This window comes from Streptomyces sp. E2N166, assembly GCF_003671715.1.
Taxonomy (GTDB): Bacteria; Actinomycetota; Actinomycetes; order Streptomycetales; family Streptomycetaceae; genus Streptomyces; species Streptomyces thinghirensis.
Genome location: NZ_RAIF01000032.1, coordinates 1,018,560 through 1,060,929, shown reverse-complemented (window position 1 = coordinate 1,060,929; position 42,370 = coordinate 1,018,560). Strand labels below are relative to the sequence as shown.

Below are 42,370 nucleotides of genomic sequence, written 5' to 3'. Positions count from 1 at the left end.
CGGCTGTGTCCGGCCGACGGCTCGGGCGAACTCGTCGACGGCATGTCGTCCTGGTGGTCGGCGATCCACGGCTACAACCACCCGGTGCTGAACGAGGCCGCCCGCGACCAGCTGGACCGGATGAGCCATGTGATGTTCGGCGGGCTCACCCACGAGCCCGCCGTGCGGCTGGCGAAGCTGCTTGTCGACATGTCACCCGAGGGCCTGGAGCACGTCTTCCTCGCCGACTCCGGGTCGGTGTCGGTCGAGGTCGCGGTCAAGATGTGCCTCCAGTACTGGCGATCACTGGGCCGCCCCGCGAAACGCCGCCTGCTGACCTGGCGCGGTGGCTATCACGGCGACACCTGGCAGCCCATGTCCGTGTGCGACCCCGAGGGCGGGATGCACGAGCTGTGGGCGGGCGCCCTGCCGAGCCAGGTCTTCGCGGACGCGCCGCCGGCGGAGTACGAGGAGTCGTACGCGGATCACCTGCGCGCGCTGATCGAGCGGCACGCCGACGAGCTGGCCGCGGTGATCGTCGAGCCGGTGGTGCAGGGCGCCGGCGGGATGCGCTTCCACTCCCCCGCGTATCTGCGGGTACTGCGGGAGGCGTGCGACGCGCACGGCGTGCTGCTGGTGTTCGACGAGATCGCGACCGGGTTCGGGCGCACGGGCGCGTTGTTCGCGGCGGAGCACGCGGCGGTGACGCCGGACGTGATGTGCGTGGGCAAGGCCCTGACCGGCGGCTACCTGACGATGGCGGCCACGCTGTGCACGTCACGGGTGGCCGACGGCATCTCGCGGGGCGAGGTGCCGGTGCTGGCCCACGGGCCGACGTTCATGGGCAACCCACTGGCGGCGGCCGTGGCGTGCGCGTCGATCGGGCTGCTGCTCGGGCAGGACTGGCTCGCGGAGGTCAAGCGGATCGAGGCGGGTCTGCGGGACGGTCTGGCGCCCGCCGCCGCACTGCCGGGCGTGACGGACGTACGCGTCCTCGGGGCGATCGGCGTGGTCCAGCTCGACCACGCCGTCGACATGCGGGCGGCGACGGAGGCGGCCGTGCGCGAGGGCGTGTGGCTGCGGCCGTTCCGCGACCTGATCTACACCATGCCGCCGTACGTCACGGGCGACGCGGACGTGGCGCGGATCGCCCGCGCGGTGTGCGCGGCGGCACGGGAGGGATGACATGCCGGTACTGGTGATCACGGGCACGGGCACGGAGATCGGCAAGACGGTCGTGACCGCCGCCGTCGCCGCGGCGGCGCTGGCGGGCGGCCGGTCGGTGGCCGTGCTGAAGGCCGCGCAGACGGGCGTGCGGCCGGACGAACCGGGGGACGCCCAGGAGGTGGCGCGCCTCGCGGGCGCCGTGACGGCGGCGGAAGTGGCGCGGTATCCCGAGCCGTTGGCGCCGGGGACGGCGGCGCGCCGGGCCGGCCGGGCGCCGGTGCACCCGCAGGAGGTGGCGGAGGCCGCGGACAAGCTGGCGACCGAGCACGACCTGGTGCTGGTCGAGGGCGCGGGCGGCCTGCTCGTGCGCTTCGACGCGGCCGGCGGGACGCTGGCGGACGTCGCCGGGCTCCTCGGAGCGCCGGTGCTGCTGGTGGCATCGGCCGGACTGGGCACGCTCAACACGACGGAACTGACGGCACGTGAACTGCGCTCCCGAGGGCTGGAGCTGCCGGGCGTCGTGATCGGCAGCTGGCCCGGCGCCCCGGACCTCGCCTCGCGCTGCAATCTCGCGGACCTCCCGGTCGTGGCCGGAGCTCCCCTGCTCGGCGCCCTGCCCGCCGGAGCGGGCTCCCTCCCGCCGGGCGCCTTCCGATCGACCGCGCCGCACTGGCTGGCACCCCGGCTGGGGGGCACGTGGGACGCGGACGCGTTCCGGACCCGGGAGGCACCCTGACGGGGCGCTCGCGGGCCGGCCACCTCCACGTCCGAGGCCCCGCGCCGGCGGCGGCACCGGATCCCGGACACATTCAGGAGCCGACCGGCGCAGCCGACTTTCACCGGCGGGAGACCCGGCACCGGCGCCGCCACCGGGCCCGGACTCGTTCCGGAGCCGACAGGCACGCCCACCGGCGCGGCCGGCCCTCACCGGCCGTCTTCCGGTCGACGGCACCGCGCCGGCCGGTACCCCCGGCGGGGACACCCGCGCCCCGGAGCCCGCTCTCGGCCCGGAGGCATCCGGTCGGCGGTACGGCTCGAGGCGGCCGCCGGCCGGGGCGCGGCGGGCAGAGGGGCGGCCGTCTCCTGCCCTCCATCCGAGGGCGTGTCCTTCCGGTCGGCGTCTGCGGCCGTCCGCGGAGCCCGGGGCGCTGACGCGGAGCACGCCACCGCCGCCGGCCGGCCCGCCGCCGGAAACGAGCCGTCCGCGCGGTGGGTGCGCGGGGCTCGTACGGGGGACAATCGCGGTAAGGCACCACCTCGTGAGGGAGGACCCATGGCGCTGCGATCCGCCCGTGCCCGCGGAGTGCCGCGGGACGCCGTGCACCATCCGATGTTCGCCCGCTGCTACGCCCGGTTCAGCGTGAGCGCCGAGACGCGGATGGGGATGGGGAGCGTGCGCGAGCGGCTGCTCGCCGGGCTGTCCGGTCGGGTGATCGAGGTCGGCGCGGGCAACGGGCTGAACTTCGCGCACTACCCGGGCACCGTCTCGGAGGTCGTGGCCATCGAACCGGAGCGCGTGCTGCGGCAGTTGGCCGTGGAGGCGGCGCTGCGCGCCCAGGTGCCGGTCGACGTGGCGCCGGGCGCGGCCGAGGCTCTCCCGGTCAAGAGCGAGGCCTTCGACGCCGCCGTGGTCTCGCTCGTGCTGTGCAGTGTCCGCGACGTCCCGCGGGCTCTCGGGGAGCTGCGGCGGGTGCTGCGGCCCGGCGGACAGGTGCGGTTCTTCGAGCACGGCCGGGGCGGTGGGCGGGTGATGACCTTCACTCAGCGCGCGCTGGACCGGACGCTGTGGCCTGCGCTGTCCGGCGGCTGCCACCTGTCCCGCGAACCGGTGGCCTCGCTGCGGGACGCGGGATTCGCGCTCGGGCCCTACCGGCGGGTGATGATGCCGGAGAACGGGCCGGCGCTGCCGAGTTCGTACTGCGTGCTCGGCACGGCCTGGCGGCCGCCCGAAACCGAGGGGTAGTCACCCGCTCCAGCGGCGCGGCTCGTCCGCATGCCGGAATGCCGGGTGGCGGCCGGACGCGCGTGATGGGATCGCCGCATGATCGAATCGCGCGTACGGGCCGCCGGGCCCGAGGATCTGGACGCCGTGCTGGCCTTCTGGAAGGTGGCCGCCGAGGGGACGAGCATCAGCGACGACCGGGAGGGCGTGGAGCGGATGGTGGCCCGCGACCCCGAGGCGCTGCTCCTGGCCGAGCGGGGCGGGGACCTGGTGGGCACGGTGATCGCGGGCTTCGACGGCTGGCGCTGTCATCTCTACCGGCTGGCGGTGCACCCGGACCACCGGCGTCAGGGCATCGGCTCGGCGCTGCTCACGGCCGCTGAGGAGCGGTTCGTACGGCTGGGCGGGCGCCGCGGGGACGCGATGGTGCTGCGGCGCAACGAGCGGGCCCAGCATGCCTGGCGGGCGGCCGGGTACGCGCCCGAGGAACAGTGGCGACGCTGGGTGAAGCCCCTCATCGGCTGAAAGGTGTGAGCACCGGCGCATGAGCGAGTCCGCATCGGCGATTCTCCGGGCGCCCACCCTGGCGCCACACCTGGGGCCTCCCCCGGCGCACGACATCGCGCGATCCTCCACGTCCTGGCTGATCATGGCTCCGAGGTGACCCGATGACCGAAGTGCTCCTGCTGCTGGTGGCGATCGCGCTCTCGCTCGTGTGCGGCGCCTTCGTCGCGGCCGAGTTCTCGCTGACCACCGTCGAGCGCGGCGAACTGGAGCGAGCGGCGGCGCGCGGTGAACGGGGCGCGACAAGCGCCCTGAAGGCCGTACGGAACCTGACCTTCCAGCTCTCCGGGGCGCAGCTCGGCATCACGGTCACCAACCTGGTGGTCGGCATGCTCGCCGAGCCCTCGGTCGCGGCGCTCATCTCGGGCCCGCTGGAGAGCGTGGGGGTGTCGCGCTCGGCGGCCTCCTCGCTGGCGCTGGTGCTGGGCACGGCCCTGTCGACGGTCTTCCTGATGATCGTCGGCGAGCTGGTGCCGAAGAACTGGGCGATCTCCTCACCGCTGGCCGTCGCCAAACGGGTGGGCGGCCCGCAGCGCTGGTTCAGCGCCGCCTTCCGGCCCTTCATCACCCACCTGAACAACACGGCCAACCGCATCGTGCGCGCCATCGGTATGGAGCCCGCCGAGGAGCTGGCCTCCGCGCGCGGGCCGCAGGAGCTGGCGGCGCTCGCCCGGCACTCGGCCAAGGAGGGCGCGCTGGAGGCCGACACCGCCGAGTTGTTCGTACGGACCCTGAACCTGGCCGACCTGACGGCACAGAACGTGATGACGCCGCGCGTGCAGGTCGTCGCCCTCGACGCCCGGGCGACGTGCGAGGACGTGGCGAACGCGACGCGGGCGACCGGGTTGTCCCGGTTCCCCGTCTACCGGGACACCCTCGACGCCGTGGTGGGCACCGCGCACGTCAAGGACGTCCTCGCGGTGCCCGCCGAGCGGCGGGCCGGCATGCCGGTCGCCGAACTGATGCGCGAGCCGCTGCTCGTCCCGGAGTCACTGACCGTCGACCGGCTGCTGGACCGGCTCTCCGGGCGACGCACGATGGCCGTCGTGATCGACGAGTACGGCGGGACGGCGGGCGTGGCCACGTTGGAGGACATCGTCGAGGAGGTCGTCGGCGAGGTGCGGGACGAGCACGATCCGCACGAGACGCCCGAGCTGGACACGGCCGGCACCGACGAGCAGGGGCACGCCCTGTACTGGGCCGACGGCGCGGCCCGCGTGGACCGGCTGTCACGCCTGGGGCTCAGGGTGCCCGAGGGGCCGTACGAGACGGTCGCCGGGCTGGTCGCGGCCGGTCTTGGGCACATCCCCGCCGTCGGCGACACCCTGGAGGTCGCCGGCTGGCGGCTGGACGTCGTGGACGCCACGGGTCGCAGGGCGGCCCGGGTACTGCTGCACGCGCCGCTCGACGACGCGCGCGCCACCGAGGGCGAAGGGGAGGCCGGCCGGTGACCGCCGTACAGCTGCTGATCGGTCTGGCGACGCTCGTCGTCAACGCGTTCTTCGTGGGCGCCGAGTTCGCGCTGATCTCCGTGCGCCGCAGTCAGGTGGAGCAGCACGTCGAGGCGGCGGCAGCAGGAACAGCGGGGACGACGGGGGTGGAGGGCGACCGGCGTGCGAAGAGCGTGCTGTGGGGTCTGGAGCACGTGTCGGCGCTGATGGCGGCGGCACAGCTGGGCATCACGCTGTGCACGCTTTTCCTCGGTGTGGTCGCGGAGCCGGCGATCGCGCACCTGTTGGAGCCGGTGTTCCACGCGGTGGGCATGCCGTCCGGCGCGGGGCACGCGGTGTCCTTCGCGATCGCCCTCGCGCTGGCGACGTATCTGCACATGCTGCTCGGCGAGATGGTGCCGAAGAACATCGCGCTGGCCGAGCCGGTGCGCAGTGCGCTGCTGCTCGGACCGCCGCTGGTGGCGCTGTCCCGGGCGCTGCGCCCGGTGATCTTCACGGTCAACGCCTTCGCGAACGCGCTCCTCAAGCTGCTCAGGGTCGAGACGAAGGACGAGGTCTCGGCGACCTTCACGGACGCTGAGCTGGCCGAGATCGTCAAGGACGCCAGTGAGGCCGGGCTGATCGACGACCGGGCCCAGGAGCGGCTGCACGACGCACTGGAGCTGGGCCGGCGGCCGGTGCGGGACGTGGTGCTGCCGCTGGAACGCGTCGTCCACGCGCGCGTCGGCATCACTCCGGAGCAGTTGGAACGGCTGTCGGCGGAGTCCGGGTTCTCACGTTTCCCGGTGGTGGACGACGGGCGGCGGATCGTCGGCTACCTGCATGTGAAGGACGCTCTGGACGCCTCGCCGCGGGACCTGCCGTTCCGGCTGCGGGACATGCGGTCCATCGCGCGGGTCCGGGAGCGGACCCCGCTGGACGACGTGCTCACCGCGATGCGCCGCAGCCGTACTCATCTGGCGGCCGTGATCGGCTCCGACGGGCGGCTTGCGGGTCTGGTGACCATGGAGGACGTGCTGCGGGAGCTGTTCGGGCAGCGGACGTGAACCTCCCCAGGAGTCTCCCAGGCCCGGCGGAGGGCGACCGACCGACGGGTATGTGCAGGCGCTACCATTTCTGTCGCCATGCAGACGAATCCCACTCACGCCAGCCTCGTCACTGTCGGTGACTCCTTCACCGAGGGCATGTCGGACCTGCTGCCCGACGGCTCCTACCGGGGCTGGGCCGACCTCCTCGCCGCTCGGATGGCCGCCCGGTCCCCCGGTTTCCGGTACGCGAACCTGGCGGTGCGCGGGAAGCTGATCGGGCAGATCGTCGACGAGCAGGTCGACGTGGCGGCGGCCATGGGAGCCGACGTGATCACGCTGGTCGGCGGGCTCAACGACACACTGCGGCCCAAGTGCGACATGGCCCGGGTGCGGGACCTGCTGACGCAGGCCGTGGAGCGGCTCGCGCCGAACTGCGAGCAGCTGGTGCTGATGCGCAGTCCGGGCCGTCAGGGTCCGGTGCTGGAGCGGTTCCGGCCGCGTATGGAGGCGCTGTTCGCCATCATCGACGACCTGTCCAAGGAGTACGGTGCCGTGGTCGTCGACCTGTACGGGGCGGACTCGCTGGCCGACCCGCGCCTGTGGGACGTGGACCGGCTGCACCTGACCGCCGAGGGACATCGCCGGGTCGCGGAGGCCGTGTGGCAGTCACTCGGCTACGAACCCGAGGATCCCGAGTGGCACGCGCCGATCCCGGCGACGCCGCCGCCGGGTTGGATCATGCGCCGGACCGCGGACGTCCGGTTCGCCCGGCAGTACCTGCTGCCCTGGATAGGGCGCAGGCTGACGGGCCGGTCGTCCGGGGACGGCCTGCCGCCCAAGCGTCCGGAACTGCTGCCGTACGAGGACCTGGCGCCGTGATCCCCGGGACCGCACGCCCTTCGTAGGTTCCGACGAAGGGCCCCGTGGGGCTGGCCTGCAGGAATCGCCAGTAGAATCCGTTCACGTGACTTCCGCTCCCGCCAAGCCCCGCATCCCGAACGTCCTCGCCGGACGCTACGCCTCCGCCGAGCTCGCCACGCTCTGGTCGCCCGAGCAGAAGGTGAAGCTCGAGCGGCAGCTCTGGCTCGCCGTGCTGCGGGCCCAGAAGGACCTGGGCATCGAGGTGCCCGACGCCGCGATCGCCGACTACGAGCGCGTCCTCGACCAGGTGGACCTGGCCTCGATCGCCGAGCGCGAGAAGGTCACGCGGCACGACGTGAAGGCGCGGATCGAGGAGTTCAACGACCTCGCCGGGCACGAGCACGTACACAAGGGCATGACCTCCCGCGACCTGACGGAGAACGTCGAGCAGCTCCAGGTCCGGCTGTCGCTCGAACTGATCCGCGACCGCTCGGTGGCCGTCCTGGCCCGCCTCGGCAAGCTGGCGGGCGAGTACGCCGAGCTGGTCATGGCCGGCCGCTCCCACAACGTCGCCGCTCAGGCCACGACGCTGGGCAAGCGCTTCGCCACCGCCGCCGACGAGCTGCTCGTCGCCCACGGCCGGGTGGAGGAGCTGCTCGGCCGCTACCCGCTGCGCGGCATCAAGGGCCCGGTCGGCACCGCCCAGGACATGCTGGACCTGCTCGGCGGGGACGCGGGCAAGCTCGCGGAGCTGGAGCAGCGGATCGCGGTACACCTGGGCTTCTCGCAGGCGTTCACCTCGGTCGGCCAGGTCTACCCGCGCTCGCTGGACTACGAGGTCGTCACCGCGCTGGTGCAGCTCGCGGCGGCGCCCTCCTCGCTGGCGAAGACGATCCGGCTGATGGCGGGGCACGAGCTGGTCACCGAGGGCTTCAAGCCCGGCCAGGTCGGCTCCTCGGCGATGCCGCACAAGATGAACACCCGCTCCTGCGAGCGTGTCAACGGCCTGATGGTGATCCTGCGCGGCTACGCGTCGATGACCGGCGAGCTGGCGGGCGACCAGTGGAACGAGGGCGACGTCTCCTGCTCGGTGGTGCGCCGCGTGGCCCTCCCCGACGCGTTCTTCGCCCTCGACGGGCTGCTGGAGACCTTCCTGACCGTGCTCGACGAGTTCGGAGCCTTCCCGGCCGTCGTGGCCCGGGAGCTGGACCGCTACCTGCCGTTCCTCGCCACCACCAAGGTCCTCATGGGCGCGGTGCGGGCCGGTGTCGGCCGCGAGGTCGCGCACGAGGCGATCAAGGAGAACGCCGTGGCCTCCGCTCTGGCGATGCGCGAGCAGGGCGCCGAGCGCAACGAGCTGCTCGACAAGCTGGCCGCCGACGAGCGCATCCCGCTGGACCGGGCCGGGCTGAACGCGCTGATGGCCGACAAGCTGTCCTTCACGGGCGCCGCGGCCGACCAGGTCGGCGTGCTCGTCGGCCGGATCGAGGAGATCGTCAAGCAGCACCCGGCGGCCGCGGGCTACACCCCGGGAGCCATCCTCTGACGCGCTTCACCAGGGCCGAGCTGGAGGCCGCCCGCGACCGTCTCGTACCGGACGTGGTCGCGGACGGTCTCCACGTGCTGTTCTGCGGGATCAACCCGGGTCTTACGACGGCGGTGACGGGCCACCATTTCGCCCGCCCCGGCAACCGCTTCTGGCCGGTGCTGCATCTGTCCGGCTTCACGCCGCGGCTGCTGAAGCCGTCGGAACAGGGTGAGCTGCCCTCGTACGGGCTCGGGATCACGAACGTCGTCGCGCGGGCCAGCGCGCGGGCGGACGAGCTGACCGCCGAGGAGTACCGGGAGGGCGGCCGGCTGCTGGCGCTGAAGGTGGCGCGGCTGCGGCCCCGTTGGCTGGCCGTGGTCGGTGTCACCGCGTACCGCGCGGCGTTCGACGACCGGAAGGCGCAGGTGGGTCCGCAGGAGCGGACGATCGGGAACACGCGGGTGTGGGTGCTGCCCAACCCCAGCGGGCTCAACGCGCACTGGACGGCGCAGACGATGGCGGAGGAGTTCGCGCGGCTGCGGGTCGCGGCGGAGGCGGAGACAGAGGCGTAGGTGTGGGCATGGGGAGCCGTCACGGTGGCACCTGCTCCGTGACGACGGCCAGCAGCCGCACCTCGTCCGTCTCGTCCCGGTCTGCGACGGCCACCGCGACCCAGCGGCCGGTGCCCGCCGCCTCCCACAGGTACGCCGCGCCCGCGCGGGCGCTGAGTCCGGCCCACGGCTCCGGTATCTCCTCCTCGTCGGTCCGCAGCAGGACCGTCTGCAGGTTCCAGGGATCCGTCTCCCCCCAGCGCGTGGCCAGGCGCTCGTAGAGTCCGTCGCGGTATTTCTCGTACTGCCCCACCGTCACCGCCCGCTCCCCCTGGTCGCCGCCGCGCAGGCCGTGGCTGCTCTCCAGCACCGCCACGAAGTGGCCCGGCCCCCCGGCGCCCCCGGTCGGCGGTCCGTGCTCCGCCGGGAAGGGCCGGAAGCACAGCTCGTCGATGAGGGCGATGTGCCGCGCGATGTCCATGCGGTCCAGTAAACCGGCCGCCACTGACAATTGGCGGGGCGTCAGCATCGGACGGCGTCAGGCGTCCCGGCGGTGGAGCCGCCAGGCGCCGGCGAGGAGGGCCGCCGCCGCCCACAGCGCGGTCACCGCGAGGCCCGTCCAGGGCCCGAGATTCCCGTCGTGCGTCTGGTGCAGGGCGATCTGCCCGGCCTTGTCCGGCAGGAAGTCGGCGGCACTGCCCGCCGCATCCCCGATCACGAAGGACACGATGAGGATGAACGGGATCAGAGTGGACAGGGTGGCCACGCCGCTGCGGAACAGGGCGGTGAGACCGGCTGCGAACAGGGCGATCAGCATGAAGTAGAGGCCGCAGCCCAGCACACCACGGACCTGCTCGCCACCGGTGAGGCCGTCGGCCGACGAGCCGAGTCCCGCTCGCGCCGCGAGCAGGGCGGCGAGGGCGGTGACCAGCCCCACGGCGAGGACCGGTGCGGCTATGACCGTCAGCTTGGCCGCGAACCACCGTCCGCGCTGGGGAACGGCGGCCAGGGAGAGCCGGATCCCGGCCCCGTGGTACTCGGACGACACGGCCATGGCACCGAAGGCGATCGCGGCGATCTGTCCGGGCATCACGCCGGACAGGGACGTGAACAGCGGGTCGAGGTCCGGTTCGGTCCCGTCGGTGGAGCCGGCCAGCGCGGAGAACGCCGTGGTGACCGCGAACACGGCCAGCAGGGTGCCGCACAGCGAGCGCAGGGTGAGCACCTTCAACGCCTCGGCGCGGAGTACGGGCGTGAACTTCATGGTCAGGCCTCCTGGGGCCGCGCGGCGAACTCGGTTTCGGTGGCCGTCAGGTCGAGGTAGGCCTGTTCCAAAGTTCCCTGGTCCGAGGAGAGTTCGAGGATCGGTACGCCCGCGCCTGACAGGAGGCGCCCGACGGCGTCCACGCGCGCGTGCCGCACGGTCCAGCAGCCGTCGTCGTGCTCCACGGCGTCGTGGCCGTGCCGGGCGAGAGCGGCCTTCAGCGCGGTGGTGTCCGACGTACGGATGCGGACACACGGCTGCACGCGAGCGTCGATGAACTCCCGCATCGGCGTGTCGGCGAGCAGCCGGCCGCAGCCGAGGACGATCAGGTGGTCGGCGAAGGACGCGGTCTCGTTCATCAGGTGGCTGGAGACCAGGACCGTGCGCCCCTCGGCCGCGAGCCGGCGCAGCAGTCCGCGGATCCAGATGATGCCCTCGGGGTCCAGCCCGTTGGAGGGCTCGTCCAGCATCACCACCTCGGGATCGCCCAGCAGCGCGGCGGCGATGCCCAGCCGCTGTCGCATGCCCAGGGAGTACGTCTTCACACGGTGGCGCGCCGCCGACGCGATCCCGGTCTCCTCCAGCACCTCGTCGACCCGGCGCGCGGTCAGCCGGTTGCTCGCCGCCAGGACACGCAAGTGATCCCGGCCGGTGCGCGAGCCGTGGGCGGCGCTCGCGTCGAGCAGCGCGCCGACGTGCCGCAGCGGCTCGTGGAGGGCGGCGTAGGGACGGCCACCGACGGTCGCCGCCCCGGACGTCGGCCGGTCGAGGCCCAGGACGAGCCGCATGGTGGTGGACTTCCCGGCACCGTTCGGGCCGAGGAATCCGGTCACCCGGCCGGGGTGCACGGTGAAGGTGAGGTCGTCGACAGCTCGTCGGGTCCCGTGTTCCTTGGTGAGGTTCTGGACTTCGATGCTGGTCATGGCAACAGCCTCGCCCGTCGTGACGGGCCGGGTCCTCCCCCGCCGGCGGGCCGCGCCTCCCCCGTGCGGGGGAGTTCGCTGTCGGTGAGCACTGGCAGGATGAAGCGATGGCACGGTTTCTGCGCCCGCTGCTCCGTGGGACGACGTACACACGCCTGCTGCACCTGTGGACGCCGATGGCGGCCTACAGCCTGTGGATGTTCGTCCAACCCGGGGTGCACTGGGTGCCGGTGCTCGCCGTGGTGCCGATCGGTCTGATACCGGCCGTGCGGTTGGGCGAGGGGGTTCAGGCACGGTTCCTGCTGACGCCTGGAGCGCCCGAGCCCGGGTTCTCCGCACGGCCTGCCACGACCTGGCGGGACCGGTTGCGGACCGTGCTGTGGCTGGAGGTACGCCTGGCGCTCGGCGCGGTCGTCGTGGTCGCCACGGTCTGGCTGCCGATCCTCTCGTACACCGCCGCCTCCTGCGCCGTCGGCCATGTGCCCGAGGACATGCGGGCCGTGACGGGTACGGAACCGCACTGGGCCTACGCCCTCCTGGTGCCGATCCCGCTCATCGTGCTCTACGGGGTGGTGGTCGGCCTCGGTGAACTGGCCACCGTCGTCGCGAGGCGGCTGCTCGGGCCTTCGGCCGCCGAGCGCCTGGCGACCCTGGAGGAACGCACCGAACAACTCCTGGAGCGCAACCGCATCGCCCGCGAGCTGCACGACTCCATCGGCCACGCGCTGACCGTCGCCGTCGTGCAGGCCGGCGCCGCCCGCGCGGCGAACAGCGCCGAGTTCACCGACCGGGCCCTGACCGCGATCGAGGAGACCGGCAGAACGGCCCTGGAGGACCTGGAGCGGGTGCTCGGCGTCCTGCGGGAGGCGGAGAAACCCGTGAGCGCCAGACCGACCCTCGCGGACGCCGCCCGTCTCCTGGAGCCCGCCCGCGCGTCGGGGGCCAAGGTCGACGCCGACGTCACGGGCCCGCTGGAGACCCTGCCGGGCCCGGTCTCCCGCGAGGGCTACCGCATCCTCCAGGAGGCGCTGACCAATGTGCTGCGGCACGCGGGGGCGGTGCCCGCGCGGGTCCGCGTCGAGGTGGCGAACGGCGCGCTCACCCTGGAGGTGCGCAATCCGCTGCCGGACGGGACAGTCGCGCCCGGACGCGGCAGCGGGCTGCGCGGGATACGCGAGCGGGCCGCGCTGCTGGGCGGGCGGGTCCACACGGGGCCCGACGGTGCCGGGGACTGGCAGGTGCGCGTCGAGCTGCCGCCGGGCTGATCTACGCTGGCCGGATGCCGGTCAGAGTGCTCCTCGTCGACGACGAACCCCTCGTACGCGCCGGCCTGCGGGCCGTGCTGGAGGCGCAGCCGGACATCGAGGTGGTCGGCGAGGCGGCCGACGGGGCGGCGGTCATTCCGCTGGTGCGGCAGGTACGGCCGGACGTGGTCGCCATGGATGTCCGGATGCCGCTGCTGGACGGCATCGAGGCCACGCGCGCGCTGCTGCGGACGGTGGCCGATCCGCCGAAGATCCTCGTCGTGACGACCTTCGAGAACGACGAGTACGTGTACGAGGCGCTGCGCGCGGGCGCCGACGGGTTCCTGCTGAAGAGGGCCCGGCCGGCCGAGATCGTGCACGCGGTGCGGCTGATCGCCGAGGGCGAGTCCCTGCTGTTCCCCGCCTCGGTGCGGCAGCTCGCCGCCGAGTACGGCGACGGCGGCGGGAACCGCGCGGCTCGCGCCGTGCTGGAGCGGGCGCAGCTGACCGAGCGGGAGGGCGAGGTGCTGCGGCTGATGGCGCGCGGGTTGTCGAACGCGGAGATCGCCGCCCGGCTGGTCGTCGGCACGGAGACGGTGAAGTCGCACGTGAGCTCGGTGCTGGCGAAGGTGGGCGCGCGGGACCGCACGCAGGCGGTGATCACGGCGTACGAGTCGGGGTTCGTGGCGCCCGGCTGAGGCACCCGGCAGGCAGCCGCACGGGCGGACCGGCACTCGCCGGGGCGGAGCGGGCCGAGTACGATCCGGCCAACACGCGCACGAGCTGGGAGGACGGACGTTGGGCGGGCTGACCGGCGGGGATCCGTCGCTGCTGCGGAGGATCAACTCCGCTGTGGTGCTGCACGCGTTGCGTGCCACGGACTGCGCGACGCTGACCGAGATCACCCGGGTGACGGGGCTGTCCCGGCCGACCGTCGAGGGGGTCGTCGAGGGGCTCATCGAGGCCGGTCTCGTCGTCGAGGCGGCCGCCGACGAGGGCACGGCGCGACGACAGGGGCGGCCCGCACGGCGGTTCAGGTTCCGGGCGGAGGCCGGACATCTGCTGGGTCTCGAGATCGGACCGCACCGTGTCGCCGCGCTCCTGTCCGGCCTGGACGGCCGGGTCATCGGCGCGCAGGCCAAGGACGTCGACGAGACCGCCCCGGCGGACGAGCGGCTGGAGCGGCTGCGCACCGCGGTCGCCGAACTGCTGCGCCGGGCCGGTGTCGCGCGCGGCTCGCTGCGGGCCGTGGGCGCGGCTACACCCGGGATCGTCGAGGCGGACGGAACGGTGCGGCTGAGCACCGCGCTGCCCGAGTGGACGGGGCTGCGCCTGGGCGAGCGGCTGAGCCGTTCCTTCAAGTGCCCGGTGCTGGTCGAGAACGACGCGAACGCGGCGGCGGTCGCCGAGCACTGGAAGGGCGCCGCCACCGAGTCCGACGACATCGTGTTCGTGCTGGCCGGACTGAGCCCGGGCGCCGGGGCGCTGATCGGCGGGCGGCTGCACCGGGGCTACGGCGGGGCGGCCGGCGAGATCGGCGCGCTGCATCTGCTGGGCCGTGACGTGACGCCGGAGACGCTGCTGTCCACCACGGGCCGGCCGCTGCACCCGCTGGACGAGCAGGCGGTCGCCAGGGTGTTCGCCGAGGCCCGTGAGGGCGACCAGCGGGCACGCGCGGCCGTCGAGCGTTTCATCCAGCGGCTGGTGCACGACGTGGCGGCACTGGTGCTGGCCCTCGACCCGGAACTCGTCGTCGTCGGCGGCTGGGCGGCCGGGCTGGACGGCGTACTGGAGCCGCTGCGCCGGGAGCTGGCCCGCTACTGCCTGCGCCCGCCGAAGGTGGCCCTGTCGCTCCTCGGCGAGGCCGCCGTGGCGACGGGCTCGCTGCGACTGGCCCTCGACCACGTGGAGGAGCAGTTGTTCGCGGTGGAGGGGGCGACGGCCCGGCGCTGAGCCGCGCCGGGCCGAGGGACGCCGCCACGATCCGGCCGGGCCACCGATCACCGTCGGCACCGCCCGCCCGGAGCGTCCATCCGTCCGGTGCGGGGCCGGGGCCGTCCGGGACTCAGGAGGCGCGGGTCTCGGGGCCGTGGTGGATCTCCACGTCGCCAAGGTCCCCGAACGTCAGCCGACAGGTGTCCGCGCGGTAGGTGGCGACGGAGAGCGCGGCGGTGCGGCCCCCGGCGAGGTAGCGGGTGGTGACCACGAGGACGGGCGCTCCCGGGAGCCGGTCCAGTTCCTTCGCGTCCTCCGCTCCGGCCGACCCCAGCTCCACGGCGCTCTCCCGCCGCTCCAGTTCCCCGCGCTGCAGTTCGCGGAGCACGGCCCGCGCGCGTGCGACGCCGGAGGGAGCGTCGATGGCGGTGAGGTCGGGCACCGAGGACGGCGGGACGTAGAGCAGCTCCGCCGCTACGGGCTGGCCGTGCGACACCCGGGAGCGGCGGACGATGTGCACGGGCTCGTCCCGGGCGGTGTCCAGGGCCTCGGCGACGGCCGCGGGCGGAGCGGCCGGCACGCAGTCGGCCGGTTCCCAGGCGTCGTCTGCCGTTCCCGGCCAGGCGTGCCGCTCGCTGCCGACGGCCACGCCGACGCGCGGCGGGGCGACGGTCGTGCCGACGCCTCGGCGGCGCTGGAGCCTGCCTTCCAGTTCGAGCTGCTCCAGGGCCTGCCGGAGCGTGGCGCGGGCGACGCCGAAGCGGGCGGCGAGGTCGCGCTCGTTGGGCAGGACCTCGCCCACCGAGAACTCCGAGTCCAGGGCCTCGCTGAGCACGGTCCTGAGATGCCAGTACTTCGGTTCCGGCACCGATTCCAACTGCGTGGTCCCCACCCTGTCCTCCGCAATCGCCGTGGTCCGGCGGCGTTTTGACGCCCTTGTTTATTAAAGGTTGTTGCAGTTCTCTGCGACCATAAAACGGCCCGCACCCTTGGTCAAGACCAATCCCGCGACAGGACGGCGAAGCCCCCGTCGCGAGACGGGGGCTCGGGGCGCGGCGGACTGCGGGCGGGAGGCGCGCTTATGGCGTGCGGCTAGGCGAGAGTGTCCAAGGCGCGCAGTTTGTCGGGGTTGCGAATGATGTACACCGACTGGATGCGTCCGTCGGCCACGTCCAGCTGGAAGACGGAGTCGGGCCTGCCCCCGGACAGGGCCAGCAGGGCCGGGCCGCCGTTGAGCTCCAGGAAGCGGAAGGAGAAGTCCGGGATCCCCTTCCGCGCGGCGCCGAGCAGGAAGCGGCCCACCTTGTCGGAGCTCTCCAGCACGCGCAGCGGCGCCTTGGACTTGCCACCGCTGTCGCCCACCAGCCGGACGTCCGGCGCGAGCAGCGCCATCAGCCCTTCCAGGTCGCCGTCGGCCGCGGCGGCGAGGAAACGTTCGGTGAGGTCCCGGCGCTGCGCCGGGTCGACGTCGTAGCGGGGCCGCCGCTCGTCGACGTGCTTGCGGGCCCGCCCGGCGAGCTGGCGCACCGCGGCCTCCCCGCGCTCCAGCATGGCGGCGATCTCGGCGTACGGGTAGCCGAACGCCTCCCGCAGGACGAAGACCGCCCGCTCCAGCGGTGACAGCGACTCCAGGACGACAAGCACGGCGAAGGACACCGAGTCGGCGAGGACGGCCCGCTCGGCGGTGTCCGGCACGGCGTCCCCGAAGTCGGTGACGTAGGGCTCCGGCAACCAGGGACCGACGTACGTCTCGCCCCGCGACTTGATCTGGCGCAGCCGGTCGATGGCGAGGCGGGTGGTGACGCGCACCAGGTATCCGCGCGCCTCCCGGACGCCGGACCGGTCGGCGCCGGACCAGCGCAGCCAGGCCTCCTGGACGACGTCCTCCGCGTCGGCGAGGCGGCCGAGCATGCGGTAGGCGACCCCCAGGAGGACGGGTCGGTGCTCTTCGAAGACGTCGGTCGCGGTTTCGGTGGCCACCGCACCATCCCAGCGGATGCGTCCGGCCGTGTCCAGGTGGAATCGCCCCGCCCGGGGCCGACCGGCGACCGGGGGCTACCCGTCGGTAGCTCTTACTGACAAGGTGTCTGCGCAACGTCGTCGTTCATTCGTTCCCACGACATGTGTTCCCACAACACGTGTTCCCGACAAGGAGCAACAAGGAGCCCCATGTCCGCAACGCTCTCCTTCACGGCCCCCACCGAGCACGGCCCGCAGGACATCACCCTCGCCTACGCGCGCGTGGGTGAGGGCGAGCCGCTGCTACTGCTGCACGGCATAGGTCACCACCGGCAGGCCTGGGACCCGGTGGTCGACATCCTCGCGACCGAGCGCGAGGTGATAGCCGTGGACCTGCCGGGGTTCGGGCAGTCGTCCGCGCTGCCGCACGGCCTGCCGCACGATCTGCCGACGACGAACGCGATACTCGGCGCCTTCTGCGCGGCGCTGGGGCTCGACCGGCCGCACGTTGCCGGCAACTCGCTGGGCGGTCTGCTGGCCCTGGAGCTAGGTCGCGAGAACCTGGTGCGGTCGGTGACGGCCCTGTCCCCGGCCGGCTTCTGGACGCAGGCCGAGCGGCGCTACGCCTTCGGCGTCCTGATGGGGATGCGCCGGACCGCCCGGAGCCTGCCCCTCCCCCTGGTCGAGCGGCTGTCCCGCACCGCGGTCGGCCGCACCGCGCTGACGAGTACGATCTACGCCCGTCCCGGCCGCCGCTCCCCCGAGGCGGTCGTCGCCGAGACGCTGGCGCTCGCACACGCGCAGGGGTTCTCCGAGACGCTCCGGGCCGGACGGAGCGTGCTGTTCACCGATGACGTCCCCGGCATCCCCGTCACCGTGGCGTGGGGCGCCCGGGACCGGCTGCTCCTGCCCCGGCAGGGCATACGCGCCAAGCACGCCATTCCGCGGGCCCGACTGGTGCGGCTGCCCGGCTGCGGCCACGTCCCGATGAACGACGACCCGGCACTGGTCGCCCGCGTCCTCCTGGACGGCAGCCGTGCTCAGTCGGCCAGGGCCTTGAGAACCTCGTTCAGCACGGTCGCGTTGTAGGGCATGCTCACGTGCGGGGTGTGGTCGTCCGGGTCGATGTCCTGCAGGACGATGTTGTTGACGTAGCGACCCTCGGTCTTCGCGAGGGCGCACGACGTGTACGGAGTGACCACGTCGTCGTACTGGGTGGCGATGACGGTGTGGCGGACGCCCTCCGTCGTCTCGCCGAGATCGGCCAGCTCGCGTTGGAAGGGGTGGTCGTGCTGGAGTTGCGGCCAGGCCGGCACGACCTCCCCGACGGCGCCCTGTTCGAGGAGCTCCACCGCACCGGAAATCTGGCGGGCGAGGTTCATCAGCCCCTGGGCCGTGACTCCGTGGTTGCTGGGCGCGATGCCGACGAAGTTGTGCACTTTGGGCCCTCCGCCCAGGGCGTTCAGGTAGTAGCGCGGCATCATGCCGCCCTGCGAGAAGCCGACGACGTCGACCTCCTGGGCGCCGGTCCGCCGCAGCACCTCGTCGACGAAGTCCGCGAGTTGCCGGGCGGAGTGCTTGATGTCCCCCAGGCCGAAGATCACGGGGTTGCCGTGCTGGCCGTAGTCGAGCCGGAAGACCCGGTGACCGTGCTGCCGTAGCAGCGGTGTCGCCGTGTTCCAGGTGTAGCCCCGGTTGCCGAACGTGCCGTGCACGAGCACCACCGGACGCGGATGCTCCTCGGACGGTGGGGCGTTCCAGTCGTCCTCTCCCGCTTGTACGTCGACGGTCGCGATGACCTGCGCTCCGGCCGCCTGGGCCACCGCGCCCAGGCGGTGCGGGGCCTCGGTGATGTCCGTGACGACGTCGTCCGAGTTGGCACCGGGGATGCGGGGATTGAGGAAACTCACGATGTTCTCCCTTTCGCTGGGGAATGGCGCTGAGTTCGATCCGACTCCTCAGTCTCGCGTCCATCGAATTCCGTAACGCCCCCTCGACCGGGGGCAGGAATTCACTCCCTCACGGCAGCTGCAGATGCGGCTGCGTTGTGTGTTGAGGCTGGTCAGCGAGATGGCGGGGGTCTGCGGGCATGGTCACGGCCATCGTGATCATGAACTTTCGTGACGATGCTTCAGAACCAGATGGCCGTGGAGGCGCCACGCTGGCCGAGCGGGAGCGGACAGCGGCGTCGGGGGCGGTGACCGGTGAGATCGCGCACGCCCGGCGAGATCCGTACCTGCCTCCGAGCCTTCTCCGAGCTGTCCCGATCGGCTGTGCGCGGAGCCGAAGCCCGCGCCCTGATCGCGAAGGCTCTCGCTGCCCTCGGCGGAGGCGCGGGCTGAGCGCGCTGGGCTCGTAGCGGGATCGGCGGCGGCCGGCGGAGAGGTCGTTCGGATGGCCGCTGCCGCCGCCTGGAGATGCTCACGGTGAAGGAGCGGCTGGCTCCCGGGCCGGTTCGGTGGGGCAGCTTCTGAAGGCGAGTACGGCGTTGTGGCCGCCGAAGCCGAAGGAATGGCTCAGGGCGAGGTCGACGGGCTGCGCCCGGCTGGTGCCGGTGACGGCGTTGATCTCGGCGTCTCCTTCCTGTTTTTCGAGGTTGGCCACTGGAGGCACTCGGCCGTGGGCCACGGACAGGGCGGTGATCGCCGCTTCGACCGCCCCGGCCGCGCCGAGCAGGTGGCCCAGGGTGCCCTTGACCGAGGTCACGGAGGGCTGGTGAGGGAAGAGGCGACGGATCAGACGGGCCTCGGCGGCGTCGTTGAGCGGCGTGCTGGTGCCGTGCGCGTTGATGTGCTGCACGTCCGCGGGGCGGGCGCCGGCGTCATCGAGGGCCCGCCGCACGGCGAGGGCGGCACCCTTGCCCTCGGGATCGGGTGCCACGGGGTGGTGGGCGTCGGACGATGCTCCGTAGCCCGCCAGCAGGGCGTAGCCGGGGCGTCCGCGGGCCCTGGCCGCACTCGCCGGCTCCAGGACGAGGGCCGCACCGCCCTCCGCCATGACGAAGCCGTCCCGGGCGGTGTCGAAGGGCCGGGAGGCGGCCCACGGGTCGTCGCCGCGCCGGGACAGCGCGCCCATCCGGTCGAAGCCGGTGACCCAGAAGGGCTGTACGACCGCGTCGGAGGCCCCCGCGACGGCGATGTCGCAGGCCTCGGAGCGCAGGAGTTGCAGGGCGGTGCCGATGGCGGTGGCGCCGGAGGCGCAGGCGGTGACCGTGCACAGCGCCGGACCCCGGGCACGCAGGTGGATGGTGAGCTGTCCGGTGGCCATGTTGGGCAGGAACATCGGCAGCAGCAACGGTGAGACGCGCGCCGTGCCCAGTTCGAGCAGTTTGCGGTGCTGTTCCAGCATGGTGCCGGTGCCGCCGGCCGAACTGCCGAAGACCACCGCGACGCGGTCCGCGTCCCAGTCGGCCGGGTCCAGGCCGGCGTCGGAGACCGCTTCCAGGGCGGCGTAGAGGGCGAACTGGGTGAAGCGGTCGTACTGCCAGGGGCGTGAACCGGGGACGTGACCGCGGGGGGAGAAGTCCGGTACGAGGCAGGCGAAGTCGACCGGGAGCCCCTTGAGTTCGGGGACGTGCCGGGCGGTGGGGCGGCCCGCGCACACGCCGTCCCAGGTGGCCTCGCGGCCGGTGCCGGCCGGAGTGACCAGGCCGATACCGGTGACGGCGACGTCGGGACGGGCGCCGGTCACGACTTGACGGCCTCGGCCATGAGGTCGGCCACGCCGGCCAGGGTGAGGTCCGGGTCGGCCTCGCCGTCCTGTACCTCGATGCCGAGTTCCTCGGTGAGTACGACGAACAGCTCCACCACGGCCAGCGAGTCGAGGTCCAGCTGCTCGAAGGTCGCGGTGGGGACGATGGCCTCGGAGGGCACTTCGAACTTCTCGCTGAGAACCGAGGCGAGCAGGTCGTAGGCGCGGCTGTGGGGGGTGGTGTCGGTGGTCATGTCAGGGGTGTCCTTTCCGGTCCGACGGGCGGTGCCCCGGCGGTGGTGGGGTCCGGTGTGGTGGGGTTCCGTGGTGGCGGGGTTCCGTGGTGGCGGGTCGGCGGTCAGCCGAGCGCGGCCGGTGCCTCCAGCTCCGCCTTGACGTCCTCGAGCAGGGCCATCGCGTCCCTGCCGTTGACCACCCGGTGGTCGTAGACCAGGCCGAGATGGACGAACCGGTGGGTGCGAGGGGTGCCCTGCGCGTCCAGGAGCACCTGGTCGTCGACGGCGCCGATGGAGATCACGCAGGTCTGGCCGGGGAAGACGATGGGGGTGGCCAGGACCATGCCCTCCGTGGTGTGCGGGGCGACCATGATGTTGGCCCCGGTGAGTTCGGCGGACTGGAACGTGCCCCGGAACGCCTTGCTCCGGAAGCCGGTCAGCAGGTCGGCGATCCGGTCGCTGCTCAGCTCGGCGGCGTCGTGCACCACCGGGGTGTACAGACCTCGGCCCGCGTCCATGGTGACGCCCACATGGGCCCGTTCGCTCTCGCGTACCGCGCCGTCGTCGGTGAGCGCGGCGAACATCAGGGGGTGTGCCGCGTGCCGGCGCGCCACCGCCTTGATCAGCAGGACGGGCAGGGAGACGAAACTGCCGGTGCGCTCGGACAGCCGCCGGGCCAGTTCCTCCGCCTGTCCGACGTCGACCTTGGCGTAGGCGGCCGCGGCCGGAACGGTCCGCATCGACTCGGTCACCACCGCCCCCACCGTCCGCTGTCGCTTCGACAGTTGGCGCTGGGGGGAGGGGGGCACCGACGCGGCCCGCCGCACCAGGGCCTCGACATCGGCCGTACGGATCACCGTGCGCCCGAGACCGCGCAGCTCGGCCTCGGACACGCCGTGCCGGTCGGCGAGCGCACGGGCCGCGTTGGTGATGCTCAGCTCCGCGCCGGGGGGTGCGGATGTCACCGTCGGGGTAGCGGCCGACGCCCGGTAGGAGTCGCGCTCGTCGGCCGACTCGAAGAGGTAGGCGATGGTCTGCCCCGGCCTGCAGTCCTGGCCGCCGCCGACGAGGACGTGCAGGATTCCGGGGCCGGTGCTCTCGATCTCCTCACTGGCCTTGGAGGTCTCCACGACCGCCAGCGGTTCCTCGCCCTCGATGCTGCTGCCGTCGGGGACGAGCCACTCGACCAGGGTGTAGCTGGAGTCGTTCGTGTTGAGCGTGGGCAGCTCGATGCCGATCACTTCGTCGCCTCCATGATCGCGCGGTGGATGGTGGACGGCTGGAGCAGCACGTCGTGCTCCAGGTGCGCCGCGGTCGGTACGATGCTCGGCTCGGCACTCAGCGGCAGCACCGGGCGGGCCAGTCGGCTCCACAGCTGCTCGTGGAGTTGCTGTGCGAGCAGCTCGCCCCAGGTCCCGTCGGCCGTGGAGTCCTCCAGGACACAGATGCGGTCGGCACGGGACAGCACCGGGAGCAGCGCCTTGCTGTCGAAGGGGTAGAGCTGGGAGGGCACCAGCAGTTCACACGTGATCTCCTCTTCGAGGAGCAGGGTGCGCAGGGCGGTGACGGCCCGTTCGGTGAGCCCGCCCGGGGCCAGGACGATCCAGTCGGGGGGCCCGCAGTCCGGCGCGAACACCCGGGCGGTCTCGCTGGGATCGGCCAGCACCTCGTAGCGGAAGAGGTCGTCCACGACCCCGTCCTGGTACATGGCGCGGGTGTAGAGCACCTTGTCCTCGAAGAGCACACCGGGCTCCTCGCGGTCGAGCATCGCGGTCAGTACGCGCTGGTTGTCGTGGAACGGGGAGACTTCCCGCAGGTGCAGCGAAGGAATGCCGAGGAAGTGCTTCTGCAGGCTCTGGCTGTGCGTCGGGCCGTACCCCCGGTTGCCGCCGGTAGGGCAGCGGACGACCATGCTCATCGGGACCCTGCGGCCGTACATCGACACGGACTTGGCGGCGAAGTTCAGCAGCTGGTCGAAGGCCAGCGCGGCGAAGTCCGAGAACATCATCTCGACCACGGACCGGTTGCCGGACAGGGCCAGGCCCGCGCCCACGCCGGCGATGCCGCCTTCGCTCAGCGGTGAGGAGAGCACCCGGTCCGGGAAGCGGTCGGAGAGCCCTCGGGTCACTTTGAACGCCCCACCGTAGGGGTCGGCGACGTCCTCGCCGATCAGATACGTGCCGGGGTGGGCGCCGAGGAGGTGGTGCAGTGCGCTGTTGAGGTTCTCGGCCACGCGCTGGCGCCTGGTCATCGGGCCTCCCATCGGGACGCCGGACGCGCGCCGACCTCTCGTACGACGGCGGCGACGGCCTCCGCCTGTGCCTGGTCGGCGGCGGCGAACTGCGCGGGATGGTCCCGTCGGTAGCGGCGGTACCAGTCGTGCCGGGCCGCTCGCTCACGGACCTCGGCCGCGCGGGTGTCGTCCCCCTTGCTGTGCGGGCCCACACGGTGGGTGACGCACTCGACCACGTACGGCCGGTGCCGGTCGCGGACCTGTTCGACCACGGGGGCGAGGGCGGCGCGTACGTCGGTCACGTCCACGGAGTCGATCCGCAGGTGGCCGACGCCGAAGGCCGCCGCCCGGGTCGCGACGGTGCCGGACATCTGCCGCTCGGTCGGTGTCGACTGGGCGATCCCGTTGTGCTCCACCACGACGAGCACCGGGACCTGCCACAGCTGCGCCATGTTGAGCGCCTCGTACACGGCGCCCTCGCCCCAGGTGCCGTCGCCGATGTGGACCACCGCGATCCGGCCCGGCTCGGCCCGCTTCAGGTGCAGGCCGACTCCCACGGCGACGGGCAGGCTCTGGCCCTGTACGCCGGTCGACAGGTAGCGGTCGCGGTAGATGTGCTGGCTGCCGCCTACACCGTGGCAGACGGCACCGGCCCGCCCCATGATCTCCGCGAGCAGACCGTGCGGGTCGTGGAAGCGGGCCAGGTAGTGGCCGTGCCCGCGGTGGTTGCTGAAGACGTAGTCGCCCTCGTCCAGCAGCGGGTAGAGCGCGACGGGGATGTACTCCTGGCCGAGGCAGGTGTGCGTGGTGCCGTGCAGCCGGCCCTGGGAGAACAGCTCCAGCACCGCCAGTTCGAAGTGGCGGATCATCAGCAGGGTGCCGAGATCGGCGTCGGACAGACGGGACAGGGGACGGGCCACGACACCGGCTTCGGGTTCGCCGGTGGGCCTGTGGTCGACCGCGGGGGACGCGGACGTGACGTTCATGAGGTGCTCCTTACGGAAGTTCGACCACCTGGGCGCACCAGGTCAGCCCGGCGCCGAAGCCCAGGAGCAGCGCCTTGTCGCCGGGCCGTACGGTGGCCGAGGCGAGCAGCGACTCCAGAGCCAGCGGGATGGACGCCGAACTGGTGTTGCCGTCGGTGACGATGCTGCGGGCGATCGCCACGTGCGCGGGCGGGCGCAGTCGGCGCACCATCGCGTCGATCAGCCGCCCATTGCACTGGTGCGGCACGAAGGCGCCGATGTCGTCCCAGGTGAGCCCGGCCGCGTCGAGTGCGTCCCGGGCCACTTGCGGCATGTGCGAACCGAACCAGCGGACCACCCGGGTGCCGTCCATGTGCATGTACGGGCGGGCGGCATCGGGTTTGGGCGGGGCGCTGGTCATCCAGGGCTCACCAGGGCCGTGGGTTCCCCACACCGCCGGTCCGATCCCGCCGTGCTCCGCGGCGCTGACCACCGCGGCCCCGGCGGCATCGCCGAAGACCATGACGGTCCCGCAGTCGTCGGGGTCGGTGATGTCGCTCAGTCGCTCGGCGGCGACGACCAGGATTTGACGCGCCTGCTGTGCGGCGATGAGTCCGGAGGCCAGGGTCAGTCCATAACTGAACCCGGCGCACCCGCCGTTGAGGTCGAACCCGCCGGCCCGGCGGGCTCCGATGCGGTGGGTGAGACTGGCGGCCCGGCACGATGCCTGGCCGACGCTGCTGGCGGAGGAGAACAGGACACAGTCCAGGTCCTCGGCGAGCACTCCCGCGTGGGCCAGCGCCTTGTCCGCCGCCTGCGCGGCCATCTCGACGAAGGTGTCGTCGGGGTCGGCCTTCAGCCTGGTCCGGATGCCGGTGATCTGCTCGATCCAGCCTTCCTCATGGCCGAACCCGGTGTCGAGTTCGGCGCTGGTGAGCAGGCCACCGGGGCGGTAGGCTCCGATGCCGGTCAGCCGTCCCGCACCCCAAGCCATCAGCGGGCTCCGTCCGACGCGGCGACGGCTGCCTGGCCGTTCACGTAGTCGAGGGTCCGCCGGACGGTGCGCAGGTCGTGCACCGCCTCGTCCGGGATGGGAACGCCGTAGCGCTCCTGGATCCACTCGGCCAGTTCGATGACGGCCATCGAGTCGAACCCCAACGATGTGAAGGGCGCGTCGGCCGACTGCTCCGAGATCGCCCGGGCCGCTTCGGCGCCGGCGATCTCGGCCACCATCGCCGCCAGGTCTTCCAGAGTGAAAGGGGACATGCGGAAACTCCAGCTGATGAGATGCGGGGAGGGGTGCACGGGAGGAGAGGACCGCGCGTGGGTCACCGGGCGGGCAGCATGACGTCGCGGCTCAGGAAGGCGAGCACCCTGCGGAAGTAGTCGGAGTCGAGCACGGGCGGGGCGCGGTGCGCGGACGCCGCGGTGGGGCCGGCTGTGTCCTGCCCCGGGGCCGGGACCATCTGCCGAAGGGTCTCGCCGGCCAGCCGCATGGTGCTGCGGGGGACCTCGTCGCCCAGGTCGCGAAGCCGCTCCAGCCAGGTGTCGAACGGAACGAGCGGAAGGTCGACACCCGCGTCCGCGAAGCCCTGGAAGTACGACCGGAAGGGCAGCGGTTCGGGATCGATCACGTGGAACACCTGTCCTCGGGCACGTCGGCTCAGGGACAGGTCGACGATGGCGCGGCTGGTGAAGTCGACCGTGCCCACCGGCAGGAGACCGGGGTGGTCGGGGGCGCAGCCGGCGCGGATGCTCGCCGTCGTCAGGTGGACGAACCAGTCCGACTTCCCCACCAGGCCGGTGCGCGAGTCCGCCAGGATCACACCGGGCCGATGCACCATCGTGGGCGATCCGCGGTCCGCGGCCTGCGCGACCAACTGCTCGGCGACCCATTTGGTGGCGCAGTAGCCGGAGACACCGGTCCCGGCCTCTCGGGCCGCCGGGATCACCCCCATCGTCGAAATGTAATGCACGGGAATTCGACGGGTCCGGGTCGCCAGTCTCAGGATCTCCTGGGTTCCCGACACATTGCAACCGCGCAGGATCGGGTAACTCGCCAGAAGATTGACCCAAGCACCGCAGTGGTAAATGACGTCGATGCCGCGCGAGAGGCCCGAGAACTCCTCGTCGGTCAGGCCGAACCGCGGCTTCGCCAGGCTGCCGGGCACGACGTCGACCCGGGACATGTGGTGCATCGGCACATCACGGGCGCGTAACTGACCGGCGAGCCGCTCCCGGGCCTGAGCGGCCGACTCCGCCCTCACCAGGCAGTGGATTCGAGCGTCGGTCGCATCCAGCAGGTCGGCGAGCAGGAAACCGCCGAGGAATCCCGTGGCTCCCGTCAGCAGAATTCTCTCAGGCGGCCCTTCGGGAACATCCGTCAGAGACGACGCATCGATTTCCGCCGGAAGTCGCAAATCGTCGGTGATCGGGAAACTGACCATACCAACACCGCATTTCAGCACAGGCGAGATTCGGTCCTGCCCTGAACACTCCCCGCACCTCACGAGGTTTACTACAGAAATCTTCCACCAGTGGGAGCGCAGGGCGCATCCTCCTGGCCGTCACCCGCGCCCGCACCGCCACAACGGGTGAGTAGGGCTCATTCATTCGAAGAGGCCACGGCTCCGAATGGACGGCCGGGACGTACGCCCGGAGCGCGTTACCGGTATCGCGCGCCGTCGGTTGCACGCCAACGCGCTTACGCGAAGGGAGCGTTGCGAAACGGGGGGCGGGGGCGAGGGGCGGCCCGAGCGTAAAGACAGATGAGACGGACACAGCCAATAGATCGCGAGGCAAGGGGGGTTGAGCCATGGCCGCAGGGCCTGAGATGCCGGAGGTACCCGATCCCGTTGGGGGCGGGGCGAGTTCACACTCCGATCCACCGGAGGAGTTGCCCGAGGCATGGCAGCCCCTGCTCGGCCGCCCGGCCCTCGCGGAGCTGCTCGGGCACCCCCTCGCGGGCGCCGCGCTGAAGGAGATGTGCCGGCTCCTGCCACCGCACGTCGCCGTGCACTCTCTGCGGACGTTCCTGCTGGCCGACGCCTGTGCGCGGACCCACGGGACCGCCTACGACCGGGTCGGCCTGCTGGCCGCCGCGGCGTTCCACGACGCCGGGCTGGTAGGGCGCACTCCGCTCGGTCGCGGTGGATTCCCGTGCCGCTCCGCCCAGTTGCTCGACCACTTCCTGGCCCGGCACCAGGTGGGCACGGTGCGGCGCACGACCCTCACGCGTGCGGTGCGCGAGCACATGCGGCCGTTCCCCGCTCGCGACGCCGGACCCGAGGCGCGGCTGCTGCACTTCGGCGTGTGGCTGGACGTCACCGGGCGCGGTGAGCGGCAAGTGCCCGGTGACCGGCTCCTGTTGGCCGGACTGGCGCCCACCCCCCGGTTCGCCGTGTCCTTCTCCGCCCGGGTGGTGGCCTGCGGGCTGCGCCGGGTGCTGCCGGGCTCCCGGGTCACCCACCGGTGACCAGGGAGCCCGGCGACTCGCCCTTCCCGTCGCGAAAGGAACCGCAGACATGCAAGAAGACCAGCGTGTTTTCGATGTCGCCATCGTCGGAGGCGGCATCGGCGGGACGATGCTGGGGACCGTACTCGCACGTCACGGCGTGCGTGTGCTGCTGCTCGAAGGCAGCGGCCACCCCCGGTTCGCCATCGGAGAGTCCACCGTCCCCGAGACCACGTTCGGCCTCCGGGTCCTGGCCCGCCGCTACGACGTCCCCGAGCTCGAGCACCTGGCGACCAACGCGGCACTGCGCCGCCACGTGTCGTCGAACAGCGGGGTCAAGCGAAACTTCAGCTTCATCTACCACCGGGAAGGTGAGCCCACCCGGCCCGACGAGTGCACCCAGTACCCCACCTGGGGACCTCCGCTCGGTCCCGACTCGCACTACTTCCGGCAGGACGTGGACGCGTACATGTTCCATGTCGCCGTGTCCTACGGCGTGACCGCGTACACCCACACCATGGTCGACGACGTGAAGTTCGAGGAGGACGGCGCGACTCTCGTGACCCGGGACCGGGGCACCTTCCGGGCTTCGTACGTGGTCGACGCCGGCGGCATGCGGGCGGTCCTGCCCGAGCGCCTCGGGCTGCGGCAGGAACCGCCCTACCGCACGAGGTCGCGCACGATCTTCACGCACATGGTGGACGTGCGCCCCTTCGACGCCGTGGCGCCTTCGCGTGAACAGCACGGCATGCCCAGCCCGTTCAGCCAGGGAACGCTCCACCACATGTTCCCGGGCGGATGGTTCTGGGTCATCCCGTTCGACAACCAGTCGACCAGCACGAACCAGTTGTGCAGTGTCGGCATCAACCTCGATCTCGACCAGCACCCCCGCCCGGAGGACATCTCGGCGGAGGAGGAGTTCTGGCGGTACGTGCGCCGGTTCCCCAGTGTGGCCCGGCAGTTCGAGCGGGCGCGGGCGGTCCGGCCGTACGTGTCCACCGACCGCACCCAGTTCGCCTCGCAGAAGGTGGTCGGCGACCGGTGGTGTCTGCTGCCGCACGCCAGTGACTTCATCGACCCGCTCTTCTCCAGCGGTCTCGCCGTCACCGTGATGGCACTGAACGCGCTGAGCCACCGGCTGATCGACGCGGTGCGCCAGGACGACTTCGACACCTCCCGGTTCGCGTACCTGGACCACTGGACCAAGCGCATGTTCCGGTTCTACGACGACCTGGTGTCGTGCAGCTACATCGCGTTCGACGACTTCGACCTGTGGAACGCCTGGAACCGTGTGTGGACCATCACCACGCTGTACGGCACGAACGCCCAGAACCAGGTCGCCGTGACGTTCGAGAAGACGCACGACCCGGCCTGTTTCGACCAGTTGGAGCTGCCGCCGTACCGAGGTCTCCAGGGTATGGACAACCCCTGGGTGGAGCGGATGTTCGACCAGTCGCGGGACGCCGTACTCGCCTACCGTGCGGGCGAGTTGCCGAAGGACCAAGCGATCGCGCGCATCTACGAGGTGCTGGGCGAGAGCGGACTGGCCCCGACGGTGTGGGGCACCCTGGACCCCGACAACCGGTGCCCTTCCGGGGTGTTCACCCTCTGGCCGCTGATGAAGATCCTGCTGTGGGGCAAGTACCGCTCACCGCGGCACGTCCGGGGCTCCTACTTCACCGGCGGAGCGCGGCTGGTGGGCAAGGAAGCGGTTCAGGCGTACACCACCGAGCTGCGCGCCGGCAGCTCCCAAGTGCACCAGACCGTACGGGACATGTGGCTCAACTGGAACCGCGACTGGGCGCGGCGGCCCGCTCCTCGGAAATGAGCGCGGAAAAACATTCCTGCTACTGGCGGAGGTGCATATTCCGGTTTGCCGCTCCAGGGCCTCGGGTAGGAAAACCACATGGCCGACAAATGGAAAGTCGGCCACGGTTCTCCCTGCTCAATCCGAGAGACAACGGGCTGCAATCCACGATGGTGCGACATTCCACCTGCCAATCGCCCGCTGAATGCTCCTGGGAAGAAATCTTCCAGCATCAGGACCGCCTCATGCGGCTGGTTCGGCGAAGACTACCAAGTTTTCAGGACGCCGAGGACTGCGTTCAGGAAACCATGGCCCGGGCAGCCGCCCACGCCGCGTTGGACAGGAATCGACTCGGTGCCTTTCTGACGTCCGTGGCGCTTCGCCTCTGCATCGACTTCTACCGTGACATGGAGCGCCGCAGCAGACTCCTCCAGCGTGCGGCGCTCGCGGAAACCCCGGGTACGACCGAGGAGGACGTCTGCGACGAGGACTTCGGCAGATGGCTCCTGGGCCAGGTACAACACCTGCGGGGGCGGGAGCAGGAGGTCATACTAGCCCGCGCCAAGGGTATTTCCACTGCGGAGTTCGCCCGCATGCACAACATCTCCGTCAAGGCGGCCGAAGCCGCCTTCACCAGGGGCCGCGCACGATTGAAGAACGTCTGCGCGAAAGCCTTGGAAGGCTGCGCCCGGTAACACCCGAAAACCGCACCTCTCCCATCGCAGAGAAACGGAAAGGGACCCCACTCATGGGCAATAGCAAGAACGTCCAAGACATCTTCAAAGATTTGGTCGGTGATATGACCGACAGCTGGAAGGAAGCCTTCGACGACCTCCTGAACCGAGACGACGACTCAGGATCGTCGCGCGGCTCCGACAACGCCGTCAGCACGCTGGCCGGGCTGCCCCCGAACGCCCTCGCCGCACTGGCCGGGGCCGTCAACCCGGCGACCGCGCTCGCGGGTGTCACCAATCCGCTGGCCGCCCTCGGCGCGGCCGGCAACCCGCTCGCCGGCCTCGCCTCGGGGGCCGCGGGCCCGCTGGGGAACATCGCAGGCGCAGCGCAGAACCCCCTGGCCGCGCTCACCGGTGCCGCGGGCGGCGGCAACCCGCTCGCGGCCGCGCTGGGCGGGGCGGGCAACCCCCTGGCCGCGCTGGGCGGGGCGGCCAATCCGCTCGCCGCGGTCGGCGGCGCGGCCGGCACGCTCGGCGGGCTCGGTCAGCTGGCCGGAGGTCTCGGACACGCGGCGAGCGGGGCGGGCGACCTGATGGCGCTCCCGGCCCAGCTCACCCAGCTGCTCCAGGTGCTGCCCAAGCTCCTCGAGGCGGTACAGGGCCTGCAGAACCTGACCAACCTGCCGGCCCAGGCCGGTCAGCAGGGGCTGGCGGCCCTGCAGGGCCTGACCGGTCAGCAGGGACAGGGCGGAAAGCCGTCCCAGGGCGGACAGTCCTCGACCTCGGGCTGACCGGCCGTGCCACCGTCCCGTCCGGCCGTCTCCGTGGTGCACACCGACCGCCGTTCCGTACCAGGGCCCCGATCTGAGGAGGATCACACACGATGACGTCTGTCGTCGGCGATCGGCTGCGTCTCGTGGTCAAGGTCCTGGGCAGCCTCGTGGCCGACGAGGTGGGACAGGCGGCCCGGCTGCGGAGGCGTACGAGGCGGGACACGCGGTCCCCGGCGGAGGGCCCCGTTGGCTCCGCCGGGTCCGCGGCCGAGGCCACCGCCGGGGCGGAGCAGCGCCGCGCCAAGGCGGTACGGCATGCCCTGGAGAGCCTCGGTCCCTTCTATGTGAAACTCGGCCAGGTCCTCTCCACCCGGCCCGACATGGTCCCCCAGTCCATCCGGGACGAACTGCAGAACCTGCACGACGAGGTCGACGTCCAGCCGTTCTCGGAGTTCGAGCCGGTACTGGCCCGGGACCTCGGGCCGAACTGGAAGCTGCGCTTCGACGACATCGAGACCGTCGCCCCGCTGGGGGCGGCGTCCCTCGCTCAGGTCTACCGCGTGACGCTGCCCGGCGGGCGCGCGGCCGTGGTGAAGATCCAGCGACCCGGCATCCGCGAGGGCGTACTCGCGGACATGGCCCTGATGCGCCGGGCGTCGAAGATCGTGGCCCGCGTCGCTCCCCGGTTCAACGAGGTCATCGACATCGAGGCGATGCTCGGTTCCGTATTCGACGCCATGGAGCCGGAGCTGGACTTCACCGGCGAGGCGCGCAACATGGACGAGGCCCGCGGGCACGTCCGGCCGTTCCGTTCACTGGAGGTGCCCCGGGTGCTGCACGCCAGCCCCCGGGTCCTCGTCCAGTCGCTGGCCGACGGGAAGTCGGTGCGGCACGTCGACCGCGCCCACTTCACGGACGACGAGCGCGTGGAGATCGGCAAGGACCTGCTGCGGTTCATGTACCACGGGTACTTCGTCCATCGCTTCTTCCACGCCGACCCGCACGCCGGCAACGTCTTCGCCGCTCCCGGCGGACCAGCGACGCTGATCGACTGGGGCATGGTCGGCCGCCTGGACCGCAGGACCAGTCTTCAGCTGCTGCCGCTGTTCATGACCTTGGCGCAGAACGACGGGGCCGGGCTGGCGCAGCACTGGGCGGAGATGGGCCGGCTGACGCCATGGGCCAACATGCCCGCGTTCGCCGCCGACATGGCCGCGTTCGTGCCCACGGTCTCCCATCTCTCACTGGAGGACATGAACTTCGGCGTCGCGCTCACCACCGTGCTGGCCAAGGCGACCAAGCGCGGCATCGGTTCGCCGCCGGCCGTCTCACTGCTGGGCAAGTCCTTCGCGAACCTGGACGGTTCGGTGCGGTGCCTGGCTCCCGAGATCACGCTGCCCGAGGTGTTCCAGGCGGAGGTGCCGAAGATCCTTTTCGCACTGGGCCGCGAGTTCCTCGGCCGCCACCAGTTCGCCCGGAACTCCATGGAGCTTCTGCTGGCCGCCGTCACCAGTCCGGAACAGGTCCGGGGCGTCCTCTCCGACGTGGCCAACCGTCAGTTCGCACTGAACATCCACGAGCCGCGCACCCCCGCCGCGATGGGCGGCCAGCGGCCCACCCGCCCCTCCGGAAGCCTGCTCGCGCTGGGCGCCGCGGCCTTCCTGCTGGGCCGTCGCCGCTCCGGATGATCCGGGTCCGCACAGCCATCCCGCCCCACCTCAAGGAGATCCCATGCCGGAATCCACACGTCCGCAGTCACCGTTCGCGCCGACCGCCGCGACCCCGCACGGCATCTCCCGCGCGGCGCTCTGGACGGCCTCCGCACACGCGGCGGAGAACCTCCGGCCCGCGCCGCTCGTCCGCGACCCGTGGGCCGCCGACTTCCTCCACGCGGCCGGGTTCGACGGGGGCCCGCCCGGTGACGGACCGATGCAGCGCCTGCTGCCCGACTATCAGGTGGTACGCACCCGCTTCTTCGACGACTACCTTCTCGCCGCGGCCCGTTCGGGCTGCCGCCAGGTGGTGCTGCTCGGCGCCGGGCTGGACACCCGTGCCTTCCGGCTCGACTGGCCGACCGGGGTGCACGTCTTCGAGGTGGAGGACACGGCCGTACATGCCTTCAAGGAGTACGTACTGGACTGGAGCCGGCTCTCCTGCGGACGCCGCACCGTCGTCGAAGCCGACGGCACGGCATCCTGGAGAGAGGAACTCAGGGCGGCGGGTTTCGATCCCGGCAGGCCCACCGCGTGGCTCTGCGAGGCACCCCTGTACTTCCTTCGGCCCCCGGAGGTTGCGGCCGTCGTCGCCGCGATGACCGAACTCTCCGCCCCCGGCAGCATGTTCGGCGCCGAGTGCGTGAACTCCGCGACCACGTCCTCCCCGTTCGTCGCGCCCTTCATGGACGCCCTGTCGACGATCGGACTGGCCTGGAACTGGCAGATTGCCGATCCGGAGCGCTGGTGGGCCGAGCACGGCTGGGACGCGGCGGCCGCCGACCTGTACACGCTGCCGTACGCGGTCGAGCGCCTCTCCCCGTATCTGCCGCTGATCGGCACGGCCGCCGCGGAGAGCGTCTTCCTCGCCACCGGGACGCTGCGCGGCACTCCCTGACACGGCACCACGCGCAGGCCCCGGACGGTGCGTCCGGGGCCTGCGCGTGGTGCCGTGGCTACGGGCGCTCCAGCTCCAGCAGCGCCGCGAGCCACAGCTCGGGGAGTTCGTCCGCGGTCGCCAGGGTCTCGTCGTGAACGACGGTCAGGCACGCGGTGTCGTGCTGGCTCGTCAGCGTCGTCACACACCGGATGCCTGACGCGACGCCGGCGAAGGCGGCCGCGCGACGGGCCGCGACCCCCTGGTGGACCAAAGCCGTGCCGAAGTTCACGCTGCTCACCGGGCCGGCCACGAACGCCCCGCGGACCAGGCGGGTGCCGACGGTGGCGCCGAGCGTCCGCGGGGCGGCGGACAGCAGCAGGCGCATGGCGTCGCGCCGCCGACTCTCCCGCAGCCGGCCCGTGCGGGCGACGACCCGGGCCAGGGCCCGCTGGGGTGACTCCTCGTCGCAGGGCAGCAGGAGCCGGGCGGTGACCATGCGGTTGCCCGGGGCGTACTCCTCCCCCGGGGCCCGGACCGACATCGGGATCGACACGGGCAGCGCCGGATGGGCCGAGCCGGTGTCCTTCAGGTACCAGGTGCGGACGGCGTGGGACAGGGCCGCGAGATAGACGTCCGTGACCGTGCCGCCGTGGGCGCGGGCGACGGCACGCAGCCGGGCCAGCGGGGTGTCGGCGTGGCAGACGTCGACGCGGCCCGTGGATTCTCCGTCGAACGCGGGTTTCGGGGTGGGCGCGCGGAAGGCGGCCACGACCTCGCCCAGGGCGTCCGCGAGGCCGTGTGCGGTGGGCCGGGCGGGATGTTGCGGGGCCGGTCCGCCCTCGGGGTGGTCTCCGAGGAGAGCGCGGGAGGTGTAGGCGGCACCCATGCCGTCCTGGAAGGTGTGGTCGGTTCGGTAGACCAGGGTGTGGCGGTCCGCCGGGCCGTGGACCAGCCACACGTCCCAGGGCGGCTGGTCGTCCGTGCTCATCGGCCGGGACAGCATCAGGCGGCTGGTCGCCGACCCGTCGGTGTCCTCGGGCAGCCACGCCTCGTGCACATGCCGGTCCACCGCGATCCGGTCCACTCGCCGGAATTCCCTGCGGCCGCGTGCGATGCGGTAGCGCAACGTCGGGACGCGGTGGGCGCGTTCGGCGACCCGCGCGCGTACGGAGTCCAGGGTGGGGGCGCGGCCTTCGAACCCGAACGTGAACGCGAGGGGCAGAGGGCTGCCGCCCGTCGCCAGGTGGAAGGCGACATCCGCGGTTCCCATGGACAGGGCCGGCGGCAGGCGGCCGTCCGTACCGAGGTGGGGTCGCATTGTGGAACCTCCTGGTCAGGTTCTGAGAGTCTGCGGGGCTGGGGTCTGCGGCCTGCGGCTTATGACTTGCGGTCCGCGGTCCGTGGCTTGCGGTCAGCGGATATGGGGTCTGCGGAGCTGGAGTCCGCGAACTGCGGAGCTGGGGTACGGATGCGGGCAGCGCCCTCCGTCAGCGTGCATGCCGCGCGATTCGCCCCCTTGCGTCCACGTACGCCCGCAGCAGGGGCCGAACGGGTCCGCGTGCGGGCAGGCGAGGGGCCCGGGAGCGGTGCCACGGGAGCGGTTCGCCGGGTTCCGGCTCACCCAGCAGGGCCGCGGCCACGTGCGCGCCGTGCGCCACGGACAGGGCGAGTCCGTGCCCGCAGCAGCCGCCGATGTACCAGACGTCGTCGAAGCCCGGCACCGGCCCCACCACCGGCAGGTCGTCGCCCGTCATGCCGATGCGGCCGGACCAGCGGTGGGTGACCCGTACCCGGGCGAGGTCCGGATGCAGGGACCGCAGCCACCACTCCAGCCGGGCCCAGGCACGCTCCCTGACGGCCTGGAGGCGGGGAGCGCCGATGCCCGCCGGGACCGTGGCGGTACCGCCGCCCGCCATCAGCCCCCGGTCCGGGAGCAGCCGGAAGTACGGCGCCAGCGGGACGGCGTCGACGACGGAGTGTCCGGCTTGCCCGCCCAGGGCCTCGTAGGCCGGGGCGCTCAGCGGTTCGGTGGCGACGGCGTACACCTCGAGCGGCAGAACGGTGCCGACCGGCAGGTCCAGTGCCTGCGCGGCGGAGTTGACGGCAAGCACCGCCTGACCGGCGTAGAGCCTGCCGTGCGGGAGGACCAGCTCGGGGCCGACCAGGTCGCCGGGGCGGAGGGCCAGCAGCGGGCTGCGGCCGTAGAACCGCACGCCCTTGTCGGCGCAGGCGCGGGCGAGGGCGCAGGTCAGGGCGGCCGGGTCGAGGGTCGCGGCGGGGCGGTGCAGAAGGGCCGCCTTGTAGGGCACGCCGACCCGGTCGCGGATGCCGGCCGGGGTGAGGACGGGGACGTCCAGACCTAGTTCGCGGCAGGCGCGGGCCTGGCGGGCGAGTGCCACCAGGCCCGCGGACGAACGCGTGGCCACCAACTGCTCACCGGGCCGCAGCCCGCAGGGCACGTCGAGCCGGTCGCACAGGTCGAGGACGTCCCGCACCGCCCGCTCGCTGGCCCGGTGCATCCTGCGCGCCGTCTGCGGGCCGAAGCGGCGCACCGCGCGGTCGACGGCGGGGCCGGCCCGGGGGCCCAGCAGACCGGTGCCCCGGCCGCTGGCGCCGGCGGCCGGGTGCTCGGCGTCCACCACCGCGATGTCGAGCCCGGGGGCGCGTTCGGCCAGGTGGTAGGCGCAGGACAAGCCGGCCAGGCCGGCCCCGACGACGGCCACGTCGGCGGTGACCACGCCGTGCAGCTGGGGCTGCGTCGGCAGTTCCGCGGGGTCCCAGTACGGCGTCCCGGCCGATGGCCTGGTCATCCGGCGGCGTCCGGCACCGGCTCGGTCAGCGCACCGAACCGGCGGTCGTGCCACAGCAGCGGGCGTCCGCCGCCCACGTGCACGGCGGCGACCCGGCCGACGACGAGATGGTGGTCGCCGTAGCGGCGTACGTCCTCGGTCAGGCACACCGACCAGGCGAGCGCGCCGGCCAGCACGGGGACGCCCAGCACCTGCCGGGTGTCGGTCCCGGCGAACCGCTCGGCCGCGGTCGTCGCCGGGGACGCGAACCGGCCCGCGAGCTCCCGCTGTTCCTCACGCAGCAGGTGCACGGCGAAGGCCCGCCGGCCGCGGACGGCGGCGAGGGTGCGGGAGCCGTCGCGCAGACAGGCCAGCAGCAGCGGCGGGCGGGCGGAGAGCGAGGTGACGGCGGACACCGTCATACCGAGCGGGCCGTCCGCGCCGCGGGCGGTCACGACGGTCACCCCGGCGGCCAGCTTGGCGTACAGGCCGAGGCAGCGGGCGGTGCCCGGCCCTGGTTCCTCGTGCAGCGGCTCCTCGTGCGGCGGATCGGCGGCCGGGAGCGGGGCGCCCGCGACGGCCGCCCGGTCAGCCACCAGCCGCAGCCGCGCGCTCATCGATCACCTCCGCGCCCGCAAGGCCCCGCAGCACGCGGGCGATGTTGGTCCGCACGGTCGACTCGGCCACCGGGTCGAGGATCATGGCCAGGGAAGGGATGCCGAGGTCGAAGGCCGCGGTGAAGACGACGAGCGTGCCGCCGCCCCTCGCTTCGCAGCGCCAGCTCCCCTCGAAGGTCTGGAAGTCGCCGCTGATCTGTTCGAAGGCGATGGAGTACGTCTCGGGCGAGTAGGTGTCGCGTTCCCGCCACCGCATCAGGCCGCCCCGGAACTTGACGGTCCAGTCCGAGACCGTGGAGCCGTCGGGCAGCGGAGGCGCGACGTGCACCTCACGGAAGGTGTCGCTGTACTCGGGATAGCGGCGGAAGTCGCTGATGCGGCCGTAGACGTCGGCGGGTGCCAGTCCGTCGGCGAGGGCGTGCAGGACCACGTGGCGCATGGGTCGTTCGGTTCCTTCCCGGAGGGTTTCCGGACGCTGGTGTCCGGAGCTGGTGGCTGGCGCCGGCGCCAGGAGCCGGTGTCAGCTGGTCATACGGTCGGCCGTGCTGCGCAGGGCCGCGCCGAGGGTGGTGAGGAACAGGTCGAGCGCGGAGTCCTCGACCACGGCCGGCGGGGTCAGCCGCAGCACCCGGGTGGAGTTGAGGGAGTTGTTGACGAGCACACCGCGGGAGATCAGTTCCAAGAGGAGTTCGCCGACCGCCTGTTCTTCGGCGAACTCGATACCGATCAGCAGACCCCGGCCGCGCACCTCGCGGACCAGTCCGCCCTCGTACGGCGCGCACACGGCCCGTACGGCGGTGAGGATGCGCAGGCCGAGCGCGGCGGCCCGGGCCACGGTGTCCTCCTCCTCCATCGCCCGTACGGTGGCGAGGGCGGCGGCACAGGCGATCGGCGAGGCGCCGAAGGTGGAGGTGTGCAGGTAGGGGTCGCGACTGAAGGGGGCGTAGGCCTCCGCGGTGGCGGCCATCGCGGCGACCGGTACGACACCGCCGCTGAGTCCCTTGCCGACGAGCAGCACGTCCGGACGCACGCCCTCGGCGTCGACGCCCCACCAGGTGCCCAGCCGTCCCATACCGGTCTGGATCTCGTCGACGACCAGCAGGGCGCCGTACGCCCGGCACAGCGCCCGCACCTGGCTGAGGTAGCCGTGGCGGGGGATGCGTACGCCGCCCTCGCCCTGGACGGGTTCGACGATGACGCAGGCCCGGTCGCGGCGGGCGGCCAGCGCCTGTTCGAGGTCGGCCGGGTCGTCGTAGGCCACCTGGGTGACGTCCGGGAGCAGGGGCTGGAAGGGCGTCTGGTACGTCGCGTTGGCGGTGACGCTCAGCGCGCCGAGGGTCTTGCCGTGGAAGCCGCCGCGGGTGGTGATCACCGAGGTGAGTCCGTGGGCGCGGGCCAGTTTGAGGGCCGCCTCGGTGGCCTCGGCGCCGGAATTGACGAAGTGGACGTAGTCGAGGCCGGGCGGGGTGTGGGCGGCCAGGGCCTGGGCGGCCCGGGCGGCGACGGGTTCGAGGAAGACGCGGCTGGCCAGCGGGTGGGTGTCGATCTGCCGGTGCACCGCTTCGACGACGGCCGGGTGGCGGTGGCCCATGATGAAGACGCCGTAGCCGCCGAAGTCCAGGAAGCGGCGGCCGTCGTCGGCGTGGATCCAGACCCCCTCGGAGCGGACCTCGGCCATCCCGCCCATGACACGGCCCATCACGGCGCGGCCGGAGCCGATGTGCTTGAGGTAGAGGTCCACGATGTCGGGCCGGTCGGTCGGCGCGGCGGCCCCGGCGCGCGGGGTGGAGGACTCGGAGGCCGGGGCGGAGGACCCGGAGGAGGGCGTGGGGGTCTCGGAGCCCGGTCCGGCAGCCCCGGAGGCGGACCCGGCAGCCCTGGAGCCGGAGGCCGGGGCCGTGGTCCCGGGGGACGCCATGGCAGCCCCAGAGGACGGCCCGGCAGCGCCAGAGGACGACGCGGAGGCCCCGGAGGACGGCCCGGTGGTACCTGTGGACGGGGGCGACACGGTCATGACGCCACCTCCATCGGAGCGGCCGCGGCGGTCCGGTTCCGGGTGAGCAGGCCGGCCCTGTCCCCGGCCCAGCTCTCCGCGTTGCGTACGAGCGCGGCCCGGATGTCGGCCCGGGTCAGCCGGGTGCCGCAGTCGGGTTCGCCGAGGGAGGTGTCGAACGGCAGCTCCCGTTGGAACACCAGCAGCAGTTCCGCGTAGTGCTCCAGCCGCCGGCGGACCGAGGCGGGCAGCGAGGTGCCCTCCAGCATGGGCAGGAGCAGCCGGTGCACGGCGTCTACGGGGATGAGCCGGGGCCGCTGGGGCCGGGGCAGGTCGTGGCGTACGGCGACGTCCGCGCAGATGTCGGCGAACTCCCGCAGGTCGATGGCCTCCTTGCCGGCCGTCAGCCAGTACTCGCCGTCGGCCACACCGCCCCGGACCAGGTCGCCGATGGCCCGCGAGACGTAGTCCTGGGGCACCATGTCGATCCGGGCCTCGGGGGCTCCGGGCAGCACCGGGACCCGCCCCAGGACCATCGAGCCGATCGTCTTGGTCAGCCCCTGCTGACCGGCGATCCGCCCGCTGACGGAGTCACCCATGACGACCGAGGGCCGGACGATGGCGCCGGGCACGCCCGCCTCGCGCGTCATCTGTTCGGCCCTGGCCTTGGAGTTGAGGTAGGCGGCTGCACCCGGGAAGCGCCGGCGGTCCTCCTCGGTGGGGGTGTTGGCCACGAACGCGGTACTCACCAGGTACAGCGGGGCGTCGGCCCGGGCCGCCAGGTCGAGCATGTTGTCGGCACCGCGCAGGTTGGTGCGCGTGATGTCCTGTGGCGGGGTACGCCAGTTGGTCTCGGCGGCGCAGTGCAGCACCACGTCCACCTCAAGGGCCAGTTCGTGCCAGGCCAGGGGACTCAGGCCGAGCCGGGGAGCGACCAGGTCGCCCTGGAGCTCGCGCACCCGCGGATCGCGCAACGGTGTGTTGCGACGCAGGCACAGCAGGTCGAAGTCGGGTGACAGCTCGTCGATCAGGGCACGTCCGAGCACTCCGGAACCGCCGGTGAGCAGCAGGGAGGGGCGGTCGCGCCGCCCCTTACGGCCGACGGGCAGGAGGGCGAGACGCTGGTTGTCTGACGGCATGGGGGGTGTGTTCTCCCAACAAGTCTCGGCCCACCGATGGACGGTGGGGGCGCGGTCAGGCGATGGCGAGTGGCCGGTCGGCCAGGTAGGCGGAGAACGGGGCGGTCATCCGGGAGCGCGACGGCGGGTGCAGGGAGAGTCCGTTGGCGCAGGCGGCCAGGTGGCCCACCTCGTCGGACGTCATGAAGTTGAGGCCGCCGAGGAGTTCGACGGCGCGCGGGACGACTCGCGCGATGGCGTCCTGGACGCCGTAGCGCACGTACAGCGCCTGTGCGAGCGCCGACTCGTCGAGGTCACCGGCGTCGATACGCCGGGCGACGCCCTCGGCGGTGGCCATGGCGGCCTCGGTCTCGACGAAGAGGCGTACTCGCTCGTGCTCGGGGATGCGGTCGTTCAGCAGCACCCGCTCCACCAGCGCGCTCGCGGCGCCGAGGTAGCTGCCCGTCATCAGCGTCTGGAACCAGATCAGACCGGCCGTCTGAAGTTCGTCGAGCTGTTCACCGGAGGTCGTCGCGGTGCGCAGCAGGAGTTCCGGCGGTACGAGGACGTCGGTGAGCGTGACCTGTTCGCTCTCGGCCCCGGCGAGGAAGGCGCTGGACCAGAAGCCGCTGACGCTCATACCCTCGCTCTCCGCGGGCACGAGGGCCACGGCGAGTTCGTCGCCCTGCCCGTCCTCGCGCGGGATCATCACGCTGGCGGTGAGCACGTCCATGGAGTGGGCCAGGCTGCACGGCCGTTTGACGCCGTTGATCCGGACGCCGTCCGCGGTCACCGTGGCGGTCATCGACGGGTCGAGGGTGCCCGCGCCGCTGCGGCCCTCGGCGAAGCCGGAGGCGATCACGCGGTTGGACGAGGCCACGCCCTCGATCAGCATCCACTCCAAGCCGTCGCCGAGGCCGCCGAGCCCGACAAGGGTGGCCATGGAGAAGTGGTGCATGGTGGTGGCCACGGCCAGGGACGGCGAGCGGCTGCCGATGGCCCGCTGCACGCGCAGGGCGTCGAGCGCGGTGGCGCCCCGGCCCTGATGGGACTCGGGAACGAGCAGTCCCGGACCGCCGCTGTCCCGGAAGTGCCGGATGCCCGGGCTGCCCGGCCGCTCCAGTTCCATCAGCGGGGCCTCGCGCAGGGCGGGGTCCAGTTCGGGCAGCAGCTTCGCGAGGGTGGCGCGTTCACGCTCTAGGAATCTCATGGGCGTGCGGTCCTCCAGGGTGGGATGAATACGGAATCGGCGCGGCACTCGCGCGGCCGTGGACGCGGTGGCTCAGAGGGCGTTGGTGGCGCGCAGCAACTGCCAGACCGCGCCGGGGCGGGGCCTGCCGCGGAAGGCGATGTACTCCGGCAGGACCACGTGCGGGGCCCACTTCTGCTTGTACTCGAGCTGGGAGGCCGCCGGGTAGATCACGTCGCCGCGCTCGGCCAGGAAGCGGGCGAGCCGGGTGAACATACGGCTGGCACCGAGTAGTTCGTGCTCCGGGTCGAGCCCGGTGAACGGGGTGAACCCGAAGTGCAGCCAGCCCGCTCCGTCGGCGGTCAGCCGTTCCATGACGGTGGCGTTGAGCGCCTCCATCACACCGGGCGGCGCGTCGGGGCGGCGCCGGCTGAGGTCGTGCAGCCAGCCGGGGCGGCTGCCGTAGACCGGCGAGTAGTTGATGTAACCGGCCGTCTCGCCGTCGATCCGGCCGACGAACAGACGGCGGTGCCTCTGCAGGCTCCCGTTGCGCTGGCCGACGAGGAAGCGCAGCTCCTTGGCGTGCCGACCCTTGTCCCGCAGCCAGCACTGGTCGATCCGGTCCAGTTCGGCGCAGTCGTCGCCGGCCATGACCTCGGCGACCTCCAGGCCCGCCCGCCGGGCGCGCGAGATCTTGTTCCGCAGCCGGACGAACCGTGAGCCGCGCAGCGTGAATCGGCTCAGGTCGACGGCGTACGACGCCCCGAGCTGGTTGACCGTGAAGCCGTGTGCCGCGTACAGCTCGGCGTCCGCCCGCTGCAGTTGCACGGCGACCAGACGGCGGCCTGCGTGGGCGGCGAACGCGTCCAGCAGGCGTGCTCGGTGTTCCGGCGCGGTGAACGGGCCGCCGAATTGCAGCACGTAGCGGCCCGAGGTGCGATAGGCGCAGGCGCCGTCGAACCGGCCGTCGTGGAAGTACGCGTTCCCGCTGTTGAGGGCGAGAAAGGAACTGGGGTTGTCGCTGTGCGCGGCGAGTGTGTCAAGCACGGACGGCATCGGTGTCCTCCACGGAAGTCCGCGCGGCGGCGTTTTCGCCGGAGACCGCCGCCGAGTGGTACCGCTGCTCGAACCTCCGGAACTCCGGCGTGGTTTCCGGCTCGAAGGCGACCCCGAAGGGTTTGAGGGAGTTCCCGAAGAGGGCCCGGTCGCCCATGAGGTGGATCGGGAGGGCCAGCAGCGCCCATTCCGGCCGGACGAACAGCGCCCACGCCCCGGCCAGGACACCCGCCGTGACCAGGCTGTGCATCGTGTTGTAGGCCACGTAGCAGCCGCGCGGGACGTGTCCGTCCGGGCTGCGCCGGTAGGCGATCGCGCCGGGCAGGTATCCGATGACGTCGATCACCGCGAACAGCAGCACGAAGACGGCCCAGCGGATTTCCGTGAGGTGCTGGAAAGCGAGCACGAGCGATACGGCGAGAAAGCCCAGCCATTCGAGTCGGGAGAGAGCGAAGGTGGTCTTCGTCTCGAAACGGTTCTTGGCGTCCACGGGCGCTCCTGGATTGCGCTTACGATTCCGGGGCGCGACATCGGCCTGCCCCCTCGCTGTGGTCTGTCACTCCGGTTTACGCACCAACGGCTCCAACCCCTCGTAAAGTGGGGGCGATTGAGAAGACGTGGTGCGGACGTGATGCTCGGGGGGACTTCTTTCATGACGCCGTCATCCGGTCCGGGCGGCCCTCCGGGCTCCGCCGTCGGCAGCGCGGCCTGGGAGTTGCTGCTGCCCGCCGCCTCGGCACCGGCACGCTCGCGTGGCCGCGCCCTGCAGGAGGCCCTGCGCGACGCGG

42 protein-coding genes are annotated in these 42,370 nt (G+C 72.3%); 19 read left to right on the top strand and 23 right to left on the bottom strand.

Annotation, left to right across the window (positions count from 1 at the left end; translation table 11 throughout):
* From EBH09_RS31740 to mug, 9 genes are all read left to right on the top strand, one after another.
* Window positions 1-1,164, top strand: a 1,164-nt coding sequence (locus EBH09_RS31740; RefSeq protein ID WP_121750299.1) for an adenosylmethionine--8-amino-7-oxononanoate transaminase, incomplete at its 5' end; no start/stop codon positions are given.
* Between the two features lies 1 nt (window position 1,165).
* Window positions 1,166-1,882: a dethiobiotin synthase gene (gene bioD, locus EBH09_RS31735; protein WP_121750298.1), complete on the top strand. Its 717-nt coding sequence runs from the start codon at window positions 1,166-1,168 to the stop codon at window positions 1,880-1,882.
* A gap of 537 nt (window positions 1,883-2,419) precedes the next feature.
* Entirely contained in the window at window positions 2,420-3,109 is a 690-nt protein-coding gene (locus EBH09_RS31730; protein ID WP_121750297.1) for a class I SAM-dependent methyltransferase, read from the top strand.
* A gap of 78 nt (window positions 3,110-3,187) precedes the next feature.
* Window positions 3,188-3,613 (top strand): GNAT family N-acetyltransferase, encoded by a 426-nt coding sequence (locus EBH09_RS31725; protein ID WP_121750296.1) that lies wholly within the window; start codon window positions 3,188-3,190, stop codon window positions 3,611-3,613.
* 143 nt (window positions 3,614-3,756) lie between these two features.
* Entirely contained in the window at window positions 3,757-5,103 is a 1,347-nt protein-coding gene (locus EBH09_RS31720) for a hemolysin family protein (protein WP_121750295.1), read from the top strand.
* The gene (locus tag EBH09_RS31715) at window positions 5,100-6,149 is read left to right on the top strand and encodes a hemolysin family protein (protein ID WP_121750294.1); all 1,050 of its coding nucleotides are present in this window, start codon (window positions 5,100-5,102) and stop codon (window positions 6,147-6,149) included. The genes EBH09_RS31720 and EBH09_RS31715 overlap by 4 nt, the downstream gene beginning before the upstream one ends.
* A 78-nt stretch (window positions 6,150-6,227) precedes the next feature.
* On the top strand, window positions 6,228-7,010 hold the full coding sequence (locus tag EBH09_RS31710) for an SGNH/GDSL hydrolase family protein (protein ID WP_121750293.1): 783 nt from the start codon (window positions 6,228-6,230) through the stop codon (window positions 7,008-7,010).
* 85 nt (window positions 7,011-7,095) lie between these two features.
* A complete protein-coding gene (purB, locus tag EBH09_RS31705) occupies window positions 7,096-8,538 on the top strand; it encodes an adenylosuccinate lyase (protein ID WP_121750292.1) in 1,443 nt (480 codons plus the stop codon).
* 53 nt (window positions 8,539-8,591) lie between these two features.
* Window positions 8,592-9,092: a G/U mismatch-specific DNA glycosylase gene (gene mug / locus EBH09_RS31700; protein WP_121750291.1), complete on the top strand. Its 501-nt coding sequence runs from the start codon at window positions 8,592-8,594 to the stop codon at window positions 9,090-9,092.
* Window positions 9,093-9,111: 19 nt separating this feature from the next.
* Here the strand turns inward: mug and EBH09_RS31695 are convergent, their stop codons facing one another.
* Genes EBH09_RS31695 through EBH09_RS31685 form a run of 3 tightly spaced genes read right to left on the bottom strand, consistent with a single transcriptional unit; the run spans window position 9,112 to window position 11,258 of the window.
* Window positions 9,112-9,552, bottom strand: coding sequence for a hypothetical protein (locus EBH09_RS31695; protein WP_121750290.1), 441 nt, complete (start codon window positions 9,550-9,552; stop codon window positions 9,112-9,114).
* 57 nt (window positions 9,553-9,609) lie between these two features.
* Window positions 9,610-10,335 carry an ABC transporter permease gene (locus EBH09_RS31690; RefSeq protein ID WP_121750289.1) on the bottom strand — a complete coding sequence of 242 codons (726 nt, stop codon included), beginning with the start codon at window positions 10,333-10,335 and terminating at the stop codon, window positions 9,610-9,612.
* Window positions 10,336-10,337: 2 nt separating this feature from the next.
* Window positions 10,338-11,258, bottom strand: coding sequence for an ATP-binding cassette domain-containing protein (locus tag EBH09_RS31685; RefSeq protein WP_121750288.1), 921 nt, complete (start codon window positions 11,256-11,258; stop codon window positions 10,338-10,340).
* Window positions 11,259-11,365: 107 nt separating this feature from the next.
* On the opposite strand from EBH09_RS31685, the gene EBH09_RS31680 reads away from it, so the two are divergent.
* The 3 genes from EBH09_RS31680 (at window position 11,366) to EBH09_RS31670 (ending at window position 14,455) form a co-directional block, all read left to right on the top strand.
* Complete coding sequence (locus EBH09_RS31680) at window positions 11,366-12,523, top strand: histidine kinase (RefSeq protein ID WP_121750287.1); 1,158 nt, start codon at window positions 11,366-11,368, stop codon at window positions 12,521-12,523.
* Between the two features lie 14 nt (window positions 12,524-12,537).
* A complete protein-coding gene (locus EBH09_RS31675; protein WP_121750286.1) occupies window positions 12,538-13,200 on the top strand; it encodes a response regulator transcription factor in 663 nt (220 codons plus the stop codon).
* Between the two features lie 100 nt (window positions 13,201-13,300).
* Window positions 13,301-14,455 carry an ROK family transcriptional regulator gene (locus tag EBH09_RS31670; RefSeq protein WP_121750285.1) on the top strand — a complete coding sequence of 385 codons (1,155 nt, stop codon included), beginning with the start codon at window positions 13,301-13,303 and terminating at the stop codon, window positions 14,453-14,455.
* Between the two features lie 112 nt (window positions 14,456-14,567).
* Here the strand turns inward: EBH09_RS31670 and EBH09_RS31665 are convergent, their stop codons facing one another.
* Complete coding sequence (locus EBH09_RS31665) at window positions 14,568-15,329, bottom strand: GntR family transcriptional regulator (protein WP_121750284.1); 762 nt, start codon at window positions 15,327-15,329, stop codon at window positions 14,568-14,570.
* 200 nt (window positions 15,330-15,529) lie between these two features.
* Window positions 15,530-16,417 (bottom strand): RNA polymerase sigma-70 factor, encoded by an 888-nt coding sequence (locus EBH09_RS31660; protein ID WP_121750283.1) that lies wholly within the window; start codon window positions 16,415-16,417, stop codon window positions 15,530-15,532.
* A 189-nt stretch (window positions 16,418-16,606) separates the two neighbouring features.
* Between EBH09_RS31660 and EBH09_RS31655 the strand changes: the two genes are divergently transcribed.
* The gene (locus EBH09_RS31655; RefSeq protein ID WP_193776637.1) at window positions 16,607-17,485 is read left to right on the top strand and encodes an alpha/beta fold hydrolase; all 879 of its coding nucleotides are present in this window, start codon (window positions 16,607-16,609) and stop codon (window positions 17,483-17,485) included.
* On the opposite strand, the gene EBH09_RS31650 is transcribed toward EBH09_RS31655, so the two are convergent.
* The 9 genes from EBH09_RS31650 to EBH09_RS31605 form a co-directional block, all read right to left on the bottom strand.
* Window positions 17,437-18,306 carry an alpha/beta fold hydrolase gene (locus tag EBH09_RS31650; protein ID WP_121750281.1) on the bottom strand — a complete coding sequence of 290 codons (870 nt, stop codon included), beginning with the start codon at window positions 18,304-18,306 and terminating at the stop codon, window positions 17,437-17,439. The genes EBH09_RS31655 and EBH09_RS31650 overlap by 49 nt on opposite strands.
* Before the next feature lie 511 nt (window positions 18,307-18,817).
* Complete coding sequence (locus tag EBH09_RS31640; protein WP_121750280.1) at window positions 18,818-20,086, bottom strand: beta-ketoacyl-[acyl-carrier-protein] synthase family protein; 1,269 nt, start codon at window positions 20,084-20,086, stop codon at window positions 18,818-18,820.
* On the bottom strand, window positions 20,083-20,340 hold the full coding sequence (locus EBH09_RS31635) for a phosphopantetheine-binding protein (protein WP_121750279.1): 258 nt from the start codon (window positions 20,338-20,340) through the stop codon (window positions 20,083-20,085). The genes EBH09_RS31640 and EBH09_RS31635 overlap by 4 nt, the downstream gene beginning before the upstream one ends.
* A gap of 104 nt (window positions 20,341-20,444) precedes the next feature.
* Window positions 20,445-21,563: a 2-oxo acid dehydrogenase subunit E2 gene (locus EBH09_RS31630; RefSeq protein ID WP_121750278.1), complete on the bottom strand. Its 1,119-nt coding sequence runs from the start codon at window positions 21,561-21,563 to the stop codon at window positions 20,445-20,447.
* Window positions 21,560-22,573: a transketolase C-terminal domain-containing protein gene (locus EBH09_RS31625; protein ID WP_121750277.1), complete on the bottom strand. Its 1,014-nt coding sequence runs from the start codon at window positions 22,571-22,573 to the stop codon at window positions 21,560-21,562. The genes EBH09_RS31630 and EBH09_RS31625 overlap by 4 nt, the downstream gene beginning before the upstream one ends.
* Window positions 22,570-23,541, bottom strand: coding sequence for a thiamine pyrophosphate-dependent dehydrogenase E1 component subunit alpha (locus EBH09_RS31620; RefSeq protein WP_121750276.1), 972 nt, complete (start codon window positions 23,539-23,541; stop codon window positions 22,570-22,572). Before EBH09_RS31620 ends, EBH09_RS31625 begins: the two co-directional genes overlap by 4 nt.
* A gap of 10 nt (window positions 23,542-23,551) precedes the next feature.
* Window positions 23,552-24,514, bottom strand: coding sequence for a ketoacyl-ACP synthase III (locus EBH09_RS31615; RefSeq protein WP_121750275.1), 963 nt, complete (start codon window positions 24,512-24,514; stop codon window positions 23,552-23,554).
* The gene (locus EBH09_RS31610) at window positions 24,514-24,786 is read right to left on the bottom strand and encodes an acyl carrier protein (RefSeq protein ID WP_121750274.1); all 273 of its coding nucleotides are present in this window, start codon (window positions 24,784-24,786) and stop codon (window positions 24,514-24,516) included. Before EBH09_RS31610 ends, EBH09_RS31615 begins: the two co-directional genes overlap by 1 nt.
* Before the next feature lie 62 nt (window positions 24,787-24,848).
* Complete coding sequence (locus tag EBH09_RS31605; protein WP_238697498.1) at window positions 24,849-26,030, bottom strand: thioester reductase domain-containing protein; 1,182 nt, start codon at window positions 26,028-26,030, stop codon at window positions 24,849-24,851.
* 305 nt (window positions 26,031-26,335) lie between these two features.
* Here EBH09_RS31605 and EBH09_RS31600 point away from each other — a divergent pair, with 305 nt between their 5' ends.
* From EBH09_RS31600 to EBH09_RS31575, 6 genes are all read left to right on the top strand, one after another.
* Window positions 26,336-26,995 (top strand): HD domain-containing protein, encoded by a 660-nt coding sequence (locus EBH09_RS31600; protein WP_121750272.1) that lies wholly within the window; start codon window positions 26,336-26,338, stop codon window positions 26,993-26,995.
* 49 nt (window positions 26,996-27,044) lie between these two features.
* The gene (locus tag EBH09_RS31595; RefSeq protein WP_121750271.1) at window positions 27,045-28,802 is read left to right on the top strand and encodes a tryptophan 7-halogenase; all 1,758 of its coding nucleotides are present in this window, start codon (window positions 27,045-27,047) and stop codon (window positions 28,800-28,802) included.
* A gap of 89 nt (window positions 28,803-28,891) precedes the next feature.
* The gene (locus tag EBH09_RS31590) at window positions 28,892-29,476 is read left to right on the top strand and encodes a sigma-70 family RNA polymerase sigma factor (RefSeq protein ID WP_121750270.1); all 585 of its coding nucleotides are present in this window, start codon (window positions 28,892-28,894) and stop codon (window positions 29,474-29,476) included.
* A 104-nt stretch (window positions 29,477-29,580) separates the two neighbouring features.
* Entirely contained in the window at window positions 29,581-30,246 is a 666-nt protein-coding gene (locus EBH09_RS31585) for a hypothetical protein (RefSeq protein WP_238697497.1), read from the top strand.
* Window positions 30,247-30,338: 92 nt separating this feature from the next.
* Window positions 30,339-31,916: an AarF/UbiB family protein gene (locus EBH09_RS31580; RefSeq protein WP_121750268.1), complete on the top strand. Its 1,578-nt coding sequence runs from the start codon at window positions 30,339-30,341 to the stop codon at window positions 31,914-31,916.
* A gap of 43 nt (window positions 31,917-31,959) precedes the next feature.
* The gene (locus EBH09_RS31575; RefSeq protein WP_121750267.1) at window positions 31,960-32,838 is read left to right on the top strand and encodes a class I SAM-dependent methyltransferase; all 879 of its coding nucleotides are present in this window, start codon (window positions 31,960-31,962) and stop codon (window positions 32,836-32,838) included.
* 58 nt (window positions 32,839-32,896) lie between these two features.
* Here the strand turns inward: EBH09_RS31575 and EBH09_RS31570 are convergent, their stop codons facing one another.
* From EBH09_RS31570 to EBH09_RS31530, 9 genes are all read right to left on the bottom strand, one after another.
* A complete protein-coding gene (locus tag EBH09_RS31570; RefSeq protein WP_121750266.1) occupies window positions 32,897-34,138 on the bottom strand; it encodes a wax ester/triacylglycerol synthase domain-containing protein in 1,242 nt (413 codons plus the stop codon).
* A 169-nt stretch (window positions 34,139-34,307) separates the two neighbouring features.
* A complete protein-coding gene (locus tag EBH09_RS31565; RefSeq protein WP_121750265.1) occupies window positions 34,308-35,630 on the bottom strand; it encodes an FAD-dependent oxidoreductase in 1,323 nt (440 codons plus the stop codon).
* Window positions 35,627-36,226: a flavin reductase family protein gene (locus tag EBH09_RS31560; protein ID WP_193776636.1), complete on the bottom strand. Its 600-nt coding sequence runs from the start codon at window positions 36,224-36,226 to the stop codon at window positions 35,627-35,629. The genes EBH09_RS31565 and EBH09_RS31560 overlap by 4 nt, the downstream gene beginning before the upstream one ends.
* Entirely contained in the window at window positions 36,198-36,665 is a 468-nt protein-coding gene (locus EBH09_RS31555; RefSeq protein ID WP_121750264.1) for an aromatase/cyclase, read from the bottom strand. Before EBH09_RS31555 ends, EBH09_RS31560 begins: the two co-directional genes overlap by 29 nt.
* 81 nt (window positions 36,666-36,746) lie before the next feature.
* Window positions 36,747-38,144 carry an aminotransferase class III-fold pyridoxal phosphate-dependent enzyme gene (locus tag EBH09_RS31550; RefSeq protein ID WP_121750263.1) on the bottom strand — a complete coding sequence of 466 codons (1,398 nt, stop codon included), beginning with the start codon at window positions 38,142-38,144 and terminating at the stop codon, window positions 36,747-36,749.
* Window positions 38,145-38,236: 92 nt separating this feature from the next.
* The gene (locus EBH09_RS31545; RefSeq protein WP_121750262.1) at window positions 38,237-39,358 is read right to left on the bottom strand and encodes an SDR family oxidoreductase; all 1,122 of its coding nucleotides are present in this window, start codon (window positions 39,356-39,358) and stop codon (window positions 38,237-38,239) included.
* 55 nt (window positions 39,359-39,413) lie between these two features.
* A complete protein-coding gene (locus EBH09_RS31540) occupies window positions 39,414-40,547 on the bottom strand; it encodes an acyl-CoA dehydrogenase family protein (protein ID WP_121750261.1) in 1,134 nt (377 codons plus the stop codon).
* A gap of 72 nt (window positions 40,548-40,619) precedes the next feature.
* A complete protein-coding gene (locus tag EBH09_RS31535) occupies window positions 40,620-41,582 on the bottom strand; it encodes a DUF2156 domain-containing protein (protein WP_121750260.1) in 963 nt (320 codons plus the stop codon).
* Complete coding sequence (locus tag EBH09_RS31530; RefSeq protein WP_121750259.1) at window positions 41,566-42,072, bottom strand: hypothetical protein; 507 nt, start codon at window positions 42,070-42,072, stop codon at window positions 41,566-41,568. The genes EBH09_RS31535 and EBH09_RS31530 overlap by 17 nt, the downstream gene beginning before the upstream one ends.
* Between the last annotated feature and the right edge of the window lie 298 nt (window positions 42,073-42,370).

Excerpts from the sequence above, each read along its gene's own strand:
- bioD (WP_121750298.1), top strand. The coding sequence starts at position 1,166 with ATGCCGGTACTGGTGATCACGGGCACGGGCACGGAGATCGGCAAGACG.
- EBH09_RS31730 (WP_121750297.1), top strand. The coding sequence starts at position 2,420 with ATGGCGCTGCGATCCGCCCGTGCCCGCGGAGTGCCGCGGGACGCCGTG.
- EBH09_RS31725 (WP_121750296.1), top strand. The coding sequence starts at position 3,188 with ATGATCGAATCGCGCGTACGGGCCGCCGGGCCCGAGGATCTGGACGCC.
- EBH09_RS31720 (WP_121750295.1), top strand. The coding sequence starts at position 3,757 with ATGACCGAAGTGCTCCTGCTGCTGGTGGCGATCGCGCTCTCGCTCGTG.
- EBH09_RS31710 (WP_121750293.1), top strand. The coding sequence starts at position 6,228 with ATGCAGACGAATCCCACTCACGCCAGCCTCGTCACTGTCGGTGACTCC.
- EBH09_RS31695 (WP_121750290.1), bottom strand. The coding sequence starts at position 9,552 with ATGGACATCGCGCGGCACATCGCCCTCATCGACGAGCTGTGCTTCCGG.
- EBH09_RS31690 (WP_121750289.1), bottom strand. The coding sequence starts at position 10,335 with ATGAAGTTCACGCCCGTACTCCGCGCCGAGGCGTTGAAGGTGCTCACC.
- EBH09_RS31685 (WP_121750288.1), bottom strand. The coding sequence starts at position 11,258 with ATGACCAGCATCGAAGTCCAGAACCTCACCAAGGAACACGGGACCCGA.
- EBH09_RS31680 (WP_121750287.1), top strand. The coding sequence starts at position 11,366 with ATGGCACGGTTTCTGCGCCCGCTGCTCCGTGGGACGACGTACACACGC.
- EBH09_RS31675 (WP_121750286.1), top strand. The coding sequence starts at position 12,538 with ATGCCGGTCAGAGTGCTCCTCGTCGACGACGAACCCCTCGTACGCGCC.
- EBH09_RS31655 (WP_193776637.1), top strand. The coding sequence starts at position 16,607 with ATGTCCGCAACGCTCTCCTTCACGGCCCCCACCGAGCACGGCCCGCAG.
- EBH09_RS31635 (WP_121750279.1), bottom strand. The coding sequence starts at position 20,340 with ATGACCACCGACACCACCCCCCACAGCCGCGCCTACGACCTGCTCGCC.
- EBH09_RS31625 (WP_121750277.1), bottom strand. The coding sequence starts at position 22,573 with ATGACCAGGCGCCAGCGCGTGGCCGAGAACCTCAACAGCGCACTGCAC.
- EBH09_RS31620 (WP_121750276.1), bottom strand. The coding sequence starts at position 23,541 with ATGAACGTCACGTCCGCGTCCCCCGCGGTCGACCACAGGCCCACCGGC.
- EBH09_RS31615 (WP_121750275.1), bottom strand. The coding sequence starts at position 24,514 with ATGGCTTGGGGTGCGGGACGGCTGACCGGCATCGGAGCCTACCGCCCC.
- EBH09_RS31610 (WP_121750274.1), bottom strand. The coding sequence starts at position 24,786 with ATGTCCCCTTTCACTCTGGAAGACCTGGCGGCGATGGTGGCCGAGATC.
- EBH09_RS31600 (WP_121750272.1), top strand. The coding sequence starts at position 26,336 with ATGGCCGCAGGGCCTGAGATGCCGGAGGTACCCGATCCCGTTGGGGGC.
- EBH09_RS31595 (WP_121750271.1), top strand. The coding sequence starts at position 27,045 with ATGCAAGAAGACCAGCGTGTTTTCGATGTCGCCATCGTCGGAGGCGGC.
- EBH09_RS31590 (WP_121750270.1), top strand. The coding sequence starts at position 28,892 with ATGGAAAGTCGGCCACGGTTCTCCCTGCTCAATCCGAGAGACAACGGG.
- EBH09_RS31585 (WP_238697497.1), top strand. The coding sequence starts at position 29,581 with ATGACCGACAGCTGGAAGGAAGCCTTCGACGACCTCCTGAACCGAGAC.
- EBH09_RS31580 (WP_121750268.1), top strand. The coding sequence starts at position 30,339 with ATGACGTCTGTCGTCGGCGATCGGCTGCGTCTCGTGGTCAAGGTCCTG.
- EBH09_RS31575 (WP_121750267.1), top strand. The coding sequence starts at position 31,960 with ATGCCGGAATCCACACGTCCGCAGTCACCGTTCGCGCCGACCGCCGCG.
- EBH09_RS31570 (WP_121750266.1), bottom strand. The coding sequence starts at position 34,138 with ATGCGACCCCACCTCGGTACGGACGGCCGCCTGCCGCCGGCCCTGTCC.
- EBH09_RS31565 (WP_121750265.1), bottom strand. The coding sequence starts at position 35,630 with ATGACCAGGCCATCGGCCGGGACGCCGTACTGGGACCCCGCGGAACTG.
- EBH09_RS31560 (WP_193776636.1), bottom strand. The coding sequence starts at position 36,226 with ATGAGCGCGCGGCTGCGGCTGGTGGCTGACCGGGCGGCCGTCGCGGGC.
- EBH09_RS31555 (WP_121750264.1), bottom strand. The coding sequence starts at position 36,665 with ATGCGCCACGTGGTCCTGCACGCCCTCGCCGACGGACTGGCACCCGCC.
- EBH09_RS31550 (WP_121750263.1), bottom strand. The coding sequence starts at position 38,144 with ATGGCGTCCCCCGGGACCACGGCCCCGGCCTCCGGCTCCAGGGCTGCC.
- EBH09_RS31545 (WP_121750262.1), bottom strand. The coding sequence starts at position 39,358 with ATGCCGTCAGACAACCAGCGTCTCGCCCTCCTGCCCGTCGGCCGTAAG.
- EBH09_RS31540 (WP_121750261.1), bottom strand. The coding sequence starts at position 40,547 with ATGAGATTCCTAGAGCGTGAACGCGCCACCCTCGCGAAGCTGCTGCCC.
- EBH09_RS31535 (WP_121750260.1), bottom strand. The coding sequence starts at position 41,582 with ATGCCGTCCGTGCTTGACACACTCGCCGCGCACAGCGACAACCCCAGT.